This window comes from Roseovarius sp., from assembly GCF_048262375.1.
Classification (GTDB): Bacteria; Pseudomonadota; Alphaproteobacteria; order Rhodobacterales; family Rhodobacteraceae; genus Roseovarius.
Window position 1 is genome coordinate 1 of record NZ_JBLXFE010000024.1, and the last position, 45,025, is coordinate 45,025.

At 60.3% G+C, this 45,025-nt stretch carries 27 protein-coding genes and 2 pseudogenes; 9 read left to right on the forward strand and 20 right to left on the reverse strand.

Features of this window, described 5'->3' with window-relative positions; all coding sequences use genetic code 11:
- Positions 1 to 75: 75 nt before the first annotated feature.
- A pseudogene (locus ACN0SW_RS17530) lies at positions 76 to 741 on the reverse strand (recombinase family protein); the annotation flags it as partial.
- A 120-nt stretch (positions 742 to 861) separates the two neighbouring features.
- Between ACN0SW_RS17530 and ACN0SW_RS17535 the strand changes: the two are divergent.
- Together ACN0SW_RS17535 and ACN0SW_RS17540 are read left to right on the forward strand one after the other, a co-directional pair.
- Entirely contained in the window at positions 862 to 1,233 is a 372-nt protein-coding gene (locus tag ACN0SW_RS17535; protein WP_417729224.1) for an XRE family transcriptional regulator, read from the forward strand.
- Between the two features lie 575 nt (positions 1,234 to 1,808).
- Positions 1,809 to 2,507, forward strand: coding sequence for a DUF4236 domain-containing protein (locus ACN0SW_RS17540; RefSeq protein WP_417729225.1), 699 nt, complete (start codon positions 1,809 to 1,811; stop codon positions 2,505 to 2,507).
- Here the strand turns inward: ACN0SW_RS17540 and ACN0SW_RS17545 are convergent.
- From ACN0SW_RS17545 to ACN0SW_RS17610, 14 genes are all read right to left on the reverse strand, one after another.
- Complete coding sequence (locus tag ACN0SW_RS17545) at positions 2,504 to 3,460, reverse strand: hypothetical protein (RefSeq protein WP_417729226.1); 957 nt, start codon at positions 3,458 to 3,460, stop codon at positions 2,504 to 2,506. The genes ACN0SW_RS17540 and ACN0SW_RS17545 overlap by 4 nt on opposite strands.
- On the reverse strand, positions 3,457 to 11,889 hold the full coding sequence (locus ACN0SW_RS17550; protein WP_417729227.1) for a peptidoglycan-binding protein: 8,433 nt from the start codon (positions 11,887 to 11,889) through the stop codon (positions 3,457 to 3,459). The genes ACN0SW_RS17545 and ACN0SW_RS17550 overlap by 4 nt, the downstream gene beginning before the upstream one ends.
- Positions 11,886 to 12,992, reverse strand: a complete 1,107-nt coding sequence (locus ACN0SW_RS17555; RefSeq protein WP_417729228.1) for a hypothetical protein — start codon at positions 12,990 to 12,992, stop codon at positions 11,886 to 11,888. The genes ACN0SW_RS17550 and ACN0SW_RS17555 overlap by 4 nt, the downstream gene beginning before the upstream one ends.
- The gene (locus ACN0SW_RS17560) at positions 12,989 to 13,477 is read right to left on the reverse strand and encodes a hypothetical protein (RefSeq protein ID WP_417729229.1); all 489 of its coding nucleotides are present in this window, start codon (positions 13,475 to 13,477) and stop codon (positions 12,989 to 12,991) included. Before ACN0SW_RS17560 ends, ACN0SW_RS17555 begins: the two co-directional genes overlap by 4 nt.
- Entirely contained in the window at positions 13,474 to 15,564 is a 2,091-nt protein-coding gene (locus tag ACN0SW_RS17565) for a hypothetical protein (RefSeq protein WP_417729230.1), read from the reverse strand. Before ACN0SW_RS17565 ends, ACN0SW_RS17560 begins: the two co-directional genes overlap by 4 nt.
- Positions 15,554 to 17,170 (reverse strand): hypothetical protein, encoded by a 1,617-nt coding sequence (locus tag ACN0SW_RS17570; protein WP_417729231.1) that lies wholly within the window; start codon positions 17,168 to 17,170, stop codon positions 15,554 to 15,556. Before ACN0SW_RS17570 ends, ACN0SW_RS17565 begins: the two co-directional genes overlap by 11 nt.
- Before the next feature lie 2 nt (positions 17,171 to 17,172).
- Positions 17,173 to 18,258, reverse strand: coding sequence for an AAA family ATPase (locus ACN0SW_RS17575; protein ID WP_417729232.1), 1,086 nt, complete (start codon positions 18,256 to 18,258; stop codon positions 17,173 to 17,175).
- On the reverse strand, positions 18,215 to 18,916 hold the full coding sequence (locus ACN0SW_RS17580; RefSeq protein ID WP_417729233.1) for a hypothetical protein: 702 nt from the start codon (positions 18,914 to 18,916) through the stop codon (positions 18,215 to 18,217). The genes ACN0SW_RS17575 and ACN0SW_RS17580 overlap by 44 nt, the downstream gene beginning before the upstream one ends.
- Before the next feature lie 33 nt (positions 18,917 to 18,949).
- Positions 18,950 to 21,481: a VWA domain-containing protein gene (locus ACN0SW_RS17585; RefSeq protein WP_417729234.1), complete on the reverse strand. Its 2,532-nt coding sequence runs from the start codon at positions 21,479 to 21,481 to the stop codon at positions 18,950 to 18,952.
- Positions 21,471 to 23,066 carry a hypothetical protein gene (locus ACN0SW_RS17590; protein ID WP_417729235.1) on the reverse strand — a complete coding sequence of 532 codons (1,596 nt, stop codon included), beginning with the start codon at positions 23,064 to 23,066 and terminating at the stop codon, positions 21,471 to 21,473. Before ACN0SW_RS17590 ends, ACN0SW_RS17585 begins: the two co-directional genes overlap by 11 nt.
- A complete protein-coding gene (locus tag ACN0SW_RS17595) occupies positions 23,063 to 24,031 on the reverse strand; it encodes a DUF58 domain-containing protein (RefSeq protein ID WP_417729236.1) in 969 nt (322 codons plus the stop codon). Before ACN0SW_RS17595 ends, ACN0SW_RS17590 begins: the two co-directional genes overlap by 4 nt.
- A gap of 9 nt (positions 24,032 to 24,040) precedes the next feature.
- Complete coding sequence (locus ACN0SW_RS17600; RefSeq protein WP_417729237.1) at positions 24,041 to 25,231, reverse strand: AAA family ATPase; 1,191 nt, start codon at positions 25,229 to 25,231, stop codon at positions 24,041 to 24,043.
- 24 nt (positions 25,232 to 25,255) lie between these two features.
- Positions 25,256 to 27,049 (reverse strand): hypothetical protein, encoded by a 1,794-nt coding sequence (locus ACN0SW_RS17605; protein WP_417729238.1) that lies wholly within the window; start codon positions 27,047 to 27,049, stop codon positions 25,256 to 25,258.
- Between the two features lie 347 nt (positions 27,050 to 27,396).
- The gene (locus ACN0SW_RS17610) at positions 27,397 to 28,209 is read right to left on the reverse strand and encodes a hypothetical protein (RefSeq protein WP_417729239.1); all 813 of its coding nucleotides are present in this window, start codon (positions 28,207 to 28,209) and stop codon (positions 27,397 to 27,399) included.
- Here ACN0SW_RS17610 and ACN0SW_RS17615 point away from each other — a divergent pair.
- The 6 genes from ACN0SW_RS17615 (at position 28,184) to ACN0SW_RS17640 (ending at position 36,831) form a co-directional block, all read left to right on the forward strand.
- Positions 28,184 to 29,263, forward strand: coding sequence for a recombinase zinc beta ribbon domain-containing protein (locus ACN0SW_RS17615; protein ID WP_417729250.1), 1,080 nt, complete (start codon positions 28,184 to 28,186; stop codon positions 29,261 to 29,263). The genes ACN0SW_RS17610 and ACN0SW_RS17615 overlap by 26 nt on opposite strands.
- A gap of 398 nt (positions 29,264 to 29,661) precedes the next feature.
- Positions 29,662 to 29,838 (forward strand): hypothetical protein, encoded by a 177-nt coding sequence (locus tag ACN0SW_RS17620; protein ID WP_417729240.1) that lies wholly within the window; start codon positions 29,662 to 29,664, stop codon positions 29,836 to 29,838.
- Entirely contained in the window at positions 29,828 to 31,852 is a 2,025-nt protein-coding gene (locus ACN0SW_RS17625; protein ID WP_417729241.1) for an AAA family ATPase, read from the forward strand. The genes ACN0SW_RS17620 and ACN0SW_RS17625 overlap by 11 nt, the downstream gene beginning before the upstream one ends.
- Entirely contained in the window at positions 31,849 to 32,322 is a 474-nt protein-coding gene (locus ACN0SW_RS17630; protein ID WP_417729242.1) for a DNA phosphorothioation-associated protein 4, read from the forward strand. The genes ACN0SW_RS17625 and ACN0SW_RS17630 overlap by 4 nt, the downstream gene beginning before the upstream one ends.
- A complete protein-coding gene (locus ACN0SW_RS17635) occupies positions 32,323 to 34,485 on the forward strand; it encodes a DEAD/DEAH box helicase family protein (protein ID WP_417729243.1) in 2,163 nt (720 codons plus the stop codon).
- Positions 34,486 to 34,509: 24 nt separating this feature from the next.
- Entirely contained in the window at positions 34,510 to 36,831 is a 2,322-nt protein-coding gene (locus ACN0SW_RS17640) for a DUF262 domain-containing protein (protein WP_417729244.1), read from the forward strand.
- 129 nt (positions 36,832 to 36,960) lie between these two features.
- Here the strand turns inward: ACN0SW_RS17640 and ACN0SW_RS17645 are convergent, their stop codons facing one another.
- From ACN0SW_RS17645 to ACN0SW_RS17655, 3 genes are read right to left on the reverse strand one after another with little or no spacing between them, the layout of a single operon-like run.
- On the reverse strand, positions 36,961 to 37,800 hold the full coding sequence (locus tag ACN0SW_RS17645) for a phosphoadenosine phosphosulfate reductase family protein (protein WP_417729245.1): 840 nt from the start codon (positions 37,798 to 37,800) through the stop codon (positions 36,961 to 36,963).
- Positions 37,797 to 41,234, reverse strand: a complete 3,438-nt coding sequence (locus tag ACN0SW_RS17650; protein WP_417729246.1) for a hypothetical protein — start codon at positions 41,232 to 41,234, stop codon at positions 37,797 to 37,799. Before ACN0SW_RS17650 ends, ACN0SW_RS17645 begins: the two co-directional genes overlap by 4 nt.
- The gene (locus tag ACN0SW_RS17655; protein WP_417729247.1) at positions 41,182 to 42,141 is read right to left on the reverse strand and encodes a DUF4007 family protein; all 960 of its coding nucleotides are present in this window, start codon (positions 42,139 to 42,141) and stop codon (positions 41,182 to 41,184) included. The genes ACN0SW_RS17650 and ACN0SW_RS17655 overlap by 53 nt, the downstream gene beginning before the upstream one ends.
- A 153-nt stretch (positions 42,142 to 42,294) precedes the next feature.
- On the opposite strand from ACN0SW_RS17655, the gene ACN0SW_RS17660 reads away from it, so the two are divergent.
- Positions 42,295 to 43,485 (forward strand): cysteine desulfurase family protein, encoded by a 1,191-nt coding sequence (locus ACN0SW_RS17660; RefSeq protein WP_417729248.1) that lies wholly within the window; start codon positions 42,295 to 42,297, stop codon positions 43,483 to 43,485.
- A 400-nt stretch (positions 43,486 to 43,885) separates the two neighbouring features.
- On the opposite strand, the gene istB is transcribed toward ACN0SW_RS17660, so the two are convergent.
- Positions 43,886 to 44,644: an IS21-like element helper ATPase IstB gene (istB, locus tag ACN0SW_RS17665; protein ID WP_417729249.1), complete on the reverse strand. Its 759-nt coding sequence runs from the start codon at positions 44,642 to 44,644 to the stop codon at positions 43,886 to 43,888.
- Positions 44,641 to 44,949: pseudogene (locus ACN0SW_RS17670) on the reverse strand (IS21 family transposase); the annotation flags it as partial. The gene istB and the pseudogene ACN0SW_RS17670, both read right to left, overlap by 4 nt.
- Positions 44,950 to 45,025 lie beyond the last annotated feature (76 nt).

Genomic DNA, 45,025 nt, shown 5'->3' on the forward strand with positions numbered 1-45,025 from the left:
TTTGCCATTTTGCTTTTTGTCATAACCATCATCCTTACTTAAGTTGATGGTCTCCGACAAACTCGGGGCGATTCACACCGTCTGAACGTCTTCTTCCGGACCCGGCACCAGAATGACGCGGTCGGTCTGCAAACTCTTTTGTTCGCCGCGCTTCAGCTCCGCCTTCACCTCGCCGCGTTCGTCAAGCAGGACACGGCGCAAGCCGAAACCCGCGAGACCACCTTGGCGATAGCCAAGTTCGATCAGGCGGCATTGGCCCGCAAAGACCTTAACCGAGAGCTCCCGGCTATACTCTCCCGCCATGGCGCGCTTGACGCTTTTGACGATGGTCGACGTGGGCGAGCCATCGTTTTCGAATTGCTCCGCACAATACTCGACCTGCATGCCGCCCCTTCGGCAGCGATATTCGTAATAGGCCGACTCGTCTGCGTCCTGAAACCGTCCCCAGCGGGTCACATCATAGACAAGGATTACGTTGAAATCGGCGGCGCCGGATTCAACGTCAGCGATCATCTGTTGCAGCGCGGCGCGCCCACCGATAACCAGCCCGCTTTTGGCGTCATCTGAATAGGTCTTAATTATTTCAATGCCGCGGTGTTCGGAATATTCGCGAATGGTCTTGGCCTGGTTCTGGGTCGAGTATTTCTGATGCTCGGTTGACATCCGGACATACTCTGCAGCGCGTCGCGTTGGAGGAAGGCTGGTCGGTGCGTTCGGTAAAGGCAGTTTTGCAGCGGCCATCCCCGTCTCCCGATTGAACCATACTGGCATCTCCACCGGAATGGACCTGTGTTATTGTCCTTAGCGCAAAAAGGAATCTGCCGCGTTCATGTCTTCTGCACAGATTTACAGGAGGATCACATGGCGTTGCGAAGGAAGATGGGCACATATGTGCCGAAAATGGGCACAACTGTGCACCTGGCGACGGATAAGACCTGCTATCGCAAGGCCATCGCCGCAGCGTTGCACGATGAGCTTGGCACGACGCACCAAGCCATTAAGGCGGCGATGCGCTGGACGGGCGCGAGCGAGCGGACCGTGAAGTACTGGCTTTCCGGGGAACGGGGGCCAAGCGGCGGGCATCTGATCCTGTTGGCTCTGCATTCCGATGCGGTGCTGGTGACGATCCTGACCATGGCCGAGCGGCTGTCCGACCAGCGGCACAGATGTGCTGGTTGTCCTGAGCGCATGCTGGTGTTGCAAAACCTGGAACAGAAGGTCTCAACGTCATAGGAATTCTGACATCCAGAGATCCGCCTCGGTAGCGCTTGACCCAGCCTAACCGACGTACCTGTGATCGTTCTGGATCATCTTTCCGCATCAGCCCTATTTAGCGCGGGCTTCCACCGTCTTGACGCGGTTGAGTGCGGGTTTGACTACTAAGGCTACTGGATTCGAACGCAGTTGTGGTTCTTTTGTTGACCTATTGTTGAGCTGGAATGCGGGCATGCAAAAGCCGCCCCTGAGGGTGGCCGTTAGCATCTGATATGTTTATGAATTTTGGTTGCGGGAGGGCGCTACCGTCGTAACCTACCGTTGCTAAGTTGCTTCGTTTGATTTGCCTCTTGGAGGAGCCCAGCCCTCTGATCCGAGCCGTTCAGGTGTAGAATCCAATCCCATCTCTTTCTGTTGACTTGGTTGTGGTCAAGGCCTGCTGAGTAGATCCGTTGCGGAGCTAAAGCGAGGCAGGCCGGGTGATACTGTTGAGGTTGGCAGCCCTTGCGCGAAGCAACAAAAGTCTTGCTTCGGACGCGGCCTCGTTCATCGTGCAGCATAAGGGAATCGATCTGAGCCGCAGGAGAAATAGTTTGGGCATACAGTTCCGCAGAAGCCTTCGGATCGCGCCAGGTATACGGCTGAACCTGTCGCGCTCGGGCATCAGCACCAGTATAGGGCAGCGCGGTGCCAGCGTGACCCTATCGCGGCGCGGAACATATGCGAATGTCGGACTGCCCGGCACCGGCCTGTCTTGGCGGGGTCGGATCAATGGTGGCAAAGGGCGGAGTGGCAAGATCGCCGGGCGCGTGGTTGCCCCCAGTGAACCAAATCCGACCGTCAAGACCGCCCAAGCTGAAACGACCGGTCAAACCGCCTTGCATGCAGCTTTGGTCAAGGCGCATCTGCGGCGACCGTTTACGGATGCACTCGCCGTTTCGGTTGCGGATCCAGATGCCCCTCTGTCTCAAGACAACCTTCTACTTGAGGGTCAGATCGGGCGCAGGCGTTTTCTGGGTTCGATGTTGATACTCTTGGGCCTGATTTTCTCGTTGGTCTGGCTGCAGGACGCATTCCCGAGAAACGTGTCGGAAGATGTCTTTTTTATGGGCGCGCTGGTCATCGGCGCGGTCGCGTCTGCCGCCATCGCTCTGCGCAGCCGCGCAGCAGGTGTTGCGCCTTGGGTTACCTTCCTTGGGATAGGCATCGCCGCCTACCTCGCACCTTGGGGGCTTGCTTTAATCTTGGGTGCTCTCATGCTGGTGCCCGGCAGGGAAAAGGCGGCCCCCTAGGCGAGCATCTTGAAAGTGAACGTCTCGGGTATGTAACCTTCCGCCGCGCTCCGCACCAACCGGACGATATCGAAACCCCAGAGGGAAGAGTCGACGGTCACACCGGCCGTTACAGGCTGATCGCCCTCCGTACAAAACCGAAACTGCAGCGGGACACGAAGGCCGCCCGTAGCAGCCTCCACCGCAGTTGCCATCGCCAAGAGATGACCCCAAGCTCCCAACCGGCGCCGCTCAATGGCGTCTCCCGGCGAAAGCCGTGCTGTGCCAACTGGACCGGAAAGCGCGCCGAAGGACAGCTCGCTCGCCCCCCAAAGCAGGTCAGGGTTGCCCTTCTGGTGCCACGACAGCAACGGAGCATTCGCCCCATCCCACTGCAGGGAAAGAGCCATGTCAGCGGGGCGGGGTATCGCCGACAGATGGCGGATCAGACGACCGGCAAGGCCGCCATCGGGATCGGGATCGCGTTCGTTCCCGGTCCAAGTGTCTACACGACCAAGGTAGTCAGAGAGGGCCTTGGAACCCGCCAATCTCTGACGCCGGCGCGCATCTGAAAGGCCTAAGGCACCGCCTGGCCAGTCCAGTTGGGGCTCGTCCGCCGGCGTGGGCTTTGCACGGGCAGGCAGTGCCGGAACCGAGGAGTCCAGATGTGCCATTATGCCAACGAGCAACTCGGCCGCAAGGGCCTTGGTGGCATCCTGCGCCCAGACCCAATCTTGCTCGTGATCCGTTGCAATTCCTGGCCCGTCACCCCGGAAACAGACCTCTGCTACGATGGTGCCATCCGGCTTCTCGACCTGCACAGACTTTTTGGGCAACGCGCGAACCCAGGTTGCCTCTCCCACTTGCCACCAAGTTCCGGTGTTCGCCTCCGACGGCGGGGCCAGTCGCGCGGGGGCATTCGCGGGCAAGGTCACGGCGAACATGGCCCTTCTAAGGTCCTCGTATCCGGTCATCTTGTTTCCCCAAGCAGATCGGCCCTCTGGCGTTCCGTCACCTCTCCAGTGACTACGCGGCCGGTCTGCGTCTGCCACTTTCGCAGAGCCGCCTGGGTCATTGGGCCCGCAATGCCGTCAATTGCCCCGGTGTAGAGCCCCAAATCCTGAAGGGACTGCTGAATTTCGCGCCAGCCCGCTGGGTTGAGGTCAAGGGGTTGCATATCGTCGAGGACAAGGAGTTGCGCCGAACCGGTCGCCTCGGTCGTGGAGTTTTCAGAGACACGCGCGGGTTTTGGAGACGGGAGCGTTGCAGCCGTCGGCGCAGTGGCCGGAACAGGCTTGGAAGCGTCAGGTTCAACGGGGGGATTAGCGGGCGCAAAGGGTCCAGACGGCGTCGCCATTTCTGCGTCCGCCTGGCCCGACCCGACAAGGCCCAGAACCCGGTCTATATCCACCCTGTAGAGGGCATGGTCCGTTGCCACCACGACACTGCGCCCATCGGGGGCTGCAACCTGTGCCACCGGCTGCCCGGCGATTCTGTCGTCAAGCCTAAAGCTGCGCCCTCTGGGTTCGGCCACAGTCAGCCGAGACCCGTCAAGCCACACCAGGATGCGGGGACTCAGCACATCGGCGCCGATAGCGCGATACCGAGCGTGCTCCATCACGTCCAGCGGCAGTGTCCAGGCAAGCGCATCTTGCAACGATCCGCAGGGGACGAGGAGCGGCAGGTGGTCCCCGTCCGACATTGCTACCAAAGCTTCCACCCCATCGGAGGCGAGGCGATGCACGCGAAGAACACGTGCGTCCTCGGGCAGGCGCGCGGACAGGTCGGCCAAGGCCGAGCAGACAGCGACATCACCGCCCGTCAACGGCATTGCCCCGGAAGGGCCAAGTGCCACCGGGTTCCCGGTGATGTCCGACGCCAGAAAACCGGGATCGGTGCTCGCATAGGTTCCCTCTGGTCCCCGCGGTCCGATCACAACCACCCCTGCCCTCGTCGGCGCGAGGATGCGGCCCCGGCCGTCGTACAACGGCGCTCCGGTCACGAACAGATCGCCGAATCGACCCCCGGCAAGATTCCGTTGCAGCGGTAAGTCATTCAGCGCGACACCCTCTGCAGTCGCACCGCCAGGCCCAGTGTGCCAAGTATAAGTCGCATCAGTTCCCCGCACATCCCGGCAGCCAGCGGCCCTAGCCACCCCGCCAGATGGGTCCACAATCACAGCATTCTCCCCCTGAACGCATAGGTGTGGCGTCCCGCCCAAGAGATCCGAATGCAACGAGACTACAGTCTCGGCCCCGGCTCCCGGCGGGGGGCGTCGCACCGCAGTCAATGAGAGATCGCGGCGAGGGCTGCGCCACCAGCCCGCGCCTTGGGTCACAATCTCAACGTGATCTGTATAGGGCGCGGCCAGACCCGCGTAATCATCCAATGAAAGGCGCCCGGTATCTAGCGATACCGCTTCGTCACGGAAGGCAATAGACAGCGCTTCCGCACCATCGGCAGCGACGCGCCGCGTCCAGACCCAGTCGTCGTTCTGAACCTGCACCCGGTCCGCACCGATGTCCGAAAGCGCAGGCGCAAAGACACCGGCATCAGCCGCCGCCGACGGATCGCCGCGCCAGACGCGGCCATCCTCACACAGAATGTCAACCGGATCGCCCACAACACGTTGCACGGCCTGCACCGATCCATCCCGCGCTTCGATGCGGACCGGGCCGCACTCCGAAAATGCGCCGCGGTCGACGGGAGTGCGAAGGATCACCGTCTCAGGGTCGAGTCTTCGGTCCGAGAACGACCAGTCCAGTACGCCGACAGGCGTCATCAACTGCAGAGTGGCGCCAGTCCCCGCAATACCAACGACACGATCGACGGCAGGCCGGTCCGCATCCCAAGGCACTTCGCGCCAAACATCGTCCAGCCCCCGCACTTCCAGCACCGCGCCGGTCCCGTCGAGACGAAGCCGAAGGCGCGCGGCCTCCCACGGAACATCCCGCCGTGCCCGCTGCATGATCGCCTCTGCCTCGTTTTCGGGCTGCCAGGACTGGCCTACGAGCCGCCAAGCGCCGCCGGGTCCCGCCGCGACAAAACCGGGTGCGAGGAGCGCACCCTGTCCCAACTCTACCCGACCGCTTTGACACAGGAATTCCTCCACGCCCGGCAGGGCCTGCAAATGCCCGGGAAGTCCTATCGGCGCACTGGCCACGATGTCGGCATTGGCCCAAAGCTCGGCCACCGCACCTGTGCATCCGGCGACCCGTCGCAGCCGGTCGTGCGACCAGTATCCGTCGGCACCCAAGCGGACGGGTTCGATGGGTTGTTCAAGGTGGTCCAGATAGTTACCGGCAATCTCTGTATCGGTCTTGTGCCACCTCCACAGGGGATCGGACGGTACTGCCCGTTCGGTCAAATTCCCCGGCGTACCGCAAGGTGCGAGGGTGCCATCGGGCGATGACAGATCAAAGCAGGCCGCACCTGCGGTCGCCAGCAACCGGGCGGAATCGGCGGCGGGCCTTCCGACGCGGTCGAAGGCAAGGGGTGGGGTGCCCGGTGCAACCCCGCTGTAGAGGTCGCCCGCAACTGCACCCTGTCCAGACCAGACGAGCTGCCGGAGCCCGATGTCCGTGGCCAACAATATGCGGTCCCCTTCGACGCTGAAACCGCGCACCCGGTCGAAGGGCATGTTCTGCCTTGCTTCCCAAGCGAAACCCACATGACGCTGGCCCCCGCCAATATCCTCGATGCGCACCGATGGTTCCGCCCTACCCTGTCGGAAGGCGAGGCGCAGGTCGCCGCTGTCCACCGCCAACCGGAAGGTCCATGGGTCCTCACCCGGAGCCGCCGTGCGCCAGGCCCGCGCTCCGCTGTCCCAGACCCGCCACCCCTGCGCCGTCTCAGCCCAGAGAACGGATTGCCCTGGCACAACTTCACGCGCATCTAGGCTGGCGGCCCCTGGATCGGGGGCGATCGGCGGCGGCAAGGATGCCAGCGCGCTCAGACTTGCTGCCTCGTGCGTGCCAGTGCCGGTCAGGGCGAGGAGCCGACGTTTGTCGGCGGCCAGTGCAAGCAGCCGTTCACCATCGAAGTCCAGTCCCTGCCGAGCAGCGGTATGGGCGTCGTCGGGTGTCATAGGAACGATCTCGATCGTGCCTGATCGCCGCTCCCACCTCCTCCCGTTGCCTTCGGCCAGCAGCCGGTCGTGCCAGGGGCGCACGCTGGGCATCCATCCCTGCGCGGTGCGCCGCAACCATCCGCCCGGCCCGCGCGCCAAGGCCGCGGATCCCTCGGTGTCGACTGACGTGGCACCGGCCGGAAGCGCGATCCCTGCACCAAGGCCTCCCGCCGACACCAGCCCGAGCGGCGTCAGCAGCCATGCATCGCCGCTTTCGGCCGTCACACCTTCGCGTTGATCCAGCTCAAAGCCCCGCGCCGCCATCGCGGGCACATCCTGCGCCCCGACGGAATAGGTCGCTTCCAGCCGCCCGCCACGCAGTGTCTCTGTGACACGGAGCGCTCCCAGCGCGACCGTCTCCTGCCCTGTGTCGCTGACGCTTGCACCGGTCCTCGCGTCGACGCCATCCCTGGCAAACAGGACCCGCCCCCCGGCAAGATCCTGCGGCAGATCAGACAGAGCGATGCGCAGGGGCAAAACCTCGGCTCGGATACGCACGCGCCATTGGCCATGCGGGTTCAACAGCGCGAAGGCGTCTCCACCCAAATAGGCCGTCCGGCCGGGAATATCCGGCAGAAACCGCCCGTCCTGGATCGCCTGCTCTGGGGGCAGACCGGGGGCATCGCCGAACCGCACCGTCCCCGTCGCCCGATCCCAAGCGAGCCAGCCCAGATCGAAGGCCGCAATGGGGCCCGGTCTGCCGCCAGCGAAAGACTGCGCTCCCGCAGCGCCACGGTTTACGGTCAACCGACCACCCATGCCGCCCAACCGGGGCGGGGCAAGATACGGGCGGCCGTCGATGTCGGAGATGTCGCCACGGATGGTGTCCAAGACGTGCGTGTTGGCGGGGATTGAGGGCGACCAGTCCGATTGCCGCGCCTCGTGGAGCATCACTGCAGTCATCGTATGGCTGGCACGGGTCGTCAGCACGGTAGCCCCGCCCAGGCGTTCGTTGACCTGCAGCAAACGCTCGTCAGCGGCCAGCGACAACCCAGTGTCGAGCACCTTTGGACAGGGGAGTGGAGCGGGCTCTGGTACGGAATTGGGCTCGGCTTCGGAAGTTTCTGCTGCTGATGCATCAGGATTGGCGCTTACAGACGCCGGTTCCGCATCACCGAGGGGCGTTTCCAAAATCGCAGCCGACGCGGATTCGGTTGTTCCTGTCTCGTCTATTGCGGCCTCCTCTTTTGGTGCAGCCGTTTCAGGCACCGAAAGATCTCCATCTGTAGCCTCCGAAGCATCCATCTTGAGATTGGGGGCCCCGTCTGCAGGGTCAATCGTGGGGTCGGGCGGTTGGCACAGACCAACCCAGTGGATGCGCATCTGCCCGTCCCCGTGTTGCGCCCAGACCGCGCCGGGACTGGCAAGCTCGACGCCGTCTGGTGTTGGCCCTTGGGCGACGGCAAGGACATCGTCCAACAACACAACCTCGGACAGAACGGCATCCGATGGTCCGTGACGCCGCAACTGTCCATCCGGCCCAATACCGTGGATGGAGCCGTCCAAGCCAACCGTGGCGGCACGAAGCGGCAGGTCGCCCGCCCGCAGGGTCTGGGGCACACCTCCTTCAGCCAAGAGGATCAGGCCATTGGCTGTGATGGCCGCAATACCGTCCCTGCTTTCGCGCAGGTCAAGCACCCCGCCGAGCAAACGGTCGGGCGCATCGGAGTCGGTGAACCGCCACAGGTCGCCACCCTGCCCGGTCCAGAGAAAGACCAACCCCCGCGCAGCGACGAAGCGCGACGTGGCGTTCGTGCCTGGAACCGACGTGCGCCCGGAGACGCGCCGCGTGTTGTCGATCCGGAGCACCCCCTCCTTGGTCGCCACCAGCACGTCCCCCCCAGGCAGCGTCGCGGCGGCGATCAGGTTGCCCGGGTCCATCGGTTCGGGGGCACCCGTCACAGGCTGGCACCCGGTCGGAGCAGTCTGCCCGTTGGCGACCTCGCAACGATGTAGGATCAGCGCCCGGTCGATCCGCCACAGCGCGTCACCCGAAATTTGCCAGTCGCGGTCATCGCCGGGCGCGTAAGCGAAAGACACCTGCGCAAGGTCCGCTGTGCCCGTATGCGTTGCAGTAATACCCAGAACGAAAAGGCGCTCCGGCGCATCGGCGGGGCCGTCGCTCAGCACGAGCGCGCCCGTGCCCGCGACCTGCGCCAGTTCCCAAGCCCTGACCGCGCTGGGCAACCGCATCGTCGCCCGGGCTCTGAAATCACCCTTGTCGAACAGTTCCAGCACACGCTCGCCAAGGATCGCGACATAGCCATCGCCCTGCACCATGTCGCGGATTCGGGCGGGGTCCTGACCCGGACGGGGCATCAAGGGCCCCAGCAGGTGGCGCAGGGTGATCGGACCGGCCATGGCCTCGCCCCCGTATCCCTGCCCCGCCTCATCCCAGATCGTGACGTTTGTGATTGCCCCGTCGGTCTGGAGGTCCATCGCGGCAACCGTCGCAGGCCCACCCTCGATAGCCCGCGACGACCATGTCCGATCCTGCCCGTCGTAGGTCCAAAGCCGATCTGCCGCAGCAAAGATCAATCCATCAGGCACTGCGCGTACCCGGCGGAGATCGGCCATCATCGGGGCCGTACCGATTGGCGGCAGCATCCGGCGCAAGGTTCCGCGCCATTCCTGCAGCGCGCCGTCACGCCCCAGAATCAAGAGCCTATCGGCGGCAACGTCATGCACCACTTGCAGCGCCGGTGGCAGCGGTGCCCAAGGCGCTTCGGCCACATCCGCGTCGCAACTGTCCGGTCGCGGCAGCGCCGACAACGGTAGGGCACGCCCAGTAGTGCCTTCGATCAGCACCAGATGCCCGGCGACGATCTCGATCCGGGCGGATGATGCGACGCCCCCGCCTTCCAGCCGCACCCAGCGCCGGTTCTCCGGCTCATGGATCGCAAGCGCATCCGTGGTCGCCACGAATACACGCCCGTCCGGCAGGCCACGGGCATCGACAGGTGTTCCACCCGGGGCGGTGGCACCTCGAAACAGGCATTGACGCGTTTGTCCCAGCGAAACGACATGCCGACGAATGCTCGTTTCCGCGACATACAGGAACCCGTCCGGCCCCCGCCCGGCCCAGGCGACCCGCTCACTATTCTCCGAAACCTGCTGTTCACCCAAGAACAGACGCCCATTCGAGGTCCAAAGTGGATCCCCGGCAGGAGCACCGACCAGACGAACATCCCCCGTGCCAGTGCCGAAAGACCCAATGGCCCGGCGCATATCAGGTCGATACTCGACCACCTGTCCTGCCCCGCCTAGAAAGATCGAAGATCCGGCCTGCAAGGCGTCGCTCACCTGACCGCTGCCAATGGCAATGCCTTCCGGGGCCGCGGACAGTGTCGCCCAGCCGCTGTCTTGGACGCTATAAAGGACACCGTCGCGCGCCAGGGCCAAAACTGACCCGGGCGCCACGTCAATGTCCCGCACCCCGCCAGGCGGACCCTGCCAAACCTCGGTCCAGTTCCGTTTGGTGGTGTCGTAGGCTGCAATCCCGGTTCCGTCCGAAAACAGCATAGCCCCAGCCGCAGCAGCGCCCGTCACCGGGCGGAAGCCACGCGGGGCCGGATCGCCCACACGGGCCTCAAGGGTGCCACCACCCGCCCGCAGACGCTGCGGGTCGCCTGAGGCCGTAACCAGATGCAGATCATTGCCATCCGCCTGAACAGAGTTGAGTGGCCCGAGCGCCGGGGCCGCCTCGGTGAACGAAACCGAGCGTTGGGGCCAGGCCCCGTCCACGACACCTTCCCAGACCCGCCCGGTCGCCTCATCCACCAGCCAGAGCGCACTGGCCGTGCCTAGCAGACGTGCCCCCGCCCCCGCAGACGGCGGCACCTGTTCCTGCGCCACGCTCCACCGTCGGGCGGCGGGATCGTGCAGGATCAGGTCAGCGCCCCGCCGCAACACCACGGTTCCCCCGACCGTGGCCCCAGCCGTGATCCGCGCCGGATCGCCGGGGCCAAGGTCGGCTGGAACCACAACTGCCGGTCCGGGCTGTGCCAGATCCACAACGGAGCCATTGCGCAGCAAGGCCAACACTGCATTCCCCGGACCGGGCAGTATCTGCTTAACCTTGTCGGGCACCTCAGCCTGCCATAAGACCTGCCCACCGACGACCCGCCCTATCGCAGTGCCCGCGGCGAAAAGAAGCGACCGGCCCTCGGTGCCAGCATGAAAGGCATCCACTGACCCGGCCTCAAGCACTGTCCAACTGCGCGACCGCCGGTCGTAGACATGAACGCCTGCTGCACCCAGCACCACCACCCGTCCATCCTGCAATGCAGCATGAGACAGAGCAGCGGCCGACAGGGAGGGGCTTATCTCTGTCTCACCCACGAGGCGACGCAGGTCGGTCGGGCTGCGTGCCTCGGTGATCGACAGGCAGGTGCCGCCGGTGCAGGATGTCGATTGCAAGGCAAGTAGGTTGCCGTCCGCTGCCCGCTCGAGGTCCAGCACCGCGCCCACGCCCGGAACGGTAGCACGCACATCGGGACGTCCCGGATCGATGGTCTCCAACCCACCGGAGCCTCCAAGCCAGAACCGCCCATGCGCGAAGTTCAAATGGGCGGGATCGGACACCGCGCCACCCTGCGCCACCGGCACCCAGATGCTACGGGTCTGATCGAACAGTCCCAAGCCATTTTTCCCCGCAGAGGCCAGAAGCCAGCGCCCATCATCCGAGAGGGCCCAGAGCGAGACCTCAGGAAGGTCGACCGGCAGGCCATCACGGCCGAGCCATGCGCTGTCGCTGATCACGGTCCGCCAGCCGCCGCTGCCGCGCGCCGCCAGCCCCCCGGTTTCGGTCACGGCAAAGACCGTCGCCCCTGCGGCACAAACCGCCGTGTCGGTGCAGGTCGAGGACAGGAACGCCAGTGTCCCCGCAAGCGCAGGCGCCCTTGGCAGGCTTTCCTCGGCGAAGAGTCCGGTGCGCATGTCATGGCGGTGAACAGTCCCGTCGGCTCGCGCAAGATATGCCTGAAAGCCCAACGGAACCATGTCAACGATTGGGGCTGTAAAGCTGCGATAATCACTTAGAATGCGGGGATCGTTGATCTCCTCCACTGCCTGCGGGTCGAGAAAACCGCGCGCATCTTCAATCCGTGCCAACGTCCAGCCGCCCGCACCAAAGGCAAGCGCAGCGACAGCGACGACCGCGAGCAATGCCGGGTCCACCCGCTCTCGAAGGGGCACCGCGCGCGCGCGCAATGTCGCATAACGCGCCCGCAACGAACCCGCAACATCACGTAAGCTCCAGAAGGGCTGCGTCATAACCCGCTCCCCGATAGGACATTTCGTGCTGCCTCAACCTCACCTCGCGGACGAAACAGGTGCAAGCCCGGAAAAGCCTCGGCCAGCAAAGGCGGCGCATGGTGCAGCACCGCAGCCTCGGCCCTCGCAGCCCAGTATTCAAAGGCGCAAAGCGCCTCGGCCTCAGCCAATCGCGCGACACGAGCACCATCAATCCCCACCCGAAGTCGCGCCCAGATATCGAACCAGACCAGCGCGGTTTTGTCACCTCCTGTTGCCAGAAATGAAGCAATTCGAATTGTCTGGCAGGCCAGTGCTTCGGGCGGCACATCTGCGGTTTCAAGCTCTATCGAGGCCTGCAAGACGGAGGAAAGGTCCATCGGAAAAGTCGAAGGAGCCATCAGATCAACCCAGAACGGCACCTCCTGAGGCATCAGCGCCGCAGCGGCGCGGCGGAGCGGCTCCGCCGCGTCGTCGCGGGCGCCGGGTTTCACCGAGGCCAACCCAAGGATATCCACCACCGCGACAAGATCCCTTGGCGTCTTCAGTCCGAAAGCCACCTGAAGCCGTTGCATGTCGCACAGCCTGCGAAAGTCTGCCACATCGGGTTGGGCCACCCCGGGTCCGGTGCAGCGATACAGCGCATCGTCCCGCAGGTCGCGCAGAACCTGTTCCGCCATCCCCGCCCTTAGGCCCACCGCACGCAGCAGGCGGTGCATGGCCAGAACCGCTTCAGGAACCGATCGCAACAACACATTCAGAACCCCTACCTGTGTCCGCCGCAGCGGTGAAGCGATGCCGAGGAATTCAATCAACACCAGCGTCAACAGGCCGACCAGGATTGCCATCCAGATTAAAGCGTCGGGAAAGATCGCGGTCCAGACCCGCCCGTAAAGCGGCAGCCAGAGTTCATCGTGGATCAGGTAAAGCGCCCGGCCCGGTCCTTCGGGCGACAGCATCTCCCCCCGCAGGACGAGAACCAGCGCCGCCATGAGTGCCGCCAGTGACAGGATCACCGCATAGCGTAAGATCCAGTTCCGACGGCGCGACGGCGGAGAAAGCCCGGCCCTGAGCAGACTGGACCGACCGCCACGAGAACCAAAAGCCACGTCATCCCGCCTCATGGGACGGTCCCCGTCGGGGTGGACTGCGCAGCAGGAGACGTTGCAGCAGGTGCCACGGGCGTCGGCGGTGCTGCAGGCGCTGGCGCGAGCAGGTCCGCGAAAAAGACCCCTATGGCGTCCCGATACAGAACGGCCACTGCAAGCAGCCCTCCCGCCAGGATAAGGCCGAAGATAACCCAGCCGTAAGTTTGGATGAAGACGAGCAGGACAATCCGAGCGCGGCGCCAGCGCAGCTTCCGTGCCAGTCGGTCAAGGGCTTGAGTAGCCTGCCGGTGCTGCGACGCCGCCTCGGAAGCCGGGATCGCATGGACAAACCGCAAGGATAGCATCTTGCGAAGATCGGCCACCATACGCCCAGGGCTTTCCACCAACTCTAAGCGCTTCAGCACCGGCATTGGGTCATTGTTCGTCGCGCGGGCGCGCGACAGTGCCTCGTCGAAAGCCTCAGACGCGGAACGCTCGGGTGTGACGGGGGCCGCTGTCATCGGTATTGCAGCCTATCCAAAAGCGCGTTCAGCCTGCCGCGCTGCGCCTCTACCCGCGCCTCGGCCTCGGCCACGGCACGATCCCCGACGGCGATCTCCGCAAGAAGATCCGCCACCATGTCGTAGCGGTCCGCAACAAGCTGATCGGCAAAGCCGCCCATCTCGTCAGCGGCAGAGAGCGACGTCGACACGCGCGTCCGCATTTCGGAAATCATCGCATCCAGCTTGTCGATCCGCCCCTGTGCCTCGGTCAAATAGGCGCGACCCATCCGCATCCGCTGGGCGCTGCGGTCGATCTCGGTGGTGACGTGCCTGACAACGGTGTCGATCTCGGCCTGCACCTCGGCCTCGAACGCGGCCCAGACCTGCGACAGCCTGTCCTTCGCGTTTTCGGCACCGGCGTGCAATTCGGTCGCGACCTGACCCTCGTACAGATCCTCCGCCAGCCGGGCGAGAATCTCGCGGTCGGGAACCCGGGGGGCGCGCACGACCATGTAATCGTTGATCCATTTCAGGCTCAGGTGGACGGGTTCGAACCAGCGCCGGTCCAGAAGTTCAACATCCATGTCCGCCCCGCCCAGCGTGGCGGGAGAGAACAGGAACACCGGCTCGGCCCCCGGCGCGTCCATCACCGCCGAGGCGTCGGCGAACAAGTTGCCCAAAACTAGCCGCAGCGTCTCGCCCAACCGACCGCCAAAACTGTCGATTGCCGGAAGCAGCCGGTAACCCATAGGCGCGAAAACCAGTATACGGGCACCGTCGCGATCCATCGCGTGCGCAGCATGGGGATCCAGCCAATAGCGGATCGGATGATCCTCGGTTCGACCCCGCCAGGTGTATTCGCGCAGATAGCCCTCCATGGCGATCCGGGCCGGATCATACATGAGGAAATGCGCCGGTTCTGCTCGACCAGCAGCATGAGCGGAGGCGTAACGCAGGTCGGCGCTCTGGAACACCCCTGGCGGAAGATGGCTCAGGGCATCTACCAGCGCAGGAAGCTGCGCATCGCCGAACCGCATCAGTCGCATCTGCGGAGCCGAAAGGGCGCGGATCAATTCAATCTCGGCCTCGCGTTCGGCGATCTCCTCCCGCAGCACTTCCACATCCCGTTCTAGTGCTGTGCGGTCCGCGATATCATCCAGCATCACACGGTAACCAAGCGGGAACCGCGCGTCGGCGATCCGCGCCTGCAACGCCCGGCGAGCCTCTTCCGACGCCATGACCTCAAGCCGTTCCATACGAAGCGCGGTTTGTGGGATCACCTCGGACACCGGAGCAGCTGTTTCTGCAGCGTCAAATTCTGCGGGCAGCGCGGCCCACAAGATATCGCCGGAAGGCTCACGGATTACCACGGGAGTTTCGCCGGGCTTCAACGCACCGGTAACCTGCAACCCCCCAAGCATCGCCGCCACGAGCGCCCGCCGATCGGTAGGCACGGTCAAATGGTCGGGTAGCCAGACGAACCCCGCCGATGTCTCGACTGAAACGAGCACCGGCAGCGTGTCGGACAGTCCGGCGCGCAATCCATCAAGCGTCGCACCTGAATTTGACGAGTCATCGACAAACGCAAGAATCAGGTCGCGCCCGCCTTTTCCCGTAAAGACCGACAGCGCCGGATAACGCGTACGCTGGATCACTTCCGATACCAGCGCAGCCAGCGCAACGGCCTCTCCCACAAACGCGACCAGTCGTGCGCCGCCGTCTGTCATCAGGCACCCGGGCTCGGCGGCCTGTAAGATGCCCGTGACCAGCGCCCCCGCCAGATCGCTCATCGGCACGACATCTACCGACTGCGGTGCAATGCGCGACAGATCCTGCGCCCGCTTGAACTCTGTTTCGAGGATGCTTCCGATGCGTAACCGCAGATCGATCACTCGTTCCTGAGGGGCGTGGGGCGGCGCGTTCCAGTGCGGCAGGAAAGGCCGCATCGACAGGGTGGCCCGATCGACATGAAACAAAAGGCCGGTCGCCGCCACATCTACCCCATGGGGAGAAAGCGCCGCCAGAAAGGCAGGAACCTCAGCCGCCGCGATAGCAGGCAAGACAAAGCCTTGCCTAAACCCACCCTGTTCCCCGTTATCCTGCATCGATTGCCCCCAGCACCGCCAGGGTCAGCGCTGCTGACAGCGTCCCAAGCACCCGGTTTACAGCGTCCACCGCTGGCGCGTCGGAGTCTAGCATCACCTCGACCGTGCCGCCTGGTATCAGATCGCCCACAACGGCAAAAGACTCGCCCGGCGCAACTTCGCGGGGGGGGAGCAGGCCGATTAGGCGGGTGTTCTCTTCCATCACCCGAGCTAGCGTTGCCGACAACTGCCCGCGCACCCCTCTCCAATCATTGCCCGCGCGCACGGCAAGCTCGGAGCCCGGCGGCAGGACAATAATGACGGCCCGTCGGGCATAATCCGAAGGACGATGGGCGATATCCGAGCCTGGTCCCAACCGCCCAGTGTCGATGCGGTGGCGGACCTGCAACCGCCGCAAGCCTACTCGCGTCAGATCAAGCAGCGTGTCCTCAACTCCATCGGCATCAGTCGGCAAAGGATCGGTCGCCGCGGTGGTATCTAGGAAACCTGGCATGAGCCCTGACCGGAACAGGCGCGCCGCTCGAAGCGATCCTTGCAGAAGAATGGGATCGAGCCCCACCGAAGCCTCGGCATCCTCGACCCGTAGAAGGTCCGCGGCAATGCCGGTCGCTCGCGCCTCCGACCAAACCAGATCGCTAAGAGGCAGACCCATCTGGCCCAGAAGGATCTGCAACCGGATTGCTGCGTCAGCCCAAGCTGCCTTGGCGATCGCCCCGGCTGCGCCGTCGCTGCGGCGGTCAGCGAGCCCGAGGATCAGCAAATCTCGTTTCGGCTGGCGATAGGGCGGACGGTGACGCACTATCAGGCCTTCATGCAACAGCCGGTCCACCACCAACCGCGGTGGCAGCACCAGTTCTGAGATCAGCACATCAGGAAGATCGTCCAGATTGGTTGATGTCCGGATACCAGAAACGCCGCCCTCCTTGGGCCTGTGACCAGCGCGGTTGCGCTGCGATTTCTCCCGCGCACGGATACGGCGACTGTCCAAACGGTAGGGTTCGGGAAACTTGGGCTCCGCCTCGAACAGCAACCTGCAAAGAAGCGGGTCAGCCTCGGGCGCGACGGCCTGCAGACCAAGGCGCCGCGGTGTGCGTCCAGCGCGCGATTGCGCGTCGTGCCAAGCGGCGGCCTGCAACCGCACCGCCGTCTCGATCCAGAAGCCTCGACCCATCATCTCGGGAGCAGACAAAAAACGCTGCACCGTCTCGTCGAAACGGGCCTTCCAGTCCTCGGGACGCCCCTTCTTGGGCGCTTGTGGCAAGTCGGCAACACCGGCAAGTCCCGCGCCATCGACTGCTGCCATCGCGCGCCGCAGGACCGGCTCTGCGGCCAACACAGGAAAGGCCGACACCGCGCCACGCCAAAACCGGCTGCGCCCCACCACGGAGTCTTGGCCGACAGCCTGCCCGGCAAGCCGGAAAGCCTGCCCCCAGACCGGCACATCTGCCGGGGCATCGGCGGTTTCCAGACCAGCCAATCTTGCAGCAAGACCGGGGGTCAGCACCACATGCCGCTCCGCAAACGCCGCAATCAGCGACGCCGCACGCACAGAAAGCGCTGGGTCCTTCCTTTCCGGGCCGTCGATCCACAGGCGTGGGACCGACATCCCTACCGCTCCAGTTGCGCGCGCAGCTTGCGCACGGTGCTGTCGTCCTCGGCATCAAGGCCGTAGTCCAACAACACGCCAAGGTCGGCGGCAAGGATCTGCGGAGCCGAACCCTCCCGCACCGATCGAATCAGGGCCGCCGCCAATATCACGCCCACGAACTTGACCAGCCGTCGGTTCGACATCTGCGATAGGTCCTTGCGCCGCAACTCTTCCACAATGTCTGCAAGTTGTCGAAACAGCGGGTCAGCAGTGTTGATCGTCAACTGCGCATCGCGCGTCATTCCGTCCAGCGCATCCCGGTAGGCCTGCAAGCCGTCCATCAGTGACAAGAACCGCTTACGGTCGGCCTCGGGCAGCGCAAATCCGTGGGTTTCCGTCCACGCGACCGACAGCAGGACACCCAAACGCTCAGGATCCGCGGCCGTGTTGTGCAAGCGGCTGCGCAGCAGGAAGCGATCATAGAAAGCACCAAGTCCCTCTTCCCGCGGAGCGTGATTCGAGGCAGCGAACAACAGCCGCATGGGCACCTTTCGCACTTTGCCCCGGTCATGGAACTTGCGTTCGTTCATGAAGGTCAAAAGCGCGTTCAGAATCGCGCTTGAGGCGTTGAACACCTCATCAAGAAAGACGACCTGCGCCTTTTGCATCATTCCCGTTTCCTCTCGAACGAGAACCGGATCTTTGCCGAAGACCCGCGCGAGGTCGAACTGGCCGAACAACTCGGACGGCTCAGTAAATTGTGTCAGTAAATACTCGAAATATGTCTCCTGCTTGACTTCTTCGACGCCCGCAGGATCGCCTTGTTTGAGGGCGTCGTTGTCGATCAATCCCAAAAGGTGGCAGAAACTGCGGATAATGCGGGATTTCGCCGTTCCCGGCGGACCGATCATCACCATCGGCTCGCCTGTCAGCGCGGCGAGGATCATGCAATTGACCGTGCGCTCCATGCCGTGGAAACGCGCACTCAAGGCGCTTTGCAGCGCTACGAGGGACTCGAGTGTGTCCCGGTGGCCGTCCTGCAACTTCTTCACGGCATCAACCTCAAACATGCTCGATTCCCTTTTCGCCTTCTTCAGCACCTGCACCAACCATATCGCGCGAGTCCCACTCTTCCCGATCCAAAACCTTGCACGCCTCAGTCAGCACGAGGCGATCCAACGGCCCCTCCCACCCGGGCTGATCAGCCAATCCAGCGGTGACCTTCTCAAGCCGCGCCCAGGCCTGCGGCGGAATTCCTGTGGGCCGACCGCACCATAGGATCAGCAACAGGAAACTCGTAACTGAAAGCGGGTCAAGCGCAGGACCGCCGGGAGCAAAGAACACTCGGCGCCGCAGACCACGATAGGCGGTCATCTGTGTCCCGCGCAGGAAGTCGGGCGCAGACAGCGCCGAGCGGAGAGTGGCGTCGATCCATTTCGGTGTGGTCGGGCTCGGACTTTTGTGAAGCCGCAAGACCACCTGTTCTAGGGGACCGGGACGCAGGCCCGAGGCGAGTATCCGGTGCTGCAAAGACGTAACCGGTGCGAATTCCGCGAACTGCATCGCTTGATTCATCTGCCACACCCGCCGCACGACCCCGCGCGGCGGGCGATCCTCAGACAATAGAAGGGCGGACAGGTAAGGCAAATCCACGATGGGGTTGACAGGTTCGTCCAGCGACCTTGCCAAGGAAACGGTCGCAAGCGACCGAACTTCGCCAATCGCGCCTAGCGCCAAAGATGTGGAAAAATAAGAACTTGCCATGCCCCACCATTCAAACCGAGTCTACAACGACTGTCAATTCGATCTCCTCTTGGTCCAGAGACTGGCCGCAAGCAGGAAAAGACCCAGCACAATTGCCCATGGGTGCAGCCGGTCGCGCATTGGTGGCGGAGAGGAGAGGCCGAACGTCGGCGCCTGCACCGACAGGTCTACCCCGCCGGTGCGCCGTGCGATCCGCTCCAGCGTCGCCCCGTCAATACCGAAATCGAGCGCTTCGCCATGCCCTGCGCGCGACAGCCCCGCACGCCGACCTGGAACGGAAATTGGAATGACCTGCGCAGCCCCTCCCGGTTCGATCAGGATAAGTTCGCCGTGCCCGGGATCAGCATCAAGCCGCAATGTCACTCCAGCCTCGAACCGTCCAGGGGCCCCAACGGCTCGGAACGCTAGCGGCTGGTCGCCCTGACCCTGGAGGCGCAGAAATCCCGAGAGCGACGCGGGCAGCGCCTCGGCCACGCCATCGCCCGACAGTGCAAGTACCGCGAGGGTAAGCCGGTCTCCCTCCTGCCGCACGCGGAGATCGAATCTGTCAGGACGGCTCCAGCCTAGGAGGGCGGTCAGGACCTCGGCAACGTCAGCGGCAGAGGCACTCGTCGGGAGGTCGGACAGGAACACCGCCGTTCCTGCGCTAGCCACTGCCGCGTCGCGGCGGATCGCAAGCACCGGATCAGGAGGCGGATTTGGGTGCAAGCTGATCACCTGAGCGTCGATCCGTGGATAGGCGATGGCCAGCCCCTGCAACGACAATCCTGTTAGCGGCGCACGCGCTTCTGAGGGAACTGGGCGCAACGCACCCACGCGCCAATAAGCATCGCGAAGCTCCGGATCGAAATACTCAAGCCGGATACCCGACACGCTACCCATGAGCAGGATCTCCTGCCCCCACGCAGCCACGCCTGAAGGGAAAGCTCTGCCTTCTGTCGAAACTGCGGTGGTGAAGCATTGTGGACTGATCGCGGGCGCGTCGAAACCGCCGTCCGAAATAAAGAAGAACGCACAATAGTTCGTCCGCATCGCCCCAGCAGCACGCAAGGTGCTGTTGGGGTCAGTGCCACCGCCGATCATCAGTCGGTCGACGAAGACACGCGCCTGCGCAAGCGTCGCAGCCGTGGCAGTTTGCCGGGCGAAGACTGCACCAGTGTCATCCGCAAAGGGAAGGATGGCCAACGTGTCCTGAGGGCGCAACTGGTCTATGACGGCGCGCGCCACCGCCTTGGCCAGCCCGAAAGATCCGCTCATTGAGCCCGATGTGTCGATCAGAATGACGATATCGCGGCCCGGCGGCGACTGAACGAATTCGCGCGGATCGCTGTCCACCGGAAGCACCGTAGATAACGCGCTGTCATTCCAGTCACCGATAACCTGCGGCGCTTCTGTCGTTCCGCGCAGGGGACCGTTCACGAGAAAGATCCCCGTCCGGCTCGCCACCGCCAGAAGTTTATCATCATATCCTGTTTGGAAATCGTCAGGCGACATTCCGTCGATCACAACAAGATCAAACTCTCCGGGTTCCGGTGGATTGGCAGGATCGCCCGAAACCCGCACGAAGCGAGTGGGATCAAGCTCGTCCAGCCAGCGAGCAGGGCCAAAACTTAGCACTCGGGCCGGACCACGGACAAGCGTATAGAGCACCCTTTCCTGTCCTAGATCGCCGATTCCATGATAGCGCAACCGCACGTGATGCACTCCGCGCGAAGGGAAACGCGTCGTCAGGCGTATGGGTTGCAGTGTCTCAGCATGAGGCACGTTCACCTCGGCCTCAGCAGCGCCATCTTCGATCTGCAAGACCCCTCCACCCAGCACCGTCCCACGGATAATCGCATCGTGGCCGATCTGTTGCTCGGGTCCAATATCGGCGGCCACAAGCCCTCGTGCCGGAGCGCGCGAGCCGACGGACAGAACGGACACTGCGACTCCCGCGACCGCGGCGCGGTTAAGGAGCGCATCCGGCAACTCGGGCCGGAACCGCCCGTCCGACAGCAGAAGCACCGCACCCCGACCACCCGCATCCCGAATGCGGTCCAATGCTGCACCTAGCCCGGCATCGACACGCGATCCGTCCTGCCCCGGTAAGGAGGGAAGCGCGCGGATCAACTCCGGCAACCGCTCGATGGGCAAGACGGCGCCAGTTGGAACCACGCCGTCGGCAAACCCCAGAAACTCACCTGTCCAGTCCGCCCCGGCCAGATCGCGCGCAATGTCCCCAGCACGATCCGCCAATTGATCCAGTGCGGCCCGCGCCAACGCCTCATCGCGCCAGACACTGTCGGAAAGATCGACCAGAGCCACCACATGGCCCGCCGCTGCCTGCGGGACTTCGGATCGGACCCGCACCGGCTGCCCCGCAGCAAAGGCCAGCGCCAGCGCCGAAACACCCAAACAAAAGGCCGACACCAGCCCCCGAACCCCGCCTCGACGCAGGACCGCCACGCCAATTGCGCCCGCAAAAACCAAAAGCGCAAGCCCGCTAGGCAGCCAGCCCAGCGTGCCTTCGCACTCCAAAATCCCCCCCGGAAGGGCAAGCCCCCGTAACATCTCACAAGACACTCGAACGCCTCCCCCTCAAAGCAAGAAGCCTTTCTGCTAGAAGAGCCGCCAACGCGACCAGCAACAGCAGCGGCCAGACCGGCTGGTCCGGTGCCTCTGCTGGCAGGACAGCGTAGTCGGCCGGTGGGGGCGCAGGCATGAGGGGCCGGGCGGTGTCGCTTTCCGTCCATGCCTCGGACACGATCTCGCCGCCCGGGCTCTCCCACCGGAGGGCAAGAGGCGTCTCGGCCCCACCAGACAAGTCCTGCAACGCAGAATAGAACAGCGTCAACGACAGCGCCGTGATGTCCAAATCGGCGTCACGCACGGGCTGCGGAACGATCAGGCCCGGCGGATCGGTGCGTCGCGCCAAAACCACCCCGCCTGCCGCATCAGTCAACACCTGCACAAAGCCGGGCGGCAACGGCAGAGGTATCGGCAGGGGCATCCTCCTCTCGAGGACATCAAGGTTGATCGCATCCAAAAGCTCTCGATCCTCAACAAATGCTCCAATCGCACGCGGCCCGGCACCTGCCCACCCGGGATACACCGCCAACACTGCGACATCCGGAGGTAGGTCATCCAGTCCAGCCAAGGGGGCCACAAAAAGCGTTGCACCTTCAGAGCGTTGGACACCTCGCGGCACCGGCACGCCCGGCAGCCGCCAGTCGATCGCCAAAGCATCGGGAGCGGTCAAGTCGAAGATCACCTGGTCATCCCCGCGATAGGCACCACCGACCTCAAGCCGCGCAACATGGACCCCCGCAGCGTTCGGTACCATCCGCGCGACGAACCGGCCCGGCCGGTCCAGCGAGGGCACCACCGGTGGCCGCACCTCACCTACCGGACTCTCGATCACAACCGTCGGCACAGCCGCTACTCCGAACGTGTCCACCGTCACCATAAGCGAAGCCGGTGTGCCGTCGAGCTGAGCCGACACCAGACGCACCTCACTCAGGCCTGCGTTGGGTACCGATGCGCCAACTTGGACCCAGCGCAATGGGGGCGCATCGGACGGCCAGGCGCCGGAAGGCAGAGGAAGGTCAGACAACACAGTGATATGCGTGATCGCGCAGCCTGCATCCTCCTGCTTCGCAGCCTCCATCAGGGAGAGGGCATATGCCCCTTCCGGCAGCGCTTCGACTCTATCCAGATCGGACAACGTGATCCGGCGCAACGTCCGCGCGGCCAGGATCCCCTCACCGCAATAGGGGGCGGATCCGGCCGCACCGCGGGCAACTTCAGCCTCCTCGCGGGCGGCAGCGCGGACGAGATCGAGGCGAGATACTCCCTCCGCCACAGTCGTCATGCCGTGCGACACATCCAAGACAATCCGAAGGCCGATCCGGGGATCGGACGTCGTCAGGCGCAGCTGCAGGTCAACCCAGATCGCCGCAAGAGCCAGCACCACTACCAGCAGGTGCAACCAGAACGCCGACGACCGCACAGGCAGCGTCAAAGCCAGCCGCGGCACCGGGCGCGGAGCGACGGGCAGATCAGACAGCAGGCGTGCGAAAGACAGCCGTAGATCGAGCGGCACCGGGCGTTGCAGATACCACGCCAGCGCGCCAAGCCCCGCTAGAATGGCCAGCCCCGCCGCGATCATCCCGCCCCCCCGCGTGCGGCGATCCCGCGCAAAAGCCCGCTGGTAGGGAACTCGGTTGCGAACAAAGCCCGAAGCGCCAATAACCCCCCGGAATCGGGCCATACAAGTGGAGGCTCCACTGTCAGCCCCGGCCCCGCCCAGTCATACAGACGCCCCGAGACATGCGCGCCAACGCGGTCGCGGATCGCCGCCTCCCAAGGCGCGTCCACCACGGTCGGCGCGTCGTCGAACAGCCGCCCCTCGGTCGCAGCGACGCGAATACGGCCGGCATCGCGCGCCATGGAAAGTTCCGCACCAAGGCTGTCCAGCGGCTGAACGAAGACTTGACGCCAAGACTCCTGTGACGCCCGAACAAGCCTTGCGATTGCTCCACCAGGATCCTCGAACAGAAGGTCCGACAGCAACACGACAGCACTGGCCGGACGTAGACGCCGCACAAGGGCCGCGGGTGAAACGGCAGGAACATCGGCGAGGTCCAACGCGGGCGCGGCCCACAGGTCTTCCGCGAATTGTCGGGCAAGGCCCGGAGCAGCCCCACCCCGCGCGGAGATCGGGCGATCATCGCGCGGGGAAAACAAGGTACCCAGCACAACCTCGTCACCGCTCGCCGCCGCGACCTCGGTCAACGCGCGCAAGACCCACAAAGCGGCCAGAAGTTTCGGCGCATGCTCGGGAAGGCGCATTGCTGGCCGGGTATCGACAACGATCAGAAGCGTCATACGCTCCTCTGCCTCGAAGACCCTGACCATTCTGCCCCCGTTCAGTCCCCTACGGAGTGAGGCCCGCCAGTCCACAAGGCGGATATCGTCCCCCATCTGGTAACTGCGGAACTCCCGGAATTCGAGACTTTGGCCAGCCTTGCGGCGCAGATGCTGACCGATGCCCCCGCTGGGCACCGTGCGGCGAAGGCGCAGTTGCGCCTGTCTCAGGACATCTCGACTGATGGGCGGCTCGGTTGCATCCATATCCGGCTCCTAAACCCGCAGCCGCGCTTCGGCATCGTCCATATCCGCCTTGAAACGCAGATGATAATCCGCCGCATCGTTTCCGACTCGCAAATTGGGCGCTACGGCTAGAGCCAGCTTGCGCACGAACCCGTCAATGGCATCAGCCTCAGACCCCTGCACTCCAGGGGCACCATAATCGTGACGGATACGTATGCGGTGGCGCAGCGCGGGGACCAAAACGTCGGCAAGCGCGCGGCGCGTCTCGGCCCCGATCTCTTGGGCGTGCTCTGGGTCGGTCAGGGTCACCGCGCTCCAGCCCAGAACCGCCTTGCCCAGCGTGATCGCCGCGCGCGGCCCGAAAGGATAGTCGACCCTCTCAGCCAGTGCCGCGACCTCGGCCACCCGGCCTTTCGATATCCCGTTCAGATCATCCAGCACACCATTGCTGGCCATCACGATGTTGATGATATGCGCGCGCACCGTTGGCGGAAGAGGTGCCGACAGGATTGCGCGGGCAGCACGGTCGATGTTGTCCAGCGCTGCGCGGCGGTTCGCGGGGGGCACCGGCGTCTTCGTGCCAGCGCCATTCTGCAACTCCTTGTCCATGATGCGCCCGATCGTCTCGGCTCGGGGCATCCGCATCCGGATCTTGAACATGAAGCGGTCCAGCTGCGCCTCGGGCAGGTTGAAAGTGCCGTCTTGGTCGATCGGGTTCTGGGTCGCCATCACCATGAACGGAGTCAGCACGCTACGCCCGTCGGCTGCCCGCTCCTCTTTCTGCAAGACCCGCCTCTCGCCAAGTACCGTCACCTGCTGTTCCGCCATTGCCTCAAGCATGGCCGACTGCGTCTTGGGCGTCGCGCGGTTGATCTCGTCAGCGAGAAGCAGCTCGTGAAAGATCGGACCTTCACGGAACATCAGCCGCCCCGCATCCTCCTCCGATGGCATCAGCGTGCCGGTGATGTCGGCGGGCATCAGATCAGGGGTGAACTGGATTCGCCCAACGGCCTCCTCGCCCAGTCCCAGCGCCTGCGACAGCGCCCTGACCAATGCCGTCTTGCCGAGACCCGGATTGCCTTCCAGCAGGACATGCCCGCCGGACAGCAGCGCGACAGTCAAAAGGCGCACAATATCGTCGAGGTCCTTCATGCCCAGCGCCGTGACCGCTGCCGGGATCGACCGCAGGTAGAGGATGTCGTCAGCTCGAAGGTCATGCATCTTGGGCGTCCGTTTGCTGTGCTGTCACTGTAAAAGGTCGGCGATCCAGGCCGGAAGGCGCTGGCTGGGCGGTATGGCAGGTCCGGGAGGAAGACCGGACGCCGTCTCGGGCGACAGGTCGCGCAAGACCGCCTGCGGGGCGGCCCCCGGTTCTGCGAACAAGGACGGCGGTGTGCCGACGGACAGGATGTCGCTGTCTTCCGAGGCCGCCGCGGAGGCGGCTACAGGCCCTCGCTCGGCACCGTCCCCGGTTCCAGGGACGCGCACCCGCCCGACATCTTCTGCCGAAACCGGGGTATCCGGTCTGTCGGGCTGTGTCTCGACGTCGCCAGGTGGCGTTTCGGCCGATAGCTGTTCGGATGCGCCGTCGCGCCCCGATGGCGCACCCGTGCCAGATCCGTCGGCCCCGCCATCGCTGCCTGACGGTGGGGCCGACGAAACACTGTCACCACCCCGGGGTGCGTCTGGTCCCTGCGCTGCGGTCTGGTCCGCATCCCCGACAGCCTGCGACCCACCGTCCTGCCCGTCACCACCGTCCGAAGTGTCACCAGACCCGGAACCGCCACCATCCGCAGTCGATCCCCCGTCTTCGTCCGCTTGCGACGCGCCGTCCTGTCCGGCACTGCTCTCCTGCGCTCCGTTAGACCCGGCGCCACTTCCGTCGCCAACATCCTCTGAAACCGACTCTGCATCACCGACCGTCTGGGACGCGCCATCCTGCCCGGCACCGTCACTTCCGGCGCCACCTGAACCAGCGTCCGCAGTCTCTTCGTTCTGCCCGGAGGCGGGGCCGCCATCGCCAAGAGATTGCCCATCCCCGGTCTGACCGCCGTCCTCGGCGCCATCGGAAGGCCCTTCTCCTTCGGAACCAGAGCCCGCGACAGCCGCAGAGCCTCCAGCACCGTCTCGTCCGGCGCCGCCTGTCGCCGCGCCGTCGGATCCCCCAGATTCACCGCCACCTGCCGACCCGTCGGCGGCCGCATCATTTGGACCGGGTCCAGAGGTTCCATCCTCTTCGCTGTGATCTTCGGTCGACGCCGGATCTGGCGGCGCTGCGTCTGATGAAGGAGGTAGTTGCCAGAAATCGCCGGGGCGCGGCAAAACAGAAAGAGCACCCGGCGGCATCAGAGTCGCCACCAGCCAAACGAACAGGGCTACTGGCAAAGCAGGAGCGACTACCCCTTTCAGGCCACGCGTCCGCAAACGCAGCGCCCCGCCGGACGCGACAGGCAGCCGCGTGAACGGTGGACGGATCATACCGCCACCGTCTAGCGCCTTGACAAAATCCCGCGCTTCTGAAGGCAGCGAGGAGGACCTGTTCGCCAAGGAGGCGCGAACGGCACCCATGCGGCTCGCGAACCGCCAACCCATCAGGAACCGTTCTTCACCGTCAGCCCCCGGCGACAGCGCGCTTACAGGCACCACAAGCGCTAGTGCGGCGTCGGCAAGTCGCGGCACCACGACTGCGCCAGGCAATGCCGCGATGGCAATCGCGAAAACAGGGCTCAGCATGGCGGCCAGTATCGCCAAGCCGGGAAAGGCCAACGCCAGAAGCGCGCCCACCCCGATCGCGAGCGCAATAGCCCCCATCTGAGCCGCTCGGAACATCGCCCGAGCGGCCCGAGCCATGCCCTGCGCGGCCACCTCGAACGAGATCGTTTCGGCCCGGTAACGCCGCAAGGTTATCGACAGATCGGCCACGGTCCAAAAGGCGAGCATGATACCCAAGCCCGCAAAAGAAAGGCACAGGAGGAAAAACCAATCAGGAGCTGCACGCGGACTGCCTACAGCGCCAAACGCAATAAGTCCGGCCAGCATGGCATATATCCCGGGAGAGGTCAGTAGGCGCCTTGGGTGGCACTGATCGAGCCACTCCTGCATTACACGGCTTAAGATCCACCTGCGGCCTAAAATCGAAGCAGTCGGTTCCAGCATCATGACGTCCTGCCACCTTGGAAAACGGCGGGTTTCAGAATGCTACGCATTCGCGTCCTTTCGGTCCCGACTCATCACGCAAACCCTTGTAATGTAGTTGAATCCGTCAATGTAGAGCATCCAAAAAGCACTTTGGCGGGAATTTCGGAATGTGCAACGATAAAAAGGCTTCCTATGGCGGAGCGTCAAGACGCGCTTCCTACGAACACGCAAATTTGCCCCTCGATCAATCATTCGACAAACGGATATTGGAGAATTCCGCTGCATACTTTCTTCAATGAACCTTGGTCTACCCTCGCAGATAGCGCATCTGCTTGGAGGAGGTCACGCGTCAGGTATGGATGGAACTTTTCAAAAATCAAATTTGTCTGATCACTGAATAACTCGGCCTCGCCGCCAATCGCTATCCCCTGCAAGACGCTTCTCAAATCAGGTGCCTCATTTTGTACAACAACCGACACAAAGCCATCTTGGGTTTCCACTGCGAAGCCAAAGCCTCTGAGCGCCAGAGCAAGTGTGGTTGTCTTTACCGTTCCTGCTCGGGTCGCGACCGCATAGCTGCGTTCACTCAACGCTGATATGGACGATGTCGTAAAACCCAGCTCCGCGTAGTACCTCCGGGCTTCATCTAGAAGATCGCGGGCCGCCTGATCCATGTATGTTGGTGCATCATGACCTTCCAGCACCTTGAACATCCTCTGGATCACCACGTCATGGATATCACCGGGATCGCCGCCAAAGATCGGGGGCGTGCCACCTTTGGACGGGGTCACCATGATGACCTTGTCGCGGTCGTCAACTTCCTGAATAACCCATCGACGACCGGAAAATATGATCATCATGCCGGGGGCCATGACGTTCACGATGGGAAGCGTTCCCAGTTCTTTACCACCAGAGATCAGTCGGTATTCTTCGGGCGTCTGGAAAACTGCGTAGAAGCTGTAATGTTCTACCAGCTTCTCACCAATCCCCAGCCCTGAGAGCGGCAAAGGCGGTGATACCTGGGGGCCGTCGACGATTTCGGGCAACTGGAAGCGCGGCACTGGCATCCTGAACAACGAGCTTTATATCGGGCGGCTGGTCTGGAACCGGCAGACATTCGTGAAAGACCCCGACACCCAGAAGCGTCAGGCGCGGCTGAACCCAGCCAAAGACTGGGTGATCGAGACCGTGCCTGACCTGCAGATGATCGACGAGGCGCTCTGGGACCGGGTCAAAGCCCGCCAGGCCGGCATCCGTATGGATATGAACCCCGCCGGCGTCCAGAATGACCGGCCGACCCGTCCCGAGAAAGCACGCCGCCCGAGTTACCTGTTTTCCGGTCTGCTCAAATGCGGCTGCTGCGGGACGAGCTATACCTTGATCAACAAGACCCGCTACGGCTGCGTGGCCGCGCGCAACAAGGGCGAGGCCATCTGCACCAACCGCGCCACGATCGAGCGTGAAGTGGTCGAGGACCGCGTGCTCACCGGCCTGCGCGACAACCTCCTGCACCCCGATCTGATCGCCACCTTCGTCGAAGAATACCGCCGCGCCTTCAATGCCGAGGCCGCCGGTGCGGATGCCGCGCGCGAGAAGGCCCGCCGCGACCTTTCCCAGATCGACAAGAAGATCAACGGCATCCTCGCGGCCGTCGAGGACGGGATGTATCAGCCGAGCATGAAGGACAGGATGGCGGAGCTGGAATGCGAGAAGGCCGCGTTGCAACGCGCGCTGGAAGAAAGCCTCGAGCCACCTGCCCTGCGGCTGCACCCGAGCCTGTCGGACCTCTACCGGACCAAGATCCGCAACCTCTCGTCCGCCCTGCAGGATCCGGGCCTCAAGATGGAGGCGACGGAGGCATTGCGCGGGCTGGTATCGGAGATCCGGATGGCGCCGGACGCTGCGGCGTCGAACGGCCATCACATTGAACTGGCTGGAGAATTGGCGGGGATTTTGTCTTTGGGGGATGCGAAAACCCAACTATTTGAGTCTGGCTTTAACCATTTGGAATGTTTATCAATTTTGGTTGCGGGAGGGCGATTTGGACTTGATTTGCCATTCTCAGCTTACAGCCTCCCCACAATATTACACCAAGCCGAACAGCAACGCCTCTGACAGAGCTACGCTGCGGTCCTCCTGATCGTGCCCTGCTGCACGAGGACATATAATTGAACTGAACGCTTGCGTAAAAGAGGCAAACGATCGTCTCATTGGCCAGAGATCGAAGAGCTCGACCCAGAGTCCGCATTGTCTACAGGTAAGAACAATTCAGCTTACAAGGGCCGAGTCGAGCGGGCCATAGCGTCATCACAAGCCGTCGTGCGCACTCGCTTCAACGTCAAATGTGAACACCACCCGTCCCCCGCACCACCAGTGCGTGTACCGCCGGAGTTTGATGGACACCAGGGATGACGCATTTATCTTTATTTTTCATAACTTTACAGTGCGAGGATAAGGTTGCAATTTCTTGATCAGTCTGCAATTCTAGCAGTAGGGGCAGGAAGGAACCGTATATGACGAGCGACGCAGAGGCCGACGACACTAGGGACGATCCGATCGTTCGCGAGATCATTGAACTGGAGAGGAGCTATTTCTTCGAAAAGCGTAATGTGAAGACAGAACGGCAAAAGAAACTTCGCGACATCATTGAGCGCCACACCAAATTGGGGGATGATGCGAATGATTCTTGAAGAAATTAGGCTGACAGATTTCCGGTGTTTTTACGGCGAAACGTTTCTTCGCTTTTCCGAAGACCCACAAAAGAACGTCACAATTATTTATGCCGAAAACGGCGTTGGCAAGACGACACTCCTGAATGCCCTGCTTTGGTGCTTCTATGGCGAAACAACGGCCCGTTTCGAGAAGCGTGAGGAAATTCTCAACTATGATGCACGTAAGGCTGGTCGGTCTATAGCCTCAGTTGAAGTATTATTCGAGCACAACGACAAGCGTTACATTGCGAAGCGTTTTGCTAATATCAATAATAATGCGGGGCGCGAATTCTTGGTTGCCCGCATTGATGACGGCAGCCAGATCACACTCGATTCCCCGGACACCTTCATCAACACGGTGATCCCGCGAGACATGGCGTCGCACTTCCTGTTTGACGGCGAACACGCGGAGGTTTTCCTCGGGGAAAACAACCGCGGCTCGATCAAAAGTGCGGTCAGAGATATTCTCGGCTGCTCCCTGATTGAAACCGCCATCGAAGATTTGCAGGCAGTATCGAGCCAATTCCGCAAACAAATCCCATCAACCAAAGCAACGCAACAAATTGAAGAACTGAACAGTCGGCATGATGCGCTCACAAAGCAAATCGAGACAGCCAAATCAACTATCTATCATTTAGAGTCGAAACGAGAACAAACCGATCAGCAGATCAAGGATATTGATGCAAAGCTTCGCAACACGGCGGCGGCAAAAGAGCTTCAACAAAGTCGAGACCGTTTGACGGGACAGCTTTCACGCGCGCAGAAGCGCCAAAAAGAATATAGCGACGAGGTTTATAAGTGGCTCGGTGAAAACGGCCGTTTCATCGTTTCAAAGCGAATTACCGAGGAAACTTTTTCGTTCCTCCACGAGAAAGAGCATCGCGGTCGCATTCCTTCACCATATAATGAGGAATTCGTAAAGGACATTCTGGACGCCGAAGAATGCATCTGTGGCGCCAAACTCAAGCCAGGAAGCGCTGAAAGCAAGAAGGTCGCCAGTTTGCTTGAAAAGGCTGCAAACCAGGTGATGCGCGATCGGGTTTCAAAAGTTAGAGCGCGACTCGCGAGTCTGAAAACAGAGCGCGCCAAGGCACCGAGGCGGTTAACGAAGGCAAAAGCGCAGCTCGCCGATGCGAACGACGAATTTGCGACCGCCGAAGCGCAGCTTGCGGAAATCAGCGAGAAGCTCAAGGGTATCAATTTCGATGATATCGCCAATCGTGAACGACGGCGGGATGAATTGCGGGATGAATTGCGCGAGATAGATCAGAAGATCGGTTCCTTCCGTACTAACATCAGTCGAGCCGAACGCGAGAGAAACCAGATAGATAGCGATATTACCGAGCTTGCCAAGCAGGACAAGCAAACTGCAATCTACGGGCGCAGACGTAATTTGTGCGAGAGCATCAGAGGCAAGCTTGAGTTACAGCTTGTCAGCGAAGAGGATCAAGCTCGGAAGATACTCCGTGCCGGAATCCGCCGCATTCTCGAAGCCACAACACGCAAGGTCCTGAACCTGCGTATGTCCGATGACTATCTTATTAGTCTCGTCAATGCGGACGGCACAGCGCTACCAAAATCAAGCGGTGAAAACCAGCTTCTCGGCCTCGCCTTCACTGCGGCGCTCGTTGAGTTCGCGAAGGTGCGCGAGAATGCCCGTGACTACCGGCTTCTCCCTGGCACAATCGCCCCGCTCGTACTCGACTCGCCATTCGGGCAGCTCGATGAAGCCTACCGCTCTACGACGGCGGAGTTCATCCCGAAGATGGCGCGCCAAGTCGTCCTCCTCGTCTCGAAGTCCCAAGGCTCAGAGGACGTGCTTGAGGCCATGAAGGGGCATTTGGGCGCAGAGTATGTGCTTGTCCGACACAACACGGAGTCGCGCGGCGAACGCAAACAGGAAAGCCGCTATTTCAAGGGCAAAGAGTTCAACACAGCCGTCTTCGATGCTGAATTTGACGGTACGGAAATTGTGGAGATTACTGGCCCATGAGTACACGTGCACCTAACATCAACAGAAGTCGCGCCCATGAAGACATGGTACAACGCCTCGCCATGCAAAAGCTACCAGGATCGGAACGCACCCTATTCCCCACGATCCGGGAACTTCTTTGTTTTGCAGCCCTGCTCGGCTATTCTGAGAACAGGCGCCTTCCTCTCGATAAGGAAAAGGGCGTCGAAGACGTTTCTTATCAACAGTTCGAGCGGGGCGATTCCGAAGACCTAATCTATCTGATCGCACTTGCAGATACTAAGGACCCTGAAATTCTAAAGGATGGCGAAGAAAGCCGCTGCGCAGAAATTTTTGAAGAGTATGCCAATGGTGGCCTTCAAATCATGCACGAGGCCATGTTGCGAGGTGGTGGTGAGTATCCTGACCGCGACATTCTCGAACTACTGAAGGAACAAGGCTATTTGAGCGCTGACGAGGAAGAGCCGGATGTGGCCGGGATATCTTTTTGAATGTTGCGGAACCTGACCTATAAAGGAGTCTACAAGTCCGACCAAGATCACATTCTTGAAGACTTCTACCTTCCGACACTGTCTGTCGCTAATCGTTATGATCGGGCCGTGGGCTTCTTCTCGGCCTCTACAATCAGTTACGCAGCGCAAGCTTTGTCCGTCTTCGTTAAAAAAGGCGGGCAGATCAGGCTCATACTTGGTGCATTCTCGGATCGTGAGGACCTCGAAGCGATCAAGCAAGGTTACAAAGAGAAGGAAATCTCCGAGAAGATCGGCCTGGAGTTATTGTCTATGATCTCCAATGTCAGTGATGAGCTGTTCCAGAACCGGTTCGAGACCTTATCCTGGCTAGTGACGCATGGCCGCCTTGACGTGAAAATCGCCCTGCGCGAGCGCGGCATGTATCATGACAAGGTCGGGATTATCGCTGACGAAGCAGGCGACAAAGTGGTTTTTGCTGGCTCAGCTAACGAGAGCACCCATGCCTTGCTTCCAACTCACAACTATGAGTCGATCAATGTCTTTCGGACATGGATTCCTGAGCAAGCTGAATTTTATGAACCGCATATTGAGAGTTTCGAGCGGCTCTGGAGGAATGAAAGCCGGTCTACGGCAGTTCTCGATATCCCCACCGCCGTTAAGGAGAAGCTTCTATCGACCGCGCGTTCAATGGACTACACGCCGGACCCCGAGATTGAAGCCGCGATCGCCGCGCGCATTCTCTCAAGGACAGGAACGACAATCAGCACGACATCCGGAAAGCCACGTGAACCAACGACAATAAATGGGCAACCCTTCAAAATGCGCGATCATCAGATCGCTGCCCTTGAGGCTTGGAAGGCGAAAGGCGACTTTCAGGGTACGTTCAACCTCGCGACCGGTGCCGGTAAAACGATCACGGCGATTCATGCTATCGTAAAACTATCCGAAAAAATCGACGGCCTAGCTTGCGTGATTGCGGCCCCCTATCAAAACTTGGCCGATCAATGGGTCGATATTCTCTCAACGTTCAACATCTACCCTGTGAAATGCTATATTTCGCGTGGGCAGTGGGAAGACAAGCTGCGGAACATGGCTCATGAACTAGCCATGGGAAGCAGGAAGTTTGGGGCCATCGTAGTGGTCAACCGGACTCTTAAGAGCCCCGAGTTCCAAGAGTGCCTTTCAAAGATTAAGGGCAACCGCCTGCTCTGGATTGGCGATGAGTGCCATCACCACACTTCGAAAGCTTATGAGGGATTTTTACCAGCACATGCTCGGTACCGCATTGGCTTATCTGCTACACCAGAACACTATCTTGACGAAGAGAGAAATGAACGGCTGAGTGCGTTTTACGGAAGGATTGTTTCAAGTTACACGCTGAACCAGGCGATCAAGGACAAGGTGCTGACGCCATATGTTTACTATCCGCATCTCGTTGAGTTCACTAAAATGGAGGCGGAAGAATTCGTCGAGCTTTCCGAGCAGATCGGGCGGATCATGGCTCGGCAGAAGGGCAAGCCGAGCGATATGTCCCCTCAGCTGACGGGTCTACTGATGCGGCGAGCCCGACTCGTCGGGGCAGCCGCAAACAAGCTCCCGATGCTTCAGGCGGTGCTAACAGGAGAGCAGCCTACCCAGCACACCCTCTTTTACTGCGGCGATGGTACCGTCGAAACCGACGAAGGAGAAGATTCCTCTGAAGAGAGCATCGCGCAAGGCAAACGCCAAGTAGAAGCAGTCAGCGCTATGCTACACGGCATGTCCTGGGATGTCTCCCGTTTCACGTCGAGGGAGTCCCGTAAAGACCGCGACAACATTTTGGAGAATTTTCGGCTTGGTATCATCGATGCCATGGTGGCTATCCGCTGTCTTGATGAAGGCATCGACGTTCCGGCATGCAGCACGGCCTACATTCTAGCTAGCTCTCGCGACCCGCGCCAGTTCGTCCAGCGCCGCGGCCGTATTCTACGCCGCTCGCCGGGAAAGGAACGGGCTTTGATCCATGATTTCATTGTGGTGCTGCCCCAAGACTTCGATACAGCCTCGGAATATGCAAAACGTTTGATAAAGTCAGAACTTGGCCGTGTCGCCGAGTTCTCGTCGTTATCAGACAACCGTTCTGAAGCTTACGAAACTCTGGCGCCCGTACTTAGGCAGTATGATCTTGAACACATGATTTAAAATAATAATAATTGGAGAGGCAGCATGAAAAAAGCAAGAGACCTGTTTGAAGCACTGGCAACAAGCCCTCTTGACATGGCAATGCTGGAGGAAGGGCGTGTTGGGTTTGCCATTCCAGAGTATCAACGACAATATGACTGGTCAGAAGACAATATCATCAGGCTTTATTATGATGCATTGAATGGTTTTGCCCGCACATCGGAGAGCGGAGACGCCAATGCCTTTACCTTCCTCGGCACCTTAATTCTTGTGAAGGAAGAGAATAAGGAGGAAGATTTCGGCGGCCTTTCATTTGCTGTCGTCGATGGGCAACAGCGCTTGACGACCTTATCTTTATTTGCCTGCGCACTCAGTGAGGCTCTGCGCCGCCATATCAAGAAAACGGAGTTCCCTTCGTCTGTCGATGAGGCTTTAAAGAAATGGCTTGAAGAGGAAGTAAACGAGCGGCTTTACGCACTCTACGAGTGTGCTGTCGGATCACAGCGTATTTCGCCTAAGAACACCTTTCCCTTTCCACGCATCGTCCGGCATGATGACTCCCGCGGTCGCAGTAAGGCGACATCGGATTACAAGTCCGCGATCGCACGGTTTCTAGATGGATTTTCCGAGTATGTTGACAGTGAGAAAATCGAGTATGTTCCCCCGACGCTGGGAAGTGGAACTGATGCTGAGAAGCTTGCCAGCAACTACCAACTTGTTCGCCGCCTTATCGGAAACCTGAACGATGCGGGCTGGTATGATGACACTGAGTGTGAGCAGTTTGACATATCTTGGATTCCGAGGGCGCAATGTCGCACTCTTTTCGAGAGATTTTCCGATTACATAAAAAATGATAGCGAGCGCAATCGAGCTCTCGATAGAATCATCAAGCATGAAGAACTTCATGCCCTGACACGAACACTTCTGTTCGCATCCTATTTTTGCAGCTGTATAGTTCTCACCCGCGTTACGACACATGATGAATCCGCAGCTTTTGATATTTTTGATGCACTGAATACAACTGGTGAGCCACTAACTGCACTCGAAACCTTGAAACCCCGTGTAATAAATTTTGAGAAAAGGTTGCACGGCTATGCAGGAACGCCATCGGAAAGTGCATTTTCAACAATAGATGGCAATTTGGATCAACGCTTCTCGGACACAGCGAAGAAACAAGCCGAGACGAAGGACCTGATCGTGACATTTGCGCTCTATCTTGAAGGGAAGAAGCTTTCCAAGGATCTCGCCGCGCAGCGCAACTTCTTGCGCCAGAGTTACGACAATGCCGCAAAGAACGGTACGGACTCCGCGCGCCAGTTCGTACAAGCGCTCGCGGACGCCACGCAGTTCCGCCGCTACTACTGGGAGCGTGACGGTATCGAAGAACTAGGCAGGTTTCACCGGAGTGAGACGGTCGATGAGGTACAGCTTCTTTCGTCATTCATTGCTGATATGAGAACGAGCCTCGCTCTTCCCTTACTGTCGCGTTACTGGACAGACGATCTAAAGCATAGCGGGGAGATGCGCTTCGTTGATGTCCTCAAAGCCGTAGCCGCATTCCTTGTGTTACGGCGCGCGGCAACTGGAGGGACGGCAGGTATCGATAGTGATTTCAGGGCAGTAATGGCCCCAAGTGCCGGACGCGGATCAAGCCGAAAGTTCGGCCTCTGCGCGGGCGTCAACCACGACAATCCCCTGCTCTCACCCGACGAACTAAAAGATGCCTTCAAGGCGTTGCTGACGCACAAACTCAAAAACCTCACCAAGGAAGTCTGGGTTGGTATGGCGGCCGCTAACCCGCTCTATGAGCAATCCCGTGAACTTGTAAGGTTCATGATATTGACGGCGGCCCATCAGGCCCTGCCGTCGGGCGACACTCCAGGCATCTGGAACAAGTCCGGGATTAAGGCAAGCGTCCACACGAACAGCTTCCTCACCTATGGAACCTGGCGTGGTGACCACTATGCCACCGTCGAGCACATCGCTCCTGATACGGTCCCAAAGCACGGGTGGGACATACCTGGTCTTTATCGGGACAGCATCCTGAGACACACGCTTGGTAATCTTGTTCTAATGCCGGCCAGAGAAAATTCGGCGATCGGGAGCGATAGCTGGGAGAAGAAACGGAAATTCTATCTTGCGCTTACCGAGACGTCGGTGGCAGACCAAGACAGGCGCATCGAAGAAGCGAAAGCGGCGGGAATTAGTTTTTCAAAGAAGACCGCCGTTCTCCTTCAATCCGGCACTCGGCTTTCCCTTCTTGATCCCCTTCGCTCCGTCAATGATTGGAATGCGGACGTCGTCGTCTGCCGAGGCAGAAACATTGCCGAACTAACTTGGGATCATGTCTGGCCATGGCTAAATTGATGAGGTCTAAAGGCCCACCATAGGTACTTCAACCGATTCAATCGCGCATTGAAATTCGGTTGCGATAGCATCAATGTGTTTCGCAGCAGACACGCGATTGATAGTGACGCCCGTTGTGATCAATGAAAACTACTTGTGACATGCAAGGCAACTTTTGGCCTGTCCAAACAACTCGTCAATGTCGAGTTCATCACTTTCACCACGCAACGGGTTTTGCTGGCGTTTTGCTTTCGCCCGCTCAAGCCGCTTATCAAAGTCTTCTTTGATCTGCTGGACACGATCTGGCTGCGTCAACTCATCCAAAGACTCGCCTTGAGACCACGTGAACGGCGATCCATGCGCTACAGCATCCTTTTCGTATGATCGTGCTTCTTCAAAAGCTTCGGGGTGCTGCTCTTTGAGGCGGACCCACTCGATCTTCTGTTGATAAAAGCAAAACGTGCAACCACTTCGCGAGCGCCAGTTATAGTAGCGCGGCAAGCCTAAGCCTGATGCCTCCAAGATGTCGTGCACGCCGGGCTTATCGATTCCTGCCTCTTTGAACGGCAGGACGACCTTCAGCCGGTCATGCTTGGAACTATAGCCCTCTCGATATTCTTCGTCCGCACGAATGGCCACGTAGCTATAAACCATGCAGCCCTCCTCCAGAATCGGGCGAAGCCACTGCTCGAAAGGGCGCAGCTTGAGCTGACGCGTACACCATCGCGTCTGCGGCGATGGCAGAAAATTGTTGTACTGCTTGAGCCAGAAATCAAAGTCGCGGTCGGGGTTGAGCCTCAGGATCGGCTTACCAAGGAAACCTTCTAGGCGACCAAGAAACTCGTAGACTTCGGGAAGCTCTTTACCCGTATCAGTAAAAAAATACTCAATATCGAGCTCAGGGTGATGCTGGCGCATGTAAATTGCAAGCGCAGCACTATCCTTGCCGCCGGACAGTCCGAGGACGTGCTTTCTCGGGGTCTCACTCACGATACTGCCCTCTCGGATTTTGTATCGCACTCGTCCTCAGCGGTCCCCATGTAGCGGGAACTTAGTTCGGCGAGTGCCGCGAGCACAAGGCGGCGCTGTGACTTATCACCTACATCGATTGCGCTTTGGACACGTGCAATGATTTCCTCAATCCCGGCACGCTCACCTTCAGTTACTTCGAATTCGGCATGAACTGGAGCAGGTCTTCCGTTCACACCGACAACAACCGCCATGGCGTGACGTTTATCGACACGCCCTTTGACGCGCGCAAAATTCTCCGAACGAATAAATTTCTGCGCAAGGTCTGTGAGCTCGACAGAGGCGCGGTCGAGGTCAGAGTCGGTCCAGTCCCGCGGCGGCTTGTTGGCAGCAAGGCTTGCGAGGCCTTCGATGTCCTCTTCCGTACCACCGAAGTTAGAAAGCCGCCCGATGAACGCGTCGAGCCGGAAATCACCGCTGATTTTCTTGATATTTTCAGCCCGCGCCCGAAGCTCTGCAAGTGCTTGGGGCGAGCTGTTCGGCACCTGTAGCTCAGCAAGTACGAGATCATTTAGTCGCCGCAGCATGGACGGATAGGACTCTACGAGCTCAAAGAGCCCATCGCGGACATCGTCAACGATCCCTTTCAGGGTGGCATCATCGAGTGTTCCGACCCCACCGAACGCTTCCGGAATGTCGTCGAAGAGAAATTTGTTCGGATCGTTAGCATGCTTGAAGATTTCGCGGACGCGGATGGCATTACCAGAAAGCTGCATTGTGCGTTTGGTCCAGGCTTGAAGGCGATCAAATATAGCAATTAGACCGCGCGCGACATCGATCGGTGCGAGGTGTGTCAGGCTGTTTGCTGCGTCGAGATCACGCACAACTTCTGCCATGCTCGACAACAAACGGCGCGAAAGGGCCGAAAGGTCCATCCAGCGAAGCTGGATATCACCTGCATTCTTGGCGAGAATTTCGACATCAATGTCCTTGAATCGTGCCTGAAATACCCCGTCACGATAGAGTGCTACCCTCTCTCGGCGCGAAAGAATAAAAGCGACAGCAAGTACAGGCATCACGCCATCTTTGACGCCGTAGGGAGGGGCCGCCCAGAGCTGGTAGATTTCTGCAACGCTCACGGTACGGTCTTCCGCTGACTTAAGCAGCTCAGCCGCCGCTTCCCAAAGCGGTAAAAGGCCATAGGGGTCTTTATCCTTGGCGGGTGCACAAAAACGCCAGCCTTCAGCTGTCTCAGCATAAAGCCCTGTCACTTCGAGCAACGAGGCGAACAATCCGCCTTCGGCCGGATACCCTTCGATTCCAAGGCGTGGCTCACCTTCTCGCGACACCATGGCGCGAAGAAGGGCATTCTGTCCGGCTACCGCGTTGCTTGATGGCTTGATTCGGTTCAGAAGTTCATTGTTTATGCGGGGCGAAAGTGCATAACGTCGCGCGGCGAGCTCAGACGCGACATTGTTCAGTTCGGCGTGAAACCACTGACGCGGCTTATGGTTTTTCAAATACCAGGTCGCATTGTCAAACGCCCGGCGGATTTCTTCTTCAAGCTGCCCCTGCAAAACGTCATGTCTCGCCTGCACCTCGCGCTGCGCGACAGGATCGCCGCTTAGGTCTGGATGTTCTTCCTGAATCTCGGTTAGCGCGATTAACTCACGGGCAAGGTCCGTAATCGCCCACGCCCGCTGCGAAAGGCCAGCAACAACGTCCCAGTCGCCCGATTGACGGGCGGCTTCCCGGCAAAGCTTCTTCGCTTCCTCAGCTGTTTCGCCGTCAGTCGGGACAGCCAACAGGAATTCACCAATCGTCCCGGCATGAGGCGCGTAGGCACGCGCCCGGTCTATTAGACTATTCAGAGGCGCCACTTCCACATCGAACCACCGGAGCGCGCCGGTTTCATGATAATGACGCTTGGCCAGAATGGGCTGCAGGCCCGCTAAGCGCTGTAGGGATACAAAATCAACTTCCCGAATATGCTGAAGAGTGTCCTGCACGGCTCGATCAACATCAAAATCGCTTCCGGCGTAAACTGCATAAGCATCGGCGAACTTCCGGAAGATGACCAAAGACCATCGCTTGAGTTGCTCAAGCGCGTCCTTCGTCTCTTTCTTGCCCGCCGTTCCTGCGCAGGCTGCCAGTACCTCGTCCGTTGCGGCAAGGCCGGACCGCTCCTTGAAGAGATCAATCAGAGCGAGCGATTTAAGAAGCCTGATATGCAAAGCATCACCGCCGAGCGCCTCGCACCGCTCGATAGCTTCTGCCGCCATTGCCCATCTATGACCATCTGGAGACGCCAGAATAGAAGGTTCGAGGTTGACGCGCAGATAATCCCAGAGCCGGTCGGGTTCGTACAATACGCCTTCATCCTGATGACGTATGAAGTCCTGAAACCCGTATGGTTCAGCAGAATTTAGGAAGCCAAAGATGCTGCGCTGGTTTTGACCGAAACGCCGCCGAGAAATCGGTCCCAGCAAGCATGCAACAACCGGATGAAGAGGCCAGCACCCTTCGAGTGTTTCAGGCAGATATTGTGACGCAGCAGGGCGCTGCCTTTTTATTTCAGATGCAACCAGAGAGGTGAGTTTTCCCACCTTCTTCAATGCCCTGTCGTTTTCTATTGCGCGGGAGATCAATTCAATCTGCTCTTCCCCGGCCGCATTCACGGCTAGATCGATAAAGCGCCCTTGAATTTTCGACCATTCATCGCGCATTTCCCGCGACAAACGGTGCGCATACTCCTCGAACGCCTGGTGAAGAATCCCGATAACGATGAGCCTGCCAGCACTACGTGACGCGGCTTCGGCAAGGAGCTGAAAGAGATAAACATCCGCACCTTCCTGCGCTGCGGCTTCGAGGAACTTGCCCATTTCATCGACAAACAGGACAAGCCCGCCTTCGCTGCGCGGATTCCGGTTAGAAAGTTCGACGAGAGTTTCAACGAGAGCATTGTCAGTCCAGCGTTTGCCGCGCAGATTGCTTGCTAATCCGCGCTCTTCCAGAACTTCGCCGATCACCTGTGCCGCGTTCTCACGTCGCCCCACAACGGGTAGTGCCAACCACCCTTTTGAGCGCGGCGGCAATGCGTCTAGAATACTCTTTGCTGCAGCATTTCCGATGGCATCTGCTGCCTTGGCCTTGAGCGCATCGTCGCCGCTCAGGAGCGCACTCAGCGCCACGACAAGGCTCGATTTTCCGCTCCCATAGGGTCCGGTCCAGGTAAACGCACCGTGGCCTGTTTCGGCGACATGATGACCCACCGCAGAAAGCACATCAACCGAAGAGCGGGGACAAACAAACCCTTCAAGGGCGGAAATATCGTTGTGATCCGTGTCTATTCGAACCGAACGTTGAAATCGTCTTGCTATACGGACACGATCTGAAAGCACGTTAAGCCGCCTCTCTTGTCTTTGTTTTGCGATATTCGCGGACAACGTAGTCAAGGGCGGCATTCACATCGAGCTCTGTATCGCGCAGCACTTGCTTGAGCCCGGCGGTTTCGGACCAGCGAAAAGCACCGCCTGTAAACTCTTCAAGCGAAAGCAGGCGGTCGGCCACGTCATTCTCGTCAAGCAAAAACACCCGCCCCGGCGATCCAGGCTCATGTGCGATAGCTTCGAACGAAAGCGTTTGCGCTGTGGTGAAGTCACGCCAAAAATCAATCAGGGCATACAAGAAAATCCCGTCGCCGAGGGTCGATTTCGGGCCGCGGACGAAGCGAAACCCGTCTCGCTTGCCGGTAGCTTTTATTAGACCGAGCTCCGCCAAAGGCGATTCCAGAGTATCCTCCGGCGAAGCATTCGCTGAAGGACGCCGCGCCACATAGGTGCGCAGAAAACACTCAACATCACGCCGGATTGTGGTCGTAGCCACGCGCGGCCACGCGCGATCTGCTGCAACTTTTTCTAGTGCCTTGACGAGCCGCTCTCGCTCAAATGCGGTACCGGAAAAGTTATTGAAACTCCAATACCAAGTTGTTTTTCCGGGGTGACCCGCAAGATTCCAGTGAAGCATCCACACACTCGCCGGATGCTCCATATAAGGGTCATAACCTTCGGCTCCGAAGATGGTATTGCCAAGTGCTGTCGTGACAAGTTTGTTGGAAGTCTCGCCATCCTCGATAATTCCGCAGGCGGTTGCCCAATGCCGCATTGAGGCCACCATATTTTTACCTACACCAAAATGCGCTATGGCATCATCACGAGTAAACACAGCTTTACTGTCGGGGTCGTCACGTCGGCCATCGACGGAATCATAGGCTTTCTTGAGCCATCCGTAGCGCAGCGGAAAGGTCTCGTGCCCCGAGAATTGGGGTTTGTATTTGTCTTGATAGATAGGTCCTCTTGTCATTCCGCCTCGTCCTGGATGATTGATCCAGCTCGACTTTAACCCACAATATATGGTATGGTCAAACTTAAACCTGGAGATATCCTCCAGAAAGCGCGAGAGCGTTGCTGACCGAGGCTCAGAGAAAATCAAGGCAGTTAATAGATTGAAAATAATATGAAAATTGGAAACACTCTATACTTCGATCACCAAGCGACAACACCTCTCGATTCGCGGGTTTTTGAGGCTATGCGCCCATATTCCGCTGACAGCTTCGGCAACCCCCACGCCTCGGAACACATCATCGGATGGCGTGCAGGTCAGGCTGTGGAGCGTGCCGCAGGCGACATCGCGTCGATGATCGGCGGCGAATCGGACGAGATCATCTTCACGTCAGGCGCCACCGAGGCCAACAACCTCGCCCTTATCGGCCTTGCAAAGCGGGCTGCACATAGCCATAAAAGGCGCATTCTGCTAGGGGCAACCGAGCACAAATGCGTGCTTGAGATCGGCCGTGTGCTCGCAGACGATCTCGGCTTTTCCGTATCGCACATCCCGGTTGATCGATTCGGCCGGATCGATCTGGACGTCCTCGAAGGGAGCTTGGGCGATGACGTCCTTCTCCTGTCCGTGATGGCCGCAAACAATGAAATCGGCACCCTACAAGACATTCCGACAATCGCGCGCATGGCCGCACGGCACGGCTCCCTCTTGCACTGCGATGCGGCTCAAGCGCCTGGCGCCTTCGATCTCTCATTATTAGCGCAAAATGCTGATATGATAAGCTTTTCTGCGCACAAAATGTATGGCCCGATGGGTATTGGCGCGCTGTTTGTCAGGCGTGAACTCCAGCGCGAAATCGCGCCCGTCATTCATGGTGGCGGTCAGCAAAACGGATTGCGGTCCGGAACGGTGCCGACTGCGCTCTGTGTCGGTTTCGGTGCAGCGGCTCGACTTTTTGCCGAAGAACACTGTGCCGATGATCGGGCAACCTTAGCTCACCTTCGCGATGATTTCCTTAGAAAGTTAGAGACTCTGCCCGTCCAGATATGGGTAAACGGTCCGGTGGATTTTTCACAACGGCATCCCGGCAACATCAACGTCGGCTTCAAAGGCATTGCTGCACAGGACTTGCTCAGCCGCATGCAACCCCAGCTGGCGGCATCGACCGGGTCGGCTTGCACCAGCGGAATACCGGAACCTTCCCATGTGCTGCGGGCCATCGGCCTGAGCGAGGAGGATGCCGCATCATCAATTCGGTTCAGCCTTGGACGCTATACGACGTGCGATGACGTGGATGAGGCTGTTGCTGTCATCAGCGCTGCAGTCAGCGACATATCCGGCACCGGCTTGTTAGAAGCGGGATAGCAGCGTCAAATATTTATCAATCTCGTTTATGCCGCGCGCTCTGTTGCACTATTAGGACGTAGGTTTCGTATTCTCTGGGGAGCCTGTCCCCTGCTTCGCCGGAGCCGTCCGTCACCCCTCACTTGCTGATGGGGGTGCGGCGGCGAGGACGAGGCAGGCGCGTATCCCGGCCCTGCTTTGCTGGTGAGTTTGGATCACTCCACTCCCATGCACAAACCTTCTGCTCAGCCTAACTGCCTGATATGTCAACGGCGGAGTAAAATTGGGCCAGTAGGGCGGCGTAAAAGTAGGCCAGTCGAGATTTTGCTTAACGGTTGCCTTCAGGCGCGCCCGGGGACCTGCGGCTCGTCATAAAGCAAGCGGGTTCCCGGGCGCATTGCCCCGGCGGGGCAATTTCTGATCAGTGGTTTTGGTTGGCTTTTCGGCTCTGTCCGAGACGGTAGCTTTCGCCGTTCATCTCCAAAATAGAGACGTGGTGGGTTAGCCTGTCGAGCAATGCTCCAGTGAGGCGTTCGGAGCCGAAGGTTTCGGTCCATTCTTCGAAGGGCAGATTACTTGTGATCAGAGTTGAGGAGCGCTCATAGCGCTGTGAGATCAACTCGAAGAGCAACTCTGCGCCGGTTTTGCTGAGGGGCACGAAGCCTAATTCGTCGATGATCAGCAGCTTTGGAGTCAGCATCTGCTTTTGCAGCCGCAGCAGGCGTTTTTCATCACGGGCTTCGATCAACTCGTGGACCAAAGCTGCGGCTGTGATGAAGCGGACCGGCAGGCCTTTTTGGCAAGCGGCCAGTCCGAGGCCGAGGGCGACATGGGTCTTGCCTGTTCCTGAAGGTCCCAGAGCAATGACATTCTCGCGCCGCTCGATCCATCCGCAACGGGCCAGTTCCAGCACCTGCACTTTGTTGAGTGCAGGGATGGCCTTGAAGTCGAAGCTGTCCAGGCTCTTGGGGGCCGGGAATTTCGCCGCCTTGATCCGGCGCTCCACCATGCGCCGTTCCCTATCTATCAGCTCCAACTCGATCAGGCGGCTCAGATAGGGCACGTGTCCCTTGTTCTCAGCAGCGCACTGGCGTGCCTGTTTCTCGTACTCACGCAGAACCGTCGGCAGCTTGAGCTTCTTCAGGTGATGGGCCAGCAGAAGGTCGTGGGCATCACTCATGACATGCTCTCCGACAGAAGGGCCATGTAATTGGACGCCTTCGTGGTCTGCACTGCGGCCCGCGGCAAGTAGGGATACAGCGACAGGTCGAGCCGTGGGGGGCGGCGCTCCATCTGGCACAGGACCAGATGTTTGATCGCATCAAAGGCAATGGCCCTTTTTTGCAGCGCCAGGCGCACCGCCGCACACAGGACCGACAGATCGAAGCTTTCCAGCAGGCGTAGAACCTGCACGAACTCCCTCCGCCCCTGACGCGCGTGGCGTGCTTCCATCAGGCGGCGCAGAGTTTGCAGCTCCTCTGGCATCTGAATCGCCCCGAGTTTGTCGGAGACCATCAACTTAAGTAAGGATGATGGTTATGACAAAAAGCAAAATGGCAAA

Excerpts from the sequence above, each read along its gene's own strand:
- ACN0SW_RS17570 (WP_417729231.1), bottom strand. The coding sequence starts at position 17,170 with ATGTCGGTCCCACGCCTGTGGATCGACGGCCCGGAAAGGAAGGACCCA.
- ACN0SW_RS17555 (WP_417729228.1), bottom strand. The coding sequence starts at position 12,992 with ATGAGGCGGGATGACGTGGCTTTTGGTTCTCGTGGCGGTCGGTCCAGT.
- ACN0SW_RS17550 (WP_417729227.1), bottom strand. The coding sequence starts at position 11,889 with ATGACGCAGCCCTTCTGGAGCTTACGTGATGTTGCGGGTTCGTTGCGG.
- ACN0SW_RS17560 (WP_417729229.1), bottom strand. The coding sequence starts at position 13,477 with ATGACAGCGGCCCCCGTCACACCCGAGCGTTCCGCGTCTGAGGCTTTC.
- ACN0SW_RS17635 (WP_417729243.1), top strand. The coding sequence starts at position 32,323 with ATGTTGCGGAACCTGACCTATAAAGGAGTCTACAAGTCCGACCAAGAT.
- istB (WP_417729249.1), bottom strand. The coding sequence starts at position 44,644 with ATGAGTGATGCCCACGACCTTCTGCTGGCCCATCACCTGAAGAAGCTC.
- ACN0SW_RS17595 (WP_417729236.1), bottom strand. The coding sequence starts at position 24,031 with ATGGATGCAACCGAGCCGCCCATCAGTCGAGATGTCCTGAGACAGGCG.
- ACN0SW_RS17580 (WP_417729233.1), bottom strand. The coding sequence starts at position 18,916 with ATGGCAAGTTCTTATTTTTCCACATCTTTGGCGCTAGGCGCGATTGGC.
- ACN0SW_RS17565 (WP_417729230.1), bottom strand. The coding sequence starts at position 15,564 with ATGCAGGATAACGGGGAACAGGGTGGGTTTAGGCAAGGCTTTGTCTTG.
- ACN0SW_RS17605 (WP_417729238.1), bottom strand. The coding sequence starts at position 27,049 with ATGCTGGCCGGACTTATTGCGTTTGGCGCTGTAGGCAGTCCGCGTGCA.
- ACN0SW_RS17590 (WP_417729235.1), bottom strand. The coding sequence starts at position 23,066 with ATGATCGCGGCGGGGCTGGCCATTCTAGCGGGGCTTGGCGCGCTGGCG.
- ACN0SW_RS17620 (WP_417729240.1), top strand. The coding sequence starts at position 29,662 with ATGACGAGCGACGCAGAGGCCGACGACACTAGGGACGATCCGATCGTT.
- ACN0SW_RS17535 (WP_417729224.1), top strand. The coding sequence starts at position 862 with ATGGCGTTGCGAAGGAAGATGGGCACATATGTGCCGAAAATGGGCACA.
- ACN0SW_RS17630 (WP_417729242.1), top strand. The coding sequence starts at position 31,849 with ATGAGTACACGTGCACCTAACATCAACAGAAGTCGCGCCCATGAAGAC.
- ACN0SW_RS17640 (WP_417729244.1), top strand. The coding sequence starts at position 34,510 with ATGAAAAAAGCAAGAGACCTGTTTGAAGCACTGGCAACAAGCCCTCTT.
- ACN0SW_RS17600 (WP_417729237.1), bottom strand. The coding sequence starts at position 25,231 with ATGCATGACCTTCGAGCTGACGACATCCTCTACCTGCGGTCGATCCCG.
- ACN0SW_RS17660 (WP_417729248.1), top strand. The coding sequence starts at position 42,295 with ATGAAAATTGGAAACACTCTATACTTCGATCACCAAGCGACAACACCT.
- ACN0SW_RS17625 (WP_417729241.1), top strand. The coding sequence starts at position 29,828 with ATGATTCTTGAAGAAATTAGGCTGACAGATTTCCGGTGTTTTTACGGC.
- ACN0SW_RS17655 (WP_417729247.1), bottom strand. The coding sequence starts at position 42,141 with ATGACAAGAGGACCTATCTATCAAGACAAATACAAACCCCAATTCTCG.
- ACN0SW_RS17545 (WP_417729226.1), bottom strand. The coding sequence starts at position 3,460 with ATGACCGGATACGAGGACCTTAGAAGGGCCATGTTCGCCGTGACCTTG.